The following is a 57123-nucleotide window of genomic DNA, read 5'->3' on the forward strand; positions in this document are numbered from 1 at the left end:
GGGGGGAGGGGCGGGCGCGCACGCGGCGGGGCGCCGCCCGCTCGTCGCGGACGGCGCCCCGGTGCGGTCGGGCCTCAGCGGCGCCGGTAGGTGGTGCCGGCCTTCAGCTCGCCGTCACCGAACAGCTCCGACACCGTCACGAAGTGGTACCCCTTCGCGTGCAGCTCCCGGAGGATGCCGGGGACCGCGTCGACGCTCTGCGGGTGGATGTCGTGCAGCGCCACGATGCTGCCCGGCGTGGTCCCCTTCACGGTGGTCTCGACGATCTTCTCGGGCTTCTCGGTCCGCCAGTCCTGGGTGTCGACGTCCCAGAGGATGACCGGCAGATCGGTGTTCTCCAGGCTGGCGTCCGAGTAGGTGCCGTAGGGCGGGCGCATGGTGCGCGGCGGCGCGCCCGCGGCCTCCTCGATGGCCGCGGCGGTGCGCTTGTTGTCCTCGGCCACCTCGGGGCCGGTCTTGGTCGCCAGGTCGTCGTGGTCCCAGGAGTGGCCGCCGATCTCGTGGCCCTCCTCGGCGGCGCGGGCGACCACGTCGGGCATCGCCTCGACCATGGTGCCCAGCACGTAGAACGTGGCCTTGGCGGAGTAGGCGTCCAGCTCGTCCAGCAGCCGCTCGGTGTGCTCGCCGGGGCCGTCGTCGAAGGTGAGGGCCACGCACGGCACGCGGTCGCAGTCCAGGGTGCGCGCGGGCGCGCCGGCGGCGTCGGAGCCGCCGAGGTCGACCCGCTGCAGCTCGGCGGTCGCGGCCGTGCGGGCCTTGGCGCCGAACGTCGACAGCAGGGGCTCGGTGACGTCGGAGTCCAGGGCCACCCGGGTCTCCTCGGTGCGCCCGGGGATGGTGCCCGGGGGGAAGGCCACGGTGAGGTCGCCGTCCTGGGTGAAGCCGAGGTCGCGGACGGGGGAGTCGGCCAGTTCGTCGGCCAGCTCCCACGCCTGGTCGGCCGGCATGGCGGCGGGCGCGGGCGGCGGGGTCGGGCCGGGCTCGGGGTCGGCGGTGGGCAGACCGGCGGGCAGGTCCTCGGGCGGGACCTCCTCGTCCTCGCGCAGGACGCGCGACACCTCCTGCTCGACGTCGGCGACCGCGTCGCGGCCCCGGAACAGCGCGGTCCAGGGCAGCACCGCCTGCTCGGCGACGTCGTACCACCGGGTGGTGGCCTCGGTGACGGTCGCGGACCCGGCCGTGCGGACGCTGGCCACCCGGGCGCCCAGCACCTCCGGCGACGCGGCGAGGAACGTGGTGGTCTGCTTCAGGTCGGTCGCGTCGCCGCGGTCCTCGCCGGTCAGGAACGCGGTCTGGTTCTCGGCCATCAGGGTGCGCAGCTCGGTGCTGAACTCCTGGGCGCCGGGGATCTGCGGGTGCTCGGCGCTGACGCTGATGCCGTCGTGGCTGGCGGTGCTCTGCCGCATCTCCAGGCCGTTGATCCACCGCGGCTCCACGACGACGGGGCCGCCGTCCGACCCGCCGAAGATGGAGCAGCCGGTCAGGGCGAGGAGACTCAGACCGGCGCCGACGCTCAGCACGGCCCGGACGTGTGTCGGGATGCGCAACTCCATGGGTGGCCTCATCAGGGTGGAAACGACCGGTTCGGACAGCGGAGCGCGACACGGACGTGGCGCAGGGTGTTCGAACGACTCCGTATCGTGACGATACGGCGGTGGGGGCACCCGGGCAATCATTTCGGTCGCTGCGTGGCGGGGCCCTACGGCCCGGGCGAAACGGCGCGTCGCGCGGATCGGGCGGCGCGCGGGACGGGGCGGCGCCTCCGGCCGCACGCGCGTGAAATGGTATTTTCTGCGACGTATAGCGTTGAACGCACTCTTCACCCGGGAGGCCGCGCCGCGCCCGACCGCGACCGGACCTCCCGCGGTCGGCGACCGGGGGCACCATGACGAACACCCCGGCGGCCCGGCGCCTGCCGCCGTGGCTGCCGATCACGGCGGGTTCGGCCGTCATCGCGGCCACCTACCTCTACCTGGTGCTGTGGCGGCCCGAGAGCCTGGTGGGCGGCGCCGGGGTGGGGCCCGCCGCCCTCATCGCCCTCGCCGGCTACCTCGTGGGCTCCGCCCTGATCATCGCCGGGGCCATGTCGCGCATGCCGACGTCGACCGTCACCCTGCTGCCGATCGCCATCGCCATCAACATCGTGGCCGGCCAGATCAACAACATGGTCGGGCTGCCGCTCTACCTCGACTCCATCGGCACGGTCCTCGTCGGCCTGCTCGCCGGGCCGGCGGCCGGCGCCGCCACCGGCGCGCTCAGCAACGTCATCTGGGGCATCAGCATCAGCCCCGCCTCGCTCCCGTTCTCCACCACCCAGGTCGCCATCGGCCTCCTGGCCGGCCTGTTCGCCCGCTGGGGGTGGACCCGGCGCGTGGTCACCGGCGTGGCCGCCGGGCTCGCCACCGGCGTGGTCGCCGCGTTCGTCTCCGGGCCGATCTCGGCGTTCGTGTTCGGCGGCGCCAACGCGTCGGCGGGCCGCTCGCTCATCGTGGCCGTGTTCCAGGCGATGGGCTTCGACACGCTCGGCGCCTCCATCGGCCAGGGCCTCACCGTCGACCCGGTGGACAAGGCCATCAGCTTCCTGGTCGCCATCGTCATCCTGCGCGCGCTGCCCGCGCGGTTCTCGCAGCGCTTCCCGTTCGCCCGCGCCCACGCGGTGTTCCGGCCGCGCGCCGCCTCGGTGCTGGCCCGCTCCGGCGCCGAGGCCCCGGCCCCGGCCGACCCGGCCCCGGCCGACCCGGGTCCGCCGCCCGCCGGCGCGCCACCGGGGGCGGCGGACCCGGACGCCGGGGACGGCACGACCGGAGGTGGGCACCGATGAGCACCACCCTGCAGTTCTACCGGGCCGGCGACAGCTGGGTGCACCGGCTCAACCCGGTCACCAAGCTCGCGTTCGTCGCCGCCGTCACCATCGCCGCGTTCGGCGTCGAACGGCTGTGGTGGCCCGCCGCCCTGTTCCTGCTCCTGGAGGTCCCCGGCGCGGTGATCGCCGGCGTGGCCGGGCGGTTCGTCCGGATGGTCCTTGGCTTCTTCGCCCCGTTCCTGGTGATCCTGTTCCTCCTGCAGGGCCTCACCTACCCCGAGCCCGGAACGGTCCTGCTGCATCTGGGCCCGCTGGAGGTGAAGACCGAGGGGCTGGTCTTCGCGGGCACCACCGCGCTGCGCCTGCTGGTCATGGTGGCCGCGTTCGTCCTGCTGCTGCTCACCACCCACCCCGGCACGCTGATGTCGGCCATGCAGCAGGCCGGGCTGCCGCCCAAGATCGCCTACGTGGTCTCCGCGACCCTGCAGATCATCCCGTCCTTCCAGGCCCGCGCCAACGCCATCATGCAGGCCCAGCAGGCCCGCGGCCTGGAGGTCCGCGCCGGGGGCGCGGCCGCCCGGGTCCGCCGGCTGCTGCCGCTCATGGGGCCGCTGCTGCTCGGCGCGCTCACCGACGTCGAGAACCGGTCGATCGCCATGGAGTCGCGGGCCTTCGGCCGGCCGGTGCGGCCCACCGCCTACACCGTCGTCCCCGACTCCGCCGCCCAGCGCGCGGCCCGCTGGGCGATGCTCGCCCTCGCGGTCCTCGTGATCGTCCTGAACACGCTGGGGGTCTTCTCGTGATCCGCTTCCGCGACTTCACCTACGCCTACCCCACGGGCGAGGCCCCGGTGCTGCACGGCGTCGACCTGGAGGTGCGCCCCGGCCGCTTCCACGGCCTGGTCGGCGCGAGCGGGTCGGGCAAGTCCACCCTGGCCATGGCCGCCGCCGGGTTCATCCCGCACGCGCAGGGCGGGGAGTCCACCGGCGAGGTCACCGTCGGCGACCTGGTCGTGGCCGACACCCCGCTGCCCGACCTCGTCACCCGGGTGGGGCTGGTGCAGCAGGACCCGTTCGACCAGATCTCCGGCGCCCGGTTCACCGTCCGCGAGGAGATCGCGTTCGGCTGCGAGAACCTCGGCGTCGAACGGGGCGAGATGGTGCGCCGGGTCGACGAGGTCATGGAGCGGCTGCGCATCGCCCCCCTGGCCGACCGCTCGCCCTACGAGCTGTCCGGCGGGCAGCAGCAGGTCGTCGCGGTCGCCTCCATGCTCGTCATGCGCCCCGAGGTGCTGGTGCTGGACGAGCCCACCTCCCAGCTCGACCCGGCGGGGTCGCGCATGGTGGTCGAGGCGCTGGCCGCCGTCCGCGCCACCGGGATGACCGTCCTGCTGGTCGAGCACGGGCTGGAGCTGCTCGCCGAGCACGCCGACGAGCTGCACGTCATCGCGGACGGCCGCATCGTCGCCGAGGGCCCGCCCGCCGACATCCTCACCGACCCGCGGCTCGACGCGTGGGGCATCGGCCGCACCCGGTTCACCGCGGCCGCCGCCGAGGCGCGCCGCGACGGGCTGTGGCCGCGGTCCCGGCCGCTGCCCGCCACCCTCGACGGCGCCGCCGCCGGGTTCCGGGCCGCCGCGAACGGAGAACTGGAATGACCGCCATCGCCATCGAGGACCTGGTGTTCCGCTACCCCAGCGGCGTCACCGCGCTCGACGGGGTCGACCTGCGGATCGACCCGGGCGAGACCGTCGCAGTCATCGGGCAGAACGGGGCCGGCAAGACCACCCTGGCCCGCCACCTCAACGGCATCCACCGGCCCACCTCCGGAACGGTCCGGCTGGACGGGCGCGACACCGCGGAGCGCAGCATCGCCTCGCTGTCGGCGTCGGTCGGCTACGTCTTCCAGAACCCCGCCGAGCAGTTGTTCGCCTCGACCGTGCGCGCCGACGTGGAGTTCGGCCCGCGCAACCTCGGGCGGGGCGAGGAGGAGGCCCGGCGGCTGGCCGACCGGGCGCTGGAGGCCACCGGCCTCACCCCGTTCGCCGACCACCACCCCTACCACCTCTCGCCCGCCGACCGGAAGCGGGTGGCGCTGGCCGCCGTGCTCGCCATGGACACCCCCGTGGTCGTCCTGGACGAGCCCACCACCGGCCAGGACCACGCCGCGGTCACCCGCATCGCCCGCATCGTCGCCGCGCTGCGCGACGAGGGGCGCACCGTCGTCGCGGTCAGCCACGACATGGACTTCGTCGCCGAGAACTTCGCCCGCGTCGTCGTCATGGCGCAGGGCCGGGTGATCGCCGACGGCACCCCCGGCGAGGTCTTCACCCGGTCGGCCGACCTGGAGCGCGCCCGGGTGGAGCCGCCGCAGATGCTCCGCCTGGCCGCCGAACTCGGCTGGGCGCGGCCGGTCACCACGGTGCCGGAGTTCCTCGACGCGCTGCGGGCGGGCCCCTCCGGCCGCGGCTGACCGGCCCTCGCGCGCCCCGCCGCGCCGGGCCGGCGGTTGCGCCGGCCCGCGCCGGTGTCTAGAGTGCCTGCCGTGCGCAACTGACATCGAGACCACCGCCCGCGTCCGCGGCGGCCCGCCCCCCGAGGGCGCGGCCCGTGCCCGGCGGGCGACCCGAAACCCCATCGGTGTGGCCTCGATGCCGTGTCCCGCGCGACCGTCCCGGCCCGCCCGTCCCGCTCCCGCGCACACGCCCCGAGGCCCGCCTCCGCAGCATGAGGAGGTGGCCGCCCATGACGGCCCGCGAAACCAGCCCCGCCCCGCCCCCGCCGCTCGTGCGCGCCCGGGACCTCACCGTCTCCCGCGACGGCCGTACCGTGCTCTCCGGGGTCTCCCTGGACGCCGCGCCGGGGGCGCGCCTGGGCCTCGTCGGCGAGAACGGCACCGGCAAGACCACGCTGCTGCGGCTGCTCGCCGGGCTCGACGAGCCCGACTCCGGCGAGGCCGGCCGCCCCGACGACACCGGGTTCCTGCACCAGGAGCCGCTCCACCCCGGCGGCACCGAGCTGCGCGGGGTGGTCGAGGCGGCGCTGGCCCCGGTCCGGCGCATCGAGGCCGGCCTGCGGGAGCGCACCGCCGAACTGGAGGCGCGCCCCGACGACCCCGCCGCGCTCGACGCCTACGCCCGCGCCCTGGCGCTGGCCGAGTTCTCCGACGTCTGGGACGCCGACCGCCGGGCCGACGTGGTGCTCGCCGGGCTGGGCCTCGCCGGCATCGACCCCGGGCGGACCCTCGCCACGCTGTCCGGCGGGCAGCGCAGCCGGCTCGCGCTCGCCGAGCTGCTGATCCGGCGGCCGCGGGCGCTGCTGCTGGACGAGCCCACCAACCACCTCGACGACGACGGCGTCGCGTTCCTGGAGGACCACCTCGCCGCCCTGCCCGGGGCGGTCGTGCTGGCCGGCCACGACCGCATGTTCCTGGAGCGCGTGTGCACCGGCGTCCTCGATCTCGACCCGGCCCTCGGCGGGCCGGCCGTGCACGGCGGCTCCTACTCCGACCACCTGCGGGAGAAGCGCGCCGAACGCGCGCGCTGGGCCGAGCGGTACCGCGCCGAGCAGGCCGAGCTGCGGCACCTGCGCGAGTCGGTCGACACCACGGCGCGCCGGGTCGCGCCCGCCCGCGTGTCGCGCGACCGCGACAAGATGCAGTACGGCTACCACGGCGGGCGGGTCGAGAAGCAGCTCTCCCGCCGCGTCCGCAACGCCGAGCGCCGGCTCGCCGACCTCGAACGCGACCAGGTCCCCGCCCCGCCCGTGCCGCTGTCGTTCGGCGCCGCCCTCACCGGCGGCACCCCGGGCGGCGGCACCGTGATCGGCGCGCGCGACGTGGACGTCCCGGGGCGCCTGCGGCTGGACCGACTCGACCTGCCCGCCGACGGGCGGCTGCTCGTCACCGGGCCCAACGGGTCGGGCAAGTCCACGCTGCTCGCGGTCCTCGCGCGCCGCCTCGACCCCGGCGGCGGCACGGTTACGTGGCGACCCGGCGCCACGGTCGCCCTGCTGGAGCAGGACGTCCGCTTCGCCGACCCCGCCCCCACCGCGCAGCGCTACTACGACGCGATGACCGCCGGCCGCCCCGGCGCCCCGCGCCTGGCCGACCTCGGCCTGATCCCGGCGCGCGACGCCGACCGGCCGGTGGGGGTGCTCAGCGTGGGGCAGCGGCGCCGCCTCGCCCTGGCGCTGCTGGTGGCCACCGCCCCGCAGGTGCTGCTGCTGGACGAACCCACCAACCACCTCTCGCCGGGGCTGGCCGACGAACTGGAGGAGGCGCTGGGCACCGCGCCCGGCGCGGTCGTGGTCGCCAGCCACGACCGCTGGCTGCGGCGCGGCTGGTCCGGCGCCGAGATCCGGCTGGCCGGCGGCCGGGTGCGCGAGCACGTGCCCGCGCCCGCCTGACCGGGCGTACCCGGCGCCCGCGCACCGCCCGCGCCGACGGCCCGCGACAGGCCGGACGGGCCGGTCAGACCGGTCAGGCCGACAGGCCGGCCGGAACAACGACGGAAGAACGACAGAGGACCCACATGACCGCACCCGACCCCACCACCGTCCACCCCTTCGCCGAAGGCGACCGCCACGTCGTCTTCCTCCGCCCCACGGTCACCTCCGACCTGTTGGAGGTGGGCGAGTACACCTACTACGACGCGTCCGAGGACACCGGCTCCTTCGAGGAGGAGCGGATGCTCTACGCCTACGGCCCCGAGCGGCTGGTGATCGGCCGGTACTGCTCGATCGCCGCCGGCACCCGCTTCTCGCTGGACGGCAACCACGTCTCCTCGGGGCCGTCGGCCTACCCGTTCTCGATCTTCCCGGGGGCGTGGCGCGACCGGACCATGGACACCTTCCTCGCCAACTACCCGGGGCGCGGCGACACCGTCGTCGGCAACGACGTGTGGTTCGGCCGCGACGCCACCGTGCTGCCGGGGGTGACCATCGGGGACGGCGCGATCATCGGCGCCGGCGCGGTGGTGTCCCGCGACGTCGCCCCCTACACCGTGGTGGCCGGCAACCCGGCGCGCGTGGTGCGCCACCGCCGGACCCCCGAGGACGCCGAGCGGCTGATCCGCGCGGCGTGGTGGGACTGGCCCGTCGACGCCGTCACCGAGCACGCCGCCGTGCTCATGGGCGGCACCGTCGACGAGGTCGTCGCGATCGCCGAGCGGCTGCGCGCCACCGGCGCCATCGGCGCCGGGTGAGCCGGTGCGGCGCGCGGGTCGCCCCGCGCGCCGCGCGGCCTCACGCCGGTCCGGCCGCCGGCTCGGGGCGGGGCACCGCGATCCGCAGCGCCTCGACCAGCTCCCGGTAGAGCGCGTCGGTGCGCAGCAGCTCGGTGTGCGTGCCGGCGGCCCGCACCCCGCCCGCCTCCAAGACCACGATGCGGTCCGCGTCGACCACCGTGGACAGCCGGTGGGCGATGGTCACGACGGCGCCGCGCCGGGAGATCTCGCGGATCGCCCGCTGCACGGCGGCCTCGGTGCGGCCGTCGAGCTGGGCGGTGGCCTCGTCCAGCAGCAGCACCTCCGGCTCGGCCACCAGCGCGCGGGCGATGGCCACCCGCTGCCGTTCGCCGCCCGACAGCTCGGCCGACGCCAGCGGGGTGTCGAGCCCCTGCGGCAGGGCGCGGGCGCGGTCGTCCATCCGCACCGCGCGCAGCGCCGCCCACAGCGCGGCCTCGTCGGCCTCGCCCGCCGTGTAGCGCAGGTTCTCGGCGAGCGTGCCGGGGACCAGCGGGGTCTCCTGCTCGACGTAGGCGATGCGCCGCCGCAGCTCCGCCAGCGGCCACTCCGCCAGGGGGACCCCGTCGAGCAGCACCCGGCCCTGCTCGGGGTGGAGGAAGCGCAGCATCAGGGAGAACATGGTGGTCTTGCCGGCGCCGGAGGGGCCGACGATCGCGGTGTGCCCGGTGCGGGCGACGCCCACCGTCACCCCGCTGAGCGCCGGAGCGGTGCCCGGGGCGTAGCGGGCGGTCACGCCGTCGAATGTGAGCACGGGGGCGCCGGGCCGGGCGGCCGGGGGAGTGGCGGCGTCGGCGGCGGAGTCGTCCTCGACCCCCATCCCCTCCACCTCGGCGATCCGCGCGGCCGCCGCGATGCCCGACTGGAGCTGGGTGACGACCTGGGCCAGCTCCATCGCCGGCATCATCAGCTGGAACGCGTACAGCAGGAACGCGACGAGCGCCGAGACCTCCAGGGCGCCCATGCCCACCCGGTACCCGCCGAACGCCAGCACCAGCATGATCGCCAGCGAGACCCCGCCGCCGGTCAGCGTCCACGCCACGGCCTCGATCCGCACGGCGCGCACGCTCTCGCGGGCCGAGGCGCGCGCCTCGGTGACGATGCGCTCCGACTCGCGCTCCTCGGCCCGGCTCGCCTTGACCGTGCGGATGGCGCGCATGGCGCCCTCCAGGGCGGCGCCGAGCCGGCCGACCGCCGCCTGCGCCTCCTTCTGCGCGGCGGCCAGGCGCGGCATCAGCAGCATGACCAGCGCGGTGACGGTCGCGACGGTGCCCACCACCACGCCCAGCAGCACGAGGTCGAGGGTGCCCATGAGCACCAGCGCGCCGCCGATGCCCACGACGCTGTTGACGAACGCCACCAGGCTGGAGGCGACGGCCTCGCGCATCAGCACGGTGTCGGAGGTCACCCGGGTGACGAACTCGCCGCTGGAGCGCCCGGTCAGCTCGGCGATGCGCACCCGGAACAGGCGGCGGACCATGGAGGTCCGCACGTCCAGGATGACCTGCTCGCCCATGCGGCCGAGCAGGATCCACTGCCACAGGCCCAGCGCCGACCCGGCGACCAGCAGGAAGGCGAGCAGCCCGACGTAGGGGGCCAGCGGGGCGCCGTTGCCCAGGCCGTCCAGGATCGCCTTGGTGACCAGGGGGGTGGCCAGGTGCATGCCCGTGGTGGCCAGGCCCAGCACGGTGCCCAGGACCAGGGTGCCCCGATGCGGCCGCATGTAGGACCACAGCGCCGCGAGGTTGCCCCGGCGCGGGGCCGCCGGGGGGTCGGCCGTCTCGGTGTCCACGGCGTCTCCGATCTTCGTAAGGGGTTGAGACTCCAGAGTACCTCTATGAGACACCGATGTCTCATGATTATTCTTCGCTGACCGATTACGGACGCCCCGCTGGTACCCTGCCGCCATGAGCAGCAGCGACCCGCATTCGGGTGTGCGCGGCCGGACCCGCCGCGCGATCCTGTCCGCCGCCGCCGCCGTGCTGGCCCGCGACCGCACGGCCACGCTGGCCGACATCGCCCGGGCCGCCGACGTCGGGCGGAGCACGCTGCACCGCTACTTCGCCGACCGCGACGACCTGCTGCGGGCCGTGGTCGCCGACTCCATCGCCGCCATCGACACCGCCATCAGCGACGCCGCCCCCGAGCAGGGGCCGCCCGCCGAGGCCGTGCGGCGCCTCGTCACCGGCATGGTCGACGTCGGCGACCGCGTGCTGTTCCTCTTCAGCGACGCCCACCTGGTCGAGGAGCTGTACCCCGGGAGCATCGACGGCCCGGACCAGCCGGTCGTCGACCTGATCCGGCGCGGCCAGGACGAGGGCGTCTTCCTCTCCGGCGTCCCGGCCGAGTGGCTGGAGACCGCCATCTGGGCGCTCGTCTACACCGGGTGCGAGGGCGCCGACCGCGGCGTGCTGCCCCGCCACGGCGTCGCCCAGACCGTCGTCCACCTCCTGGAGAACGGCCTCCACGTCCGCCCGCCCGCCACCGACTGACCCGACCTGGACGACATCGGGCACGGACCCGACCGGGGCGTCATCGCGCACCGACCCGTCCAAGGCAACACCGGGCAAGGATCGGTCCACGATCCGGCAAGGCCGTGCGGCCCCCGCTCCGGCGCGGGCAGGTTCCCCACGTGCGCCCCATGCTCGCCCGAACCTCCGACCACCTGCCCGAAGGCCCCGACTGGGTGTACGAACCCAAGTGGGACGGCTTCCGCGCGCTGGCCGAGACCGGGCACGGCCGGGCGGTGCTCGCCTCGCGCAGCGGCAAGCGCCTCGACCCGAAGTTCCCCGAGGTCGCCGAGGCACTCGCCGGGGCGCTGCCCGACGACACCCTCCTGGACGGCGAGATCGTCCGCTGGGGCGGCGCCGACGGCGAGGGCGGCCTCGACTTCGACGCCCTCCAGCGCCGCAACCGCGCATCGACGCGCGCCGCCCGGGGCCTCGCCGCCACCGAACCGTGCCACTACATCGCCTTCGACGCGCTCCGGGTGGCCGGCGCCGACCTCGCCCGCCGCTCACTGACGCACCGCCGCGCCCGCCTGAAGGAGCTGTTCGACGGGGTCGACGACCCCCGGCTGATGCTCGGCTGGCAGACCGCGGACGTGCGGACCGCCCGCGAGTGGTTCGACGGGCTGGCCGCCGTCGGGGTGGAGGGGCTGGTCGCCAAGGACGCCCGCCGGGCCTACCGGCCCGGCCACCGCGACTGGCTCAAGTACAAGCACCGGGTGACCACCGAGGCCGTCGTGGGCGGGGTCATCGGCCAGCCCGAGCGGCCGCGCGCGCTCATCCTGGGCCGCCGCGACCCCGAGACCGGCGACCTGCGCATCGCCGGCCGCACCGCCGAACTCCGCGCCGACCAGCAGGACGCGCTCGCCGGCCTGCTCCGCGCCGCCGACGACGACCACCCGTGGCCCCGCCGGCTCGCCACCGCGTGGGGCGGCGGCGAACCCGTCGCCTACGTCCGCGTCGAACCCGAACTCGTGGTCGAGGTCGCCCCCGACCCGGCGGTCTCCGCCGGCCGCTGGCGCCACGTCGTCCCCTACATCCGCCCCCGCTCCGACGTCCACCCCCACGACGTCCCCACCGGCCTGGACCTCGAATTTTGACTGCGGTGCTGGCACGCAGGCCCTGACTCTCCTGGGCATTTTCTGGGCGCATTGACTGGGCATTCTCTGGGCGTCATGGTTGACTGGCCATATGGTCCTCGATCGACCCCCCGGCTCCGACGACGCACCCTTGTACCCCTCGCTGGCGTCGTTGCTGCGCAAGGGACTACCCGCTTCTCCGGGAGTGGTGGATCCCGCCCTGCTGTCGCTGCGTGCGGTTCTGGTGCGCGCGGCGGACCCCGCTGACGCCGCATCACGCACGGCCGCGCTGAACACGGTCCTGCGCGCGCTGCTGGCGCGCTTCGACGATGCCCGTTACGCCGATGCGGCCCGGGCCCTGTTCGGTCTGCCTCCCGGGAAGGCGGGGACGACCCTCACCCGACGGCGTGAAGCAGCGGCGCTGGCGTGCGGACACGATGTCGACCACTTCCGCAAGCGTGTCGAGCCCCGGCTCGTCGAACGGCTCGCGTGGATGCTGTGGCAGTACTCCGAACACTTCCGACTGACGCCGATCGTGGCTCCTCGACTCAGCCGCGCCGCGACCGCCATGCCGTCCCTGCCCGCCGACGTGTTCGCGTGGGAGCTGACCGACCACGAGGCGCAGCTCTCGCGCGTATGGGCATCCGTCTACGCCTTGCGCGCCGAGTTGCTGACCCTCGACCGAATGGCCGCGATGAGCGCTGATCGGCAGGAGGTCGCTCGGCAGGCCATCACGGCGGCATGGAGGTACGGCGTCCTCCGTGCCGACATCGCGGACTACCTCGACGCCTATCCGCCCGGCGGCTTCGGCGCGCTCACCGAAGTGACGCCCGAGAGACTGACCGCGCTCGCCGGATGGACACCGGAACTCGGCGCCGAAGACATCGACATGCTCACCCGCACCGCCCGGACCCATCGCGACCGCGTAGGCTTCGTCGCCGCCATGCGTACCGAGGTCGCCCTGGGCAACGCCTGGTTGGACCCGTGGCTCGATCGACGCACCACCGACAAGGAAGCACCATGACACAGCCCGACCCGCTCACCGCCGCGATCGAAGCCGCGAGAACCCAGCCTCCGAGAAGATTCGTCATCACCGGCGGGCCTTCGGCGGGCAAGGACGATGTCATCGCCGAAGTGCTCCAGCACGGGATTCCGTGCATGGAGTCCGAGCCCGGACGGGCGATCTATCGCAAGCACCGGGAACGCCTCGGCCGCCATCTGCGCGCCGAAGACCGGCGCGAGTACGCCGCAGAGGTCCTCGACGCCTTCGTGGCCGAGTTCGAAGCCCACAAGCACGGGTTCCGCTTCTATAACCGCGGCATACCGGACAGCTATGGATGGGAGCGGTTCTTCGGCCTGTCGCCGACTCCCCAACTCGAGGAAGCGAACCGCGTCTACCGCTACGACGCGGTGTTCGTGCTCGACCCTCTCGACACCTTCGAAGATCCCGACGACATCGTCTGGGCCAAGGAGCGCGAGATCAGGCGGGTACACGAGTTGATCGTGCAGGGCTACTACGACGCCGGGTATGAACCCGTCTTCGTGCCCGCCGAGTCCGCTGAACACCGGCTCGATTTCATCCTCAACAACGTGCGCATACCAAAACCTCAGAGGTGACGCTGTGCCGGCACGCCCCCTGCTGATCTCACCGAACTCCGTACTGGCGAACGCGCTGCTGCGCAGCATCGACGTGCTGCGGCCCCGCATCCACGCAATGCGGCCTCGACGCATCGAATTCGTCGTCGGAACCCAGATCAACGGCGCCCCTCACCTGGGGACCAACCTGGTCCAGGCGACGGCGTTCCTCCTCGCGAAGGCGGCGCGACGCGAGTTTCCGGTCGAGACGTCGGTGAGGTTCGGGGCGCTCGACAACGCGCCCTACGACGTCGTCCTCGATCCCGAAACCCATCACGCCTACCAGATCACGTACTTCCACGCGCTGGGTAAGGCCGGGGTCGACGAACTGATCGACAGGTACTACCGAGCGTTCTTCGACTCGCTGTCGGAGGCGACCGCGACGGATTACACCCTGGAGACCTATACCGACCAACAGGCGAGTCCGGCGTTCCGTGCGGAGTTCCTCCGGACCCTGGCGAGAATGGATGAGTTCCGGTGGTGGATGGCACCCTCGCACGGGGTCGTGCACGTCCGCGTCCCCTGTTCCGCATGCGGTTGGGCGGAGAAGCGCGCGGACCGAACGAGACTCATTCACCTAGACGACGACGGCGCCGCATTCGCGGCCGTCTGCCTCGACCACGGGCCGTACGAGGTCGACGTCGACCCTGAGAACGACGCCTACATCGATCTGGCCACCTTGTACCGGAACCTCGTCAAGGAGCGTCTGCTCGTACGCGACGGCACCACATTGCGCGTAATGCTCAAGGGAGGCGACTGGGCCTTCGGGTCGCAGCTCGTCGACGGCGCTCTCGGGGTTCTGGACACCCCGGGCGCACGGATGCCGCTTCGCGTCTTCACCCCTCAGGTGCTCGCCCCTACGGGCGCCAAGCTCTCGAAATCCCTGCTGCGCGACCGCGGTGACGACTCCTTGCCGGCCGACGTCGAACCGTGGATGCTCGATACGACGACGTGGCGAGGTGGTACGCACGACTACGTCGACGCGCTTCTGTGGCTTGTCGGTGAACTGCTCACCGACCCCAAGCACTTCTTCCGAAGCTTCACCGTCAAGGAATTGGGCCGACTCATGCATTCCCGACCCGCCGACCTCGCACAGCGTCCCCGCGCGCACGAGATGGGGATCTACAAGCGGTACTTCGATCTGATCGCCTCGGGCAGGAAGACGACCGAGATCCGCGTCGACGACTCGTCGCGCAAGCGGCTCAAGACCGGTGACCTGTTGCGGTTCACCTGCCGCGACGAAGAGGTGCTCACGCGCATCACCCGGATCGCGCGGTACGCCGACTTCGAGGAGATGTTCGAGCACGAGCCGGTCTCATCGGTCAATCCGACGGCCTCGAAGAGCGACCAGTTGCGCAATATCCGGGAGATCTACCCGCCGGAGCGTGAGGCGTTGGGTGTGGTCGCGATCGGGATCGAACTCGTCGGCCCGTAGACCAAGGCGGCGGCGCGCCCGTGGCGGAGGGCGTCCCGTGCGGCCCACGTCGGAGCGGGTCAACATGATTTAAGGCGTTACCGGACATGGAGTGACTCCGGCCGGTCAGTCTTCCCCTTTCGAGCGAGTCCGGACGTCCGAAAAGGGGTCGGTCATGACCCGAGCCTGCGGGGCGGTCCTCAGCCGGGGCGCGGGACGCGGATCCCCGCCCCCCGCTGCGCCGCCATCGACCCCGCCCTTCCCGTGTCCCCACCGGCCTGGACCTCGAAGCGTGAGTGCCGTGGCGGTGGGGCGGGGGTGTGGGGGGTCAGGAGGCGGAGCGGGTGCTGCGGCGGTCGGCGACCGCCTTCTCCAGGTCGGCGCGGGACATCTTGGAGCGGCCGGGGACGTCCAGGTCGGCGGCGAGGCGGGTCAGCTCCTTCTTGGACAGCCCCGCCGTCTCGGCGGCCGGGGCCGTTCCCTGGGCGGGCGCCTTCGTGGCTCGCTCCCCGCCGGCGGTGCCCCCGCGCCGGCCGCCGCCGGTCGAGCGGCCGCCCCCTCGCCGGCCGCCGCCGGTCCGGCGGCCGGTCTCGCGGCCGTCGGCCGGGCGGTCCTCCGGGGTGGCGCGGCCCTTGGTGCGGCCGCCCTTGCCGCCCTTGCCGCCCAGGCTGGCGCGGAGGGCCTCGGTGAGTTCCACGACGTTGGTCCGCTGCCGGGGCGGGCCCTCGTCGCTGTAGCGCAGCCGCCGGCCGTCGTGCTTGGCCTCGATCAGCTCCTCCAGGCGCCGCTGGTAGTCGTCGGAGTAGTCCTCGGGATGCCAGTCGTCGGCCATGGCCTCGATGAGCTGCCCGGCCAGGTCGAGTTCGCGGTCGGCCAGGTCGGCCTCGGGGATCACCGGCAGGGTCTCCTCGGGGTCGCGCACCTCGTCGGCCCACCACAGGGTGCTCAGGGTCAGCACCCCGTTCTGCGGGCCGATCACCGCCAGGTGCTGGCGCTCGCGCATCACCAGCGTCGCCACCCCCAGCCGGCCGGTGCGCTCCAGGGCGGCGCACAGCAGCTTGTACGGCTTCGCCGACGCCTTGGCCTCGGGCGCCAGGTAGTAGGTGGAGTCGTACCACAGCGGTTCGACCGACCCGGCGGGCACGAACGCCGAGATCTCCAGGGTGCGCGACCGGCCCGGGGTGATCGACTCCAGCTCCTCCGGCTCCAGCACCACGTACTCGTCGTCGTCCTCGACCTTCGCGCCCTTGACGATCTCCGCCGGGTCGACCTCCTTGCCGGTGCGCTCGTTGACCCGGCGGTAGCGGATGCGGTCCGACGTGCCCCGCTGGAACTGGTGGAACCGCGTCCCGTGCCGCTCGTTCGCCCCGAACAGCCGCACCGGGACGCTCACCAGACCGAACGACAGGGTCCCCTTCCACACCGGCGTCGCCATGCGCCACCTCCTCGCAGTCGAAGAGGACCATGCCCGTTATCAGGTAAAACGCCCGGACCGCCGGGTAAAGACCGACCCGAGGGAGAGGCACCATGGCGACGACCGTGACCGAGGAGCGGCTGCGCGCCGGGAACCGCACGGTGCCCGTCCGCCGCCCCGACAAGGAGTTGTTCGGACCCGGCGGCGTCACCAAGTACGAACTCGCCGCCCACTACGCCCGGGTCGCCCCGGCCATGCTGCGCCACCTGCGCGGCCGCCCGCTCGCCGTGCAGCGGTTCCCCGAGGGCATCGACGCCGAGGGGCAGGGCTTCTACGTCAAGCGCCGCCCGACCCACGCGCCCGCCTGGGTGCACTCCGTCGTGGTGACGCGCGGCGGCTCCGGCGCCACCACCGACATGCTCGTCTGCGACGACGCCGCCACCCTGGTCTGGCTCGCCGACCAGGCCGCCATCACCCTGCACCCCTGGCTCAGCAAGGTCCCCGAGCTGCGCCGCCCGGACCGGATCATCCTCGACCTCGACCCCGCCGGCGACGACTTCGACGCGGCCCGGCGCGCCGCCCGCGACGTGCGCGAGGTCCTCGACGGCCTCGGCCTGGCGGCGTTCGTCATGACGACCGGCTCGCGCGGGCTGCACGTCGTCTCCCCGATCCGCCCCGAACTCGACACCGACCAGGCCCGCGACCTCGCCCACGTCGTCGCCGAGATCACCGCCGACCGCCGCCCGGACGACCTCACCACCCACATCCGCAAGAACCGGCGGCGCGGCCGGCTGTTCATCGACTACCTGCGCAACAGCTACGCCCAGCTCGCCGTCGCCCCCTACTCGGTGCGCGCGCTGCCCGGCGCCCCGGTCGCCACCCCGCTGTCGTGGGACGAACTGGACGGCCTGGACTCGGCCCGCGCCTTCACCGTGCGCACCCTGGGCGCGCGCGCCGACGACGACCCCTGGCGGTCGATGGCCCGGCACGCGCGCTCGCCCCGGCGGGCGGTCGAACGCCTCTCCGCCCGGGGCTGACGGCCCCGGGCGGCCGGTACTCCGTGCGGCGCCCGCCCCGCCGCCGCCCCGTACGGCGACGAAGGCGCCGAAACGGTAACGAACCGTCCGGTCGCCCGGCTCCGCCGCCTACGCCCGCGCCGGGTCTGAGAACATCGCGTACGGTCACCACGCACCCGTGCACCCCGAGGAAGGCGGCGGCATGAGTTACGGCACCGGGGGACAGCCTCCCTACGGCACCGGGGGGCAGCCCCCGTACGGCTCCGGCGGATACGGTTCCGGCGGCTGGGGGCCGCCGCCCGGAGGCCCCGGCGGCTACGGGCCGCCGCCGCCCCCGCCCCCGCCGGGCCCGCCCTACGGGGAACCGCCCGCCAGCATGGGCAGCGCGGTCGGCGCGCTCATCGCCAACATCTGCATGCTCTGCCTGTGCGGCCTGTTCGCGGTCCCCGGGATCATCCTGGGCATCGTCGGCGCCAGCACCGCGTCCAGCAACCCGTCCTCGGCGCGCACCTGCACGCTCATCGCGTGGATCCTGTTCGGCGTCTGCGCCGTCATCGGGGTGATCTACGTGCTCGTCTACGGCGGGCTCTGGTTCAGCACCTACGCGAGCATGTACTAGGACCCGCTCCACCCACGCCTCCCGCGCCGCCGCGGGCCCGCGGCGGCGCAGCGGGGTCCACCGGGCCGCGGTCCGGGCGGGACCGCGCGGCCGGGCCACCGGCGGCAGGGCACACCCCGGGCCCGCCGCCGTCCGAGGCGGAGGGTCGCGCGGGGCGGCGCTGGGCGCCCCGCGTCGTAGGGATGGTCCCGCGCTCCGTTCTGCCGGGCGGAGCCGCGGGCGGGTACCGCGCCTCAGCCCGTCCGGCGGCTCGCCGGGAACGGGCTGTCGCCGATGGCGATGACCACCGTGCCGTCGCTGTTCCGGCGCGCCGAGATCCGGCGGCCGAGCTGGTTGCCGGCCGCGCGGGCCGCCCGGCGGATCTTGTCCGGGTGGACGGCGGCGGGGATCTCGACGGACTCGCGGCGGCGCAGCGCACGGATGATCTTCGCCACCAGGGCGGCGTGTTCGGCGTCGGCCTGGCGCTGCTCGGCTCTCAACGATGCGGCCGAGTCCGGGGGGTGCACATTCTCCTCGGGCATACTCCGAGCCTAGTGCCGCGCGCCCCGGCCCACCAGTGCGGGTGGCGCCGCAGCGGAGCGGGGCGGCTGCCGACGGTGGCCGACCGCCCGCCCCGCGGGCCGGGAAGGGCGGCCGGCACGGCTCAGCCGGACGCCGGCGCGGCCACCCCGACCGCCACGATCCGCCGCAACTGCGCGACGATGGCGGCGCGGTCCGCCTCGAAACCGCCGTCGGTGAGGACGCCGGGATCGTCGTCGTCCAGGTCGAGCACCGGGGTGTGCACGTGGCCGGCGCGCACCGGGCGGCCGGTGGCGTCGCGCAGCAGCGTGTTGCGGTAGGCGATCTCGTTCGACAGGTAGTCGCCGCCCCCGCCCTTGCGCGCCAGCGACCCCGGCGTGGGGCCGTCGGGCCGGACCACGGGGGCGCCGCCGCCGGCGGGGACCTCGGTCACCTCGGTGTTGCCGTGCACGGGGAACTCCCCGTCGGCGCCGTCGGCGACGGCCCGCCACGGCAGGGACGACACCGTCCACTGCGGCATCGGGTCGGGGACGGGCGCGCCCGGCGCGGGCGGCACCGGGCCCGGCGCGGTGGCGCCCTCGTTGTCGGCCCGCGCGCCCCGGTGGGCGCCGTTGTACACCTCCAGGTCGAATCCGCCGCCGCCGCCCTGGCTCACGGTGAACACCGCGTCGGCGGCGACCGCGCCGACCCCCGGCGCGTAGTGCGGCAGCAGGACGCGTTCGACCATGCCCCCGGTGAAGTCGCGCCAGCGCACCGGGAACAGCGCGCAGCGGATCACCGCCGTGCGGCCGCCCGCCTCGAACGTGGTGTCGTGCAGGGCCAGGGCGGCGACGCCGGACGGGTTGGACCGGCGGACGTCGTCGTCCAGCCCGAACGGGTCGAACCCGGTCACGATGACGCGCAGCAGCCGCTCGTCGGGCGGGAACACGAGGTCGTCGTGGCCGCGCGACGCGTGTTCGAGGCGGGCCGCCAGCGCCGCCCGCCCCGCGTCGTCCAGCGGGAAGTCCGGCCGCCACGCGCGCAGCCGGGCCGCGAGGGTGAGCCGCGCCCAGTACAGGGGCCGGTCGTCGGCGACCGCCCCCTTCTGCCGGACGGCCTCCGTCCACAGCCGCCGCCCGTGCGAGGTGACGACCTGTTCGGCCGCGCCGAGGTCGGCGGCGGAGGCGAGGTCGGCGGCGAACAGCGGGGCGGCCGCGGCGAAACCGGAACCGCGCAGGAGGGCCTGCGGCGCCTCCAGGAACGCGCGGTCCTCCTCGACGGTGGGAGTGGTGGGGTTCATGGGTCCAGTCAGGGTCGGTGTGCTGGGGCGGTGGCCGCAGCGGAGTTTACCGTTCGGCGGGGACGCTTCCCCGGTTCCGCGGGCGCGGCGGGGGCGCGGTTAGCGGGGCGCGGCACCGGGAACGAGTCTGCTGCCCACCCGCCCGCTCTCAACGGAGAGAGACGAGGACCCGCATGCCCACCCTCCCCGTCCCCGGTACGCTGCGCGACCGCGCCGCCGCCGCCCTGAGCGCCTGCGGCGCCGAGATCCCCGCCGCGGCCGGCGGGCGCCCCGCCCGCACACCCGTCACCGGCGAGGACCTGTTCGCGGTGCCCGACACCGGCCCCGACGGCGTCGACCGCGCCGTGGCCGCCGCCGACGCCGCCTTCCGCACCGCCTGGCGCACCACGCCCGCCCCCCGGCGCGGCGACCTCGTGCGCCGCCTCGGCGACCTCCTGCGCACCCACAAGGCCGACCTCGCCGACCTCGTCACCATCGAGGCGGGCAAGATCCGCTCCGAGGCGCTCGGCGAGGTGCAGGAGATGATCGACATCTGCGACTTCGCGGTCGGCCTCTCCCGCCAGCTCTACGGCCGCACCATGCCCTCGGAGCGGCCCGGCCACCGCCTCATGGAGACCTGGCACCCGCTGGGCGTGGTGGGCGTCATCACCGCGTTCAACTTCCCCGTCGCCGTGTGGTCGTGGAACACCGCCGTCGCCCTGGTGTGCGGCGACACCGTCGTGTGGAAGCCCTCGGAGGCCGCCCCGCTCACCGCCCTGGCCTGCCACGCCCTGCTCACGCGGGCGGCCGCCGACACCGGGGCGCCCGCCGACGTGCACCGGCTCGTCCTGGGGGAGCGGGCGGTGGGCGAACGCCTCGCCGACGACCCCCGGGTGGCCCTGGTCAGCGCCACCGGATCGGTGCGGATGGGCCGCGAGGTCGCGCCACGGGTCGCCGCCCGGTTCGGCCGCTGCCTGCTGGAGCTGGGCGGCAACAACGGGGCGGTCGTCACCCCCTCCGCCGACCTCGCCCTGGCCACCCGCGGCACCGTCTTCGGCGCGGCCGGCACCGCCGGGCAGCGGTGCACCACCCAGCGGCGCCTCATCGTCCACGAGGACGTCGCCGACGACCTGGTGGGCCGGGTGGTCGACGCCTACGGCAGGCTGCACGAGCGCATCGGCGACCCCTTCGACGACGCCACCCTGGTCGGTCCGCTGATCAGCGCCCGCGCCCACGACGCCATGCGCGCCGCCCTGGACCGCGCCACCGCCGAGGGCGGCACCGTCCTCACCGGCGGCGGCCGCCGCCTGGAGAAGGAGGCGCCCGACGCCTTCTACGCCGAACCGGCCGTCGTGCGCATGCCCGCCCAGACCCCCATCGTGCGCGAGGAGACGTTCGCGCCCGTGCTCTACGTCCTCACCTACCGGACGTTCGAGGAGGCCCTGGAACTGCACAACGGGGTCCCCCAAGGGCTGGCCGGATCGGTCTTCACCCGCGACCAGCGCGAGGCCGAGCTGTTCCTGTCGGCCGAGGGCGCCGACACCGGCATCGTCAACGTCAACATCGGCACCTCCGGCGCCGAGATCGGCGGCGCCTTCGGCGGCGAGAAGGACACCGGTGGCGGCCGCGAGTCCGGCACCGACTCCTGGCGCGCCTACATGCGCCAGGCCACCAACACCGTCAACTACTCCGGTGAACTCCCCCTGGCGCAGGGCGTCACCTTCCTGTGAGAACGGGGCGCGCGGGCACCCGCCCGCGCGCCGCCCCCGGCCCGTGGGCCCGGTTCGCGGCGCGCGGCGCGCATGACCGGGCGCGGCCGGGGCAGCCGCACCCCCGTGCCGCCGCGCCCCACCGCGCCCGGCGGCACCCGAGACGACCGCCGGGCGGAGGGGGAGCGACCATGCACGTGGCGGAGCACCTGGCCGTGCTGCACCGCGCCGAACTCGGGCTGGGGGCGGCCCTGGTGCGGGCCGGGCGGGCGCACCCGGGCGACCCCGACCTCGCCCACCTGTGCGCGCGGGCCGCCCGCGAGTGCGACGACCACGTCCGCAGCCTCGACGCCTACGCCCGCCACGCCGACCCGGCGGCGGCCGAGGAGGTCGAGCACACCGGCCCCGCCCCGTTCGGCGGCCCCCGGACCGGCGGCCTGGGCCTGCTCCGCGACGTGCTGGAGCTGTACCTCATGGCGGCGGACTGCGCGATCTGCTGGACCGTCGCCGACCAGGCCGCGCACGCCACCCGCGACGACGGCCTGGCCGCCCTGGTCACCCGCTGCCACGCCGAGACGGCCGGCCAGGTCGCCCGGCTGCGCGAGCGCGTGCGCGCCGCGGCGGCCCGCGCCCTCGCCGCCCCCTAGACACCCCCCCGGACACCCGCGTCCCGCGCCCCGCACCGGGTTTAGCGCGCCGGACGCCGGTCAGTGGAGGCGCGACCACGACTTCGGCACCCGGGGGAGTAACCGCGATGGAGGTCGACATCACGCTGCGGGTGGACGGCGAGGACCGCCCACTGCGCGTGGACACCCGAACGACGCTGCTGGACGCGCTGCGCGAACGCCTCGGGGTGACCGCGCCGAAGAAGGGGTGCGACCACGGCCAGTGCGGCTCGTGCACGGTGCTCGTCAACGGCCGCCGCGCCACCAGCTGCCTGACGTTCGCCGTGGCCCACGAGGACGACGAGGTCACCACCGCCGCCGGGCTCGCCGACGGCGACCGCCTCCACCCCGTGCAGCAGGCGTTCCTCGACCACGACGGCTACCAGTGCGGGTTCTGCACCCCCGGCCAGATCTGCTCGGCCGTGGGCATGCTCGACGAGCTGAAGAAGGGCTGGCCCAGCCACGCCACCGCCGACCTCACCGGCCCCGTCGACGCCGACGACGACGAGATCCGCGAGCGCATGAGCGGCAACCTGTGCCGCTGCGGCGCCTACGCCGGCATCGTCGCCGCCATCCGGGAGGCGGCCCGGTGAAGACCTTCGACTACCGGCGCGCCACCGACGTCGGCACGGCCGTCGCCGCCGTCGCCGCCGACCCCGGCGCGGCCTTCCTCGGCGGCGGCACCAACCTCGTCGACCGGATGAAGCTCGGCGTCGCCTCGCCCGACCTGCTGGTCGACGTCACCCGGCTGCCCCTCGACCGGGTGCAGGAGCTGCCCGGCGGCGGGCTGCGCATCGGCGCCACCGTCCGCAACAGCGACCTCGCCGCCGACCCGGTGGTCCGCGCCCACTACCCGGTGCTGTCCCAGGCGCTGCTGTCGGGCGCCTCCGGCCAGCTCCGCAACCTCGCCACCACCGGCGGCAACCTGCTCCAGCGCACCCGCTGCGTCTACTTCCAGGACCCCGACACCCCCTGCAACAAGCGCGAACCCGGGACCGGCTGCTCCGCCCGCGACGGCTACACCCGCTACCACGCCGTCCTCGGCGCCTCCGAGTCCTGCGTGGCCGTCCACCCCTCCGACATGGCGGTGGCGCTGGCCGCGCTCGACGCCGTCGTCGTCGCCGTCGGCCCCGACGGCGAGCGGTGGATCCCGCTGACCGACCTGCACCGGCTGCCGGGCGACGCGCCCGAGCGGGACACGGTCCTGCGCCACGGCGAGCTGATCACCGCCGTGGAACTGCCCGAACCCGTCCCCGGCGCCCGCTCCGCCTACCGCAAGGTGCGCGACCGGGCGTCGTTCGCGTTCGCCCTCGTGTCGGTCGCCGCGGTGCTGCGCGTCGCCGACGGCCGGGTGCGCGACGTGCGGATCGCCCTGGGCGGGGTCGCCCACAAGCCGTGGCGGGCCACCCGCGCCGAGGAGGCCCTCATCGGCGCCCCCGCCACCGCCGAGGAGTTCGAGCGGGCCGCCGGCATCGAACTCGCGGCCGCCCGCACTCTGCGCGACAACGCGTTCAAGGTGCCCACCGCCCGCAACACCATCACCGCCGTCCTGCGCGACCTGGCCCGGGGAGGGGACTCGTGATCGGCCTGCTGCACACCCGCTCCATCGGCGCCGACGTCGAACGCGTCGACGGGCGCGCCAAGGTCACCGGCGCCGCCGCCTACGCCTTCGACCAGCCCGTCGAGAACCCCGCCTACCTGCACCCGGTGCGGTCGGCGGTCGCGCGCGGCCGCGTCACCGGGCTCGACACCGCCGCCGCCGAGGCCGCCGACGGCGTCCTGGCCGTCCTCACCCACCGCAACGCCCCCCGCCTGGCCTCCACCGACGACACCGAACTCGCGGTCCTCCAGGACGACGCGGTGGCGTTCCACGGCCAGTTCGTCGCCGCCGTCGTCGCCGAGACCCCCGAGGCCGCCCGGCGGGCCGCCGCCCTGGTCGCCGTCGAGTACGCCGGGGAACCGCACGACGTGGTCCTCTCCGCCGACCGCGACGACCTCTACGCCGCGCAGGAGCCCGAGGAGCACGGCGACGTCGACGCCGCGATCGCCGCCGCCGCCGTCGTCCACGACGCCACCTACACCACCCCGCCCGAGTTCAACAACCCCATGGAGCCGCACACCAGCGTCGCCGTGTGGGACGACGGCGGGCTCACCGTCTACGAGTCCACCCAGGGCGTGCACACGGTGCGGCCGGTCCTCGCGGAGGTGTTCGGCCTCGACCCCGAACGGGTGCGGGTGATCGCCCGCTACGTGGGCGGCGGCTTCGGGTCCAAGGGCACCGTGCACGCCAACGTCGTCCTCGCCGGGCTGGCCGCCCGCGCCCTGCCCGGCCGGCCGGTGAAGTTCGCCCTCACCCGCCAGGACATGTTCCGGGTGGCCGGCTACCGCACCCCCACCGTGCAGCGGGTGCGGCTGGCCGCCGACGCCGACGGCCGGCTGACCGCCGTCGAGCACGACGTGGTCGAGCAGAGCGCCCGCATCAAGGAGTTCGTCGAAGGCTGCACCAAACCCACCCGGGGCATGTACGCCGCCCCCAACCGCCGGTACCGCCAGCGCATGGCCACCCTCGACGTCCCGGTCACCTCGTGGATGCGCGCGCCGGGGGAGTGCCCGGGCATGTTCGCCCTGGAGTCCGCCATGGACGAGGCGGCCATCGCCTGCGGCCTGGACCCCGTCGAGTTCCGCGTCCGCAACGACACCCGCACCGACCCCGACAGCGGCAAGCCGTTCTCCACCCGCAACCTCGTGGCCTGCCTGCGCGAGGGCGCCCGCCGGTTCGGCTGGGAGGGGCGCGACCCCGCCCCCGGCGTCCGCCGCGACGGCGACTGGCTCGTGGGGACCGGCGTCGCCGGCTCCTGCTACCCCGTCATCAGCGACCCCGGGTCGGCCGCCGTCGTGCGCTACGGCGCCGACGGGCGCTACCAGGTGTCGATCGGCGCCGCCGACATCGGCACGGGCGCGTGGACCGCGCTCACCCAGATCGCCGCCGACGCGCTGCGCGTGCCCATGGACCGGATCGACCTGCGGATCGGCGACTCGGCCCTGCCCCGGGCCACCGTCGCGGGCGGGTCCTCGGGCACCACCAACTGGGGCACGGCCGTGGTCGAGGCCGCCCGCGCCTTCCGCGACCAGCACGGCGTGCACCCCCGCGAGGGCGACGAGGCGCGCGGCGAGATGCGCGAGAACACCGCCAAGGAGCACTACGCGATGTCGGCCTACGGCGCCCAGTTCGCCGAGGTGCGCGTGCACGCGGGCACCGGCGAGGTGCGGGTGCAGCGCATGGTCGGGGTGTTCGCCGTCGGCCGGATCGTCAACGCCCGGACCGCCCGGTCGCAGCTGCTCGGCGGCATGGTGATGGGGGTGTCCATGGCGCTGCACGAGCACGGGGTGCGCGACCCCCGGTTCGGGCACGTCGTCAACCACGACCTCGCCGAGTACCACGTCGCCGCCAACGCCGACATCGGGGACATGGAGGCGGTCTGGATCGAGGAGGAGGACCCGCACGTCAACCCGATGGGGACCAAGGGCATCGGGGAGATCGGGATCGTGGGCGCCGCGGCCGCCATCGCCAACGCCGCCCACCACGCCACCGGGGTGCGGGTGCGCGACCTGCCGCTGACGACCGACGCGTTCGTGCGCTGACCGGGGGCCGGCCGGTCCGGGGCCGCCGCCCGCGCACGCGGGCGGCGGCCCCGCGCGCGTCGCGGGTGGGCCGGTGCCGGCCCGCCGGTCACGGGGGCGCTCCGCCGGTCAGCCGCCGGCCAGGTGCTCGGCGACCGACCTCGGGAACGACGCGGTGTCGTTGAGGTGCGGGAAGGGTTCGTCGGGGACGGGGGCGCCGAGGAAGGCGCAGAGCGGGCGCCAGCCCTGGGCGGGTTCGAAGATGAGCAGGCGGCCGGGGTCGATGGCGGCGCGGACCTCGGCGTTGTGGCGCTCGAACCGGGCGATCGCGGCCGCGCGGTCCTCCGGCAGCCCGTCGAACTCGCGCTCCAGCACCCGCCGCGTCAGCCGCCGCACCGACGGCGGGGCCGACGCCAGCAGGTCGGGGGCGACGGTGAGGAAGGTGTTGCGGACGCTGTCGTACCAGCGGTCGGGGTCGCGGACGGTGAGGACCACCTTGGCGTCGCGGTGCAGGTCGCACAGCTCGCGCCAGAAGCACACGGAGGGCCAGTCGACGGCGGCCTGGTAGCCGGTGAGCAGGGCGGGCCAGTCGGGGCGGCCGTCGAGCGCGTCGTGCCACAGGTCGGCGTCGTCGGGGCGGCCGAGGACCTCGACCATGTGGTGGCAGGGGCCCAGGTCCAACCGCTCCAGCGCCGTCTTGAGGGAGAGTGTCCCGGTCCGGCCGAAGCCGGCGCCGATGACCTTCATGGGTGGTCGCCTCCAATCACAGCGATCGATCACCGAAGGTGATTCCCCGTCGCACAGAGTGATATCACTGGTGGGGGTTTCGGACCGGCCGGCTGGACGCGTCCCCCGGCCACACCGCCCCGCCGACGGGCGTCCCGGCCGAACCGGCCCGCCCTCGACCCGCCCCACCCGCGACCGCAACTGGGGGAGCCGCCGGAACCACGGGCCCCGGCGCGGGCGCGCGGCCGGGGGTGGGGGGTCCGGAACCGCAGCGCCCGGCCTGAGGACGCACCGGGGCGCGCCCCAGGCCGCCGGCGCGGTGGCGCCGGCTAGGGGTGGGGGTGGGTTCGGAGTCGGAATGCCAGGCGGGGCGCTGCGCCCCGGGGCGTCCGGCGGGGTGTCACGGCCGGACCGGGGCGCAGCGGAGGGCCGGCCAGGGCCAGGGGCGGGGTCAGGCGCCGGGGACGGCGGGCACGTCGGAGACCAGGGCCAGGTGGGCGCGCATCGCCTCGGCCGCGCGCTGCGGATCGCCGTCGCGGATGGCCGCCGCGATGCGCTCGTGCCCGGCCAGCGACGCCGGCGGCCGTTCGGGCTGCGACAGCGACTCGACGCGGGTCTCCATGATCATGGACGAGATCTCGGCCATCATGCGCTCCAGCAGGCGCGACCGCGCCGCGTGGGTGATCGCCGCGTGGAACCGCTCGTCGCCGGACACGCCGCGCTCGCCCCGGGCGACCTCGTCGCGCATCAGCGCGAGGGCGGTGTCGATCGCCGCGAGATCGGTGTCGGTGCGGCGCTCGGCGGCCAGTTCGGCGAGCTTGACCTCCAGCGCCTGGCGGGCCTCGATGATCTCGGCCCGGCGGTTGTCGCGGTCGCGCAGCAGCGCCAGCACCCGGTCCTCAGTGACGGTGCGGCGCACGATCGCGCCGTCACCGTGTCGCACCTCGATGATGCCCTGGACCTCCAGCGCCACCAGCGCCTGGCTCACCGACACCCGGCTCACCTGGAGCGAGGCGGCGAGTTCGCGTTCGGGGGGCAGGCGGTCGCCGGGCTTGAGGCCGGCGTCGCGCATGTACTCGCACAGGCGTTCCACCAACTGCTCGTACAGGCGCGGCCGGACGAGGGGGCGCGGTCGGGGCTGGGTTGGCACGCGGCTGGACTCCTTCGCGGGTGCGAGGTCGTGCCCACAGACTAGCCCTACGCCGGGCCGCCCTCCCGCCGTCGGTGGCCCCGCCCACCGCCGTTGTCACGGCCCCGCAGGTAGCGGCGCCCCGTCCACAGGGGCGCGGTTCCGGTGGCGCGATCGTCGTGGGAACGGGTTGACTTGAAGTAGGGGTCCCCCCGGAGCCGTTGCCCGCCCACCGCCGCCGCAGGGGGCGGTTCCGCATGCCCGCCGACCGTCCCGAGTCGGGTCGCCGTGTGGCGGGGGCGGTCAGGGGGTGGGGAGGTCCGCGCGGTCGAGGGCGTACTCGACCTCGCCGTGCTCGGCGCCGGGGATGGGATCGGTCCACGACTCGTGGTAGGAGCGGGCGAAGCGCAGGCCCGCCTTCTCCATCACCCGCCGCGATGCGCTGTTCACCGCCATCGTGCGCGCGATGACCCGGTGGACCCGGGGATCGGCGAAGGCGGTGGCGACCAGCGCCAGCGAGCCCTCGGTCGCGTATCCGCGACCCCAGACCGCGCGCCGCAGGCGGTAGCCAAGTTCGAGCACCTCCAGGGCGCCGTCGGGCGCCTCGCTCGGCGGGCGCAGGTGGAACCAGCCCGCGAACGCCCCCGACGCCCGCTCCTCGGCGGCCCAGATGCCGTACCCGTCGTACCGGTCGTAGGAGGCGATCATCCGGGGCAGCACGGTGGCGGCCACCTGTTCGCGGGGCGTGGGCCGGCCGCCGGTGAGGAAGCGCATCACCTCGGGGTCGGAGTCGAGCCCGGTCACCAGGTCGGCGTCGCCCGCCTCGAACCGGCGCAGCACCAGCCGCCCGGTCTCCACGAAGACCTCCGCCATCGGCCCCTCCACCCCGTTCGAACGGTCACCGCGCCCATCCTGCCCCCGGTGGTAGCCCCTGTCCACGCGATTCCGGCCGCCGACGGCTTGGGGGCGGCGCGCGGGCGGCCTCCCGCGAAACGTCGGTACCGCCCGGCACCATGGTGCCGGGCGGGCACCCTGCCCGCCGCCGCGACCCGAACGAGGAGCCATGACCGAGACGCCGCGCATCGAGGACCGCCCGGCCCGCCCCTACGCGTCGACCCGGCGCACGGTGACCCTCGACGGGTTCGCCGAGATCGCCGACCGCATCCCCGAGATGATCGGCATCCTGGCCGAACGCGGGATCGCCCCCGCCGCCGGGCCGTTCTTCCGGTACCGGACCTTCGCCACCGACCGCCCGATCGAGGTCGAGGCGGGCGTCCCGGTGGCCGTCGCCTTCCCCGGCGACGACCGGCTGGAGTGCGCCGAGCTGCCCGCCGGGCGGTACGCCATCGTCCACCACCACGGCCACCCGGACCAGCTGCTCGGCGTCTTCGACGACCTCCTCGCGTGGGGGGCCGAGCAGGGGATCATCTGGGACGCCGTCGAGACACCCGAGGGCACGCGGTGGGGCTGCCGGACCGAGGCCATGCTCACCGACCCGAGGGTCGAACCCGACCTGAACAAGTGGGAGTCCGAGATCTCCCTGCGCCTCGCCGACTCCGACTGATCCCGCCGCTTAGGGCCGACGACCGGACCAATCGGTTGAACAGCCCAGGGGCGAAAGGGGCCTTTCGGACTGGCTTCGCGTTCACCATCCGACAGTGAAAGCATGTCCGCAGTACACGAGGGTCCGAAGTCGAGGCTGCGCGCTCCCCGCGCATGTGGGGATGGCCCTGAGCGGCTTCTTAAAGGAGAATCTTCCGAAAGGTGTTCCCCGCAGCTGCGGGGGTGTTCGTTGAGCGCAGTACGGATTCTCGTGTGGGAAGCCGTCCCCGCAATGCGGGGACGGCTTCGACTTCACAGGTGACCGAGCATTTCGATCCAGCCCCTGAGTTCCTTCATCGTGTACGCGGTCGAGAAGGTGGTCGCGGCGATCAGCAGTCCCAACCGCAATAGTTGTCTTCGGTGGTTCGTTCAAGGCCAAAGCTACGAAAGATGTAGAAATCGGGGATCGGCGTAATGCCTTTCATCAAGGCGCGAATCGCAGATCCATGCCGTCCGTTTGCCCCAACGACGGCCCGGGACGGTCGGGTCGGGCGGCCCACCGGGGCCTCCCGACCCGGGGTGCGGATTGGGCGGGGCGTGTGGGGTTAGCGGAAGGGCTGCGGGGCGGGTCGCCGTCCCGCGGCATCCGGATCGAGGGGGACACGACATGAGCCCGGTCGTCCTGGCCCGCGCGCAGGGCCTGTTCAATCTGCTGGGAGGCGCCTGGCCGCTGCTGCACCTGCGCAGCTTCGAGGCGCTGTTCGGCCCGAAGCACGACAGATGGCTGCAGCAGACGGTCGGGCTGCTCCTCGTCCTCAACGGGTGGGCGCAGCTCCGCGCCCCCGCCACACCCGCCGGGATGGACGTGGCGCGCCGCGTCGGCCGGGGCACCGCCCTGTCCCTCCTGGCGATCGACCTCGTGCACGTCCCGGCCGGGCGCATCGCCCCGACCTACCTGCTCGACGCCGCCGCCGAGGCCTGCTGGCTCGCCGCGTGGCGGACCACCCGGAGCGACGATGACCGCCCCGCGCGCCCGTAGCGCCGGGCCCGCCCCGCGCGCTGGTGGCGCGGGGCCCGCCCCGGACCACCGCCGACGGCCCGCCCGCCCCGCTGGGGGAGGCCGTCGTGCCGGCTGACCGCGCACCCGCCGAGGGCGTCCGCGACCGGTTGCGCCGCCGCGCCGCCGACGCCCTCGGCATCACCGACCTCCTCCCCGAGCAGCTCACCGCGATGGAGGCGCTGCTGGCCGGCCGCGACACCCTCGTCGTCATGCCCACCGGGTCCGGGAAGTCCGCGATCTACCAGGTCCCCGCGCTGGAACTGGAGGGGCCGACGCTGGTGGTCTCCCCGCTCATCGCCCTCCAGCGCGACCAGGTCCGCAGCCTGCGCGAGAGCGACGCCCCCGACGCCGTCGCCGTCAACTCCGCGCAGAGCGGCGGCGCCGACGAGCGGGCGTGGGAGGCCGTCACCGAGGGCGACGCCGAGTACCTCTTCCTGGCCCCGGAGCAGCTCTCCCGTCCCGATGTCCTCGACCGCGCCCGCGACGCCGCCCCCGGCCTCGTCGTCGTGGACGAGGCGCACTGCGTCTCCTCGTGGGGCCACGACTTCCGCCCCGACTACCTGCGCATCGGCGCGGCCGTCGACCGCCTGGGCCGCCCGCCCGTCCTCGCGCTCACGGCGACGGCGGGCGGGCCCGTCCGCGACGACATCGTCGCCCACCTCGGCCTGCGCGACCCCGTCCGCGTCGTCACCGGGTTCGACCGCCCCAACCTGCACCTGGAGGTGCGGACCTTCACCACCGGCGACGGCAAGCGGGACGCCGTCCTGGAGTGGGCCGCCGCCGCCCGGCCGCCCGGCCTGGTCTACGCCGCCACCCGCGCCGACGCCGAACGCTACGCCGCCGGCCTCGCCGAACGGGGCGTGCGCGCCGCCGCCTACCACGCGGGGCTGCCCGCCGCGGAGCGGCGCCGCGTCCACGAGGACTTCCTCGGCGGCCGCACCGACGTGGTCGCCGCCACCTCCGCGTTCGGCATGGGCATCGACAAGCCCGACGTGCGCTTCGTCGCGCACGCCTCGGTCCCCGACTCCCTCGACTCCTACTACCAGCAGATCGGGCGCGGCGGACGCGACGGCGAGCGCGCCGACGCGGTCCTGTTCCACCGCACCGAGGACCTGGGCCTGCAGCGCTTCCTCACCTCCGGCGGCACCGGGGGCGACGACGCCCGCGCCGCCGCCACCGCCCTGCGCGGCCGGGACCGCCCCGCGACGGCCGACGAGGTCGCCGAGGAGGCCGGCCTGTCGCACCGCGCCGCTGTGGCGGCGCTGGACCTGCTGGAGCGGGCGGGCGCGGTCGCCACCGGCGAGGACGGCGGCCTCGTCTACACCGACGCCGACCTCGACCCGGGGGAGGCGGGCGAGCGGGCGGCCGAGGCCGCCGAGCGGCGCCGCGAGTTCGACCGGACCCGGCTGGAGGTGCTGCGCGACTACGCCGAGACACGGGCCTGCCGCCGCCGGTTCCTCCTCGGCTACTTCGGTGAGGCGCGGGAGGAGCCGTGCGGGTTCTGCGACACCTGCGAGGCCGGCACCGCAGCCGAGCAGGCCCCGGAGGAGGACGAGGACGGCGACCTGCCGGTCCACGCCCGCGTCCGGCACGCCGAGTGGGGCGAGGGCACGGTCGTGCACCGCGAGGCCGACCGGCTCACCGTCCTCTTCGACGACGCCGGATACCGCACCCTGGCCCTGGGCGCCGTCCGCGACAACGACCTGCTGACCGTGGTCTGACCGCGCGCGGCGGCGCCGCGCGGACGCCGGCCCGGCCGGCGTCCGCACCGGGCGGCGCTCAGGCGCGGGTCATCACCGACGCGTACCCGCCGCCGCCGGGGTAGGTCCACGCGCCGGTGCAGACGTCGCCCGCCGCGTCGAACTCACCGCGGAAGAACGCGGGAGAGCCCGGCTCGCCGGCCCAGATGGTGAGGGTGTCGCCCGTGACGTCGTAGACGTAGTCGAAGGTGTTGCCCAGTTCGTCGTAGAAGCGCGAACGGATGTCCTCGCTCGGCGCCTCCGCGCCGAACGGGCGCTCGCGGCCGATCACCTCCAGGCCGCGCACGCGCGTCCCGCCCTGCTCCAGGTCGACGTCCTGGAGCAGGAAGAACCCGCCGGGCATCCAGTGGTAGACGACCGTGCCCTCGGCGCCGCCGCTGACCCGCCAGGTGCCGACGAGCCGGTCCAGCGCGGCGAGCCGCTCATCGGGTCCGGACGTCCCCGCCTCCGCGCCGTACCCCGTGCCGTTCGCGGTCTCCTGCTGCATGGTGCTCCCCTTTCTCCGCACCGCACGCGTGTGCGCGGTGCCCCGCGCGGCGCCGGACGCGCCGCCCACCCGTATGACCGGGCGGGCGGCGCGGAGGAATCGGCGACGGGGAAGTGACCCGTGTCACACGAGGAGGTCGGCGGGCGCGGCCTCCAGGGGCAGCCCGAACGCGGGCAGCACCTCCGGGCCGAACGTGGTGATCTCGGCGATCGCCCCGCCCTCGATCCGCAGCACGTCCACGTTGACCGCCGTGAACAGCTCCGCCCCCGCCCGCCGCGCGTAGGTGGCGCACGCGGGCTGCCGGTTGGCGGTGAGCGGGACGCAGTGCCACGCGCCCCACACGGGGTCCGCCAGCGCCGCGGACCACATGCCGAGGATCGCCGCCCGCCCGTCGAACACCAGGTGCGCGGGCGGCATGGCCTGGCGGGCGTCCGCGCGCAGCAGCGCGGTGAGCGCGGGCAGGTCGGCCCGGCGCGACGCCTCGACGTAGCGGTCGAGCAGCGCGCGCTCCTCGGCCGACGGCCGGACCGACCGCGCCCACTCCGACCGCCGTTCGGGCAGCCGATCGCGCAGCGTCGCCCGCGCCCGCTGCAGGGCGCTCTTCACCGACGCCACGCTCATGTCGAGCGCGGCGGCGGTGTCGGCGGCGGGCAGCCCGGCGGCGTCGCGCAGGATGAGCACCGCCCGCTGCCTGGCGGGGAGGTGCTGGATGGCCGCCAGGAACGCCAGCTCCACCGTCTCACGGGCGATGGTCACCCCTTCGGGGGAGTCGGCGTCCCCGGCGTCGAGCGCGCTGTCGGGGATGGGCTGCAGCCACGGGAGTTCGGCGGCCGCGTGGTCGGCCGGGCCGCCCCCGCTGTCAGCGGCGGCCACCACCTCGCGCCGGCGGGCGGGGGAGTCGAGCGCGTCCAGGCAGGCGTTCGTCGCGATGCGGTAGAGCCAGGCGCGGAAGGTCGACCGGCCGGCGAAGTCGGCGCGCTTGCGCCAGGCGCGCAGGAGCGTCTCCTGCACGAGGTCCTCGGCGTCGGCGTAGGAGCCCATCATGCGGTAGCAGTGGACCCGCAGCTCGCGCCGGTGGCGCTCGGCCAGGTGCGCGAACTCCGCCGCCCCGCCCGATCGGACCACCGCGACCTCGTCCGCTCCGCCCTCCACCGCGCCACCACCCGTCCGTCCGTCCCGTCGCCGACCGCCGAGCCTAGTACCCCGTTGCGACCCCCGACCGGACCGCCGCCGGGTGCCAAGCGGGGAAAGGCGCGGACCCGCCACCACCGAGCGGACCCGCTGCGACCGCGCCGGACGCGGCGCCTCGTCCCGAAAGCGGCGCCCGGGTGGCCCGCTCCGGTGCCGCCGTCGCGACCTGCGGCGACGCGCTCGACGGGAGGTGCGCGGGGGTGCGGAGAGCGGTTACCGTGATCCGGTGGCGCGGGCGGCGGACGGGGGTGCGCTCCGCCGATCCGGACCGCGGGCTCCCGGGGGTGTGCCGTCGTCCCCGGAGGTCCGCGCGTGTCCGGCTGCTCCGCACGCGCCGTTCCGGTGCGTGGCGGGCGTCCTCGGCTGGGCGGTCGGGTGGGCGGGTGCGGTGCGGGCTATGGCCTTCACGCGGCCGGCGGCCCGGGTCCCGGTGGGACCGGGCCGAGGGGCGTGGTGACGCGTGGCTGCGGCGCACCGCGCGTCGGCCGGACCTGCGGTGGCGGGTCCATGGGGGCCGTGCCCGTGGGGTGGCGCGGCCGGGCCGACGATCGTTCCGGTCGGTGGTGCCGACGGCGGGGGTGTGCGGAATCCAGCGCTGGGACTGGGGGCGGGGCGAATTGTGGTGTGCGGGTGGCGCACCGTTGAGGGTGGCGGGCGTCCGGGGGCGGGGCGGCTGCGCCGGACGGCCTCTGTGCCGCCCGTTCGAGCGGGACGCGGGGGCGGGTGGCCGCTCGGGCGGACCCGTGGGCCGGGTGGGTGGTTCGCGGTGGAGCGCGGGGTCAGGGCGCGGGGGCCGAGGGGGTGCGCGGGGCTGCTGCCTGGGCGGTCGCGGCTCCGTCGCAGGTACCCGGCTTGACAAAACCCGGCCCTGGCATATTGGCTAGGCCACTGTTCCGTATGAGCTGCTTCACAACGGATGTCCTTTCTATCCCCATTGATGACCGCTGGGACCTGCCTGCCATGCCTCCAGAACTCATAACGATCCTCGTGCTCGTGGCCATGTTCGTCATCGCCACGCTGCTGCCCGTGAACATGGGTGCGCTCGCGTTCCTCGCGGCCTTCCTCGTGGGCACCCTCACCCTCGGCATGGACACGGACACGATCCTGGCCGGCTTCCCCGGGGACCTCTTCCTCATCCTGGTCGGCATCACCTACCTCTTCGCCATCGCGCAGAACAACGGGACCGTCGACCTGCTGGTCCGCGGCGCGGTCCGGCTGGTCGGCGGATGGGTGGCGGCCATCCCCTGGGTGATGTTCGCCGTCACCGGCGTGCTGACCGCGATGGGCGCCCTCGGCCCGGCGGCGGTCGCGATCATCGCCCCGATCGCCCTCGGCTTCGCCGCGAAGTACCGCATCAACCCCCTGCTCATGGGCATGATGGTCGTCCACGGCGCCCAGGCCGGCGGGTTCTCGCCCATCAGCGTCTACGGCGCGACCGTCAACGGCATCGTCGCGGGCACCGACCTCGCCGCCAGTCCCCTCGCGCTCTTCCTGGCCAGCCTGCTGTTCAACACCGGCATCGCGCTCGTGCTGTTCTTCGCCCTGGGCGGCCACCGGCTCGTCGGCGTGCACATCCGCAGCTACGCCACGGTCCCCGCGGGCGGCCCCGCCGACGGCACCGACGCCACCCCCGGCGACACCACCCCCGCCGACGGCGCCTCCGCCGACGCTGCCCCCGCCGAAGCCGCCCCCGAGGAGGCCCCGCGCGGCGCCCGCGTCGAGCAGATCGCCACCCTCCTCGGCCTGGCCGTCCTCGGCGTGCTCAGCCTCGGCTTCCAGCTCGACGTCGGCTTCGTCTCCCTCGGCGTCGCCGTGGTCCTCGCCGTCCTGTTCCCCAAGTCGCAGAAGAACGCGGTCAGCAAGATCTCCTGGTCCACGGTGCTGCTGCTGACCGGCGTCCTCACCTTCGTCGGCGTCATGGAGGAGGCCGGCACCATCGAGTACGTGGGCAACAGCGTCGCCGGGCTCGGCGCCCCGCTGCTCGTCGCGGTCCTGCTCTGCTACATCGGCGGCGTCGTCTCCGCCTTCGCCTCCTCCACCGCGATCCTCGGCGTCACCATCCCGCTGGCCGTCCCGTTCCTGCTCCAGGGCGAGATCGGCGCGGTGGGCATGATCGCGGCGCTCGCGGTCTCCTCGACCATCGTCGACGTCAGCCCGTTCTCCACCAACGGCGCGCTGGTCCTGGCCAACGCCAAGGGGATCGACCCCGACCGCTTCTACCGCCAGATCCTCGTCTACGGCGGGATCGTGGTGGCGGTCGGCCCGCTCATCGCCTGGGCCGTGATGGTGCTGCCGGGCTGGACGTGACCGGGCGCGGCCCGGCCGCGCACCGCCCGACCGAGGGGCCGCCGATCCGGCGGCCCCTCCCCTTGGCTAGAATTGGCTAGTCCACTAATCCACGTAGGGGGATCTCGATGGCCGACCGCTACACCGCGCACCGGCTGCTGGAGGGCGCGCTCGACGCGGGCACCTTCCGCTCCTGGGACACCGCACCCGTGGACGTGCGCCCCGATCCCGCCTACGCCGCCGACCTCGCCGCCGCCCGCGAGCGCAGCGGCTGCGACGAGGCCGTCATCACCGGCGAGGGCCTGCTGCGCGGCCGCCGCGTCGCCGTCGTCGCCTGCGAGTTCACCTTCCTCGCCGGCTCGATCGGGGTGGCCGCCGCCGAGCGGCTCGTCACCGCCGTCGAGCGCGCCACCGCCGAAGGGCTGCCCCTGCTCGCCGCCCCCGCCTCCGGCGGCACCCGCATGCAGGAGGGCACCACCGCCTTCCTCGCGATGGTGAAGATCTCCGCCGCCATCGCCCGGCACAAGTCCGCCGGCCTGCCCTACCTCGTCTACCTGCGCCACCCCACCACCGGCGGCGTCCTGGCCTCCTGGGGCTCCCAGGGCCACGTCACCGTCGCCGAACCCGGCGCCCTCATCGGCTTCCTCGGCCCCCGCGTCTACGAGGCCCTCTACGACCGGCCGTTCCCCGAGGGCGTGCAGACCGCCGAGAACCTGCGCCGCAACGGCCTGGTCGACGCCGTCCTGGCACCCGAGCACCTGCCCGCCATCGCCGACCGCGCCCTCAACGTCCTGCTCGCCCGCACCGAGGGCGTCCCCGACGCCCCCGACCCCGGCGAGGAGGACATCCCCGAGATCCCGGCGTGGGAGTCCATCACCCGCTCGCGCCGCCCCGACCGGCCGGGCGTGCGCCGCCTGCTCCGCCTCGCCGCCACCGACGTCGTCCCCCTGAACGGCACCGGCGAGGGCGAGGCCGACCCCGGCCTGCTGCTCGCGCTGGCGCGCTTCGGCGGCGCCCCCTGCGTCCTGCTCGGCCAGGACCGCACCGGCCAGACCACCGAGCACCCGCTCGGCCCCGCCGCCCTGCGCGAGGCCCGGCGCGGCATGCGGCTGGCCCGCGACCTGCGGCTGCCGCTGGTCACCGTCATCGACACCCCCGGCGCGGCGCTGTCCAAGGACGCCGAGGAGCGGGGCATGGCCGGGCAGATCGCCCGCTGCCTGACCGAACTCGTCACCCTGGAGGCGCCCACCCTCGCCGTCCTCCTCGGCCAGGGGACGGGCGGCGGCGCCCTCGCGCTCGCCCCCGCCGACCGGGTCGTCTGCGCCCAGCACGCGTGGCTGTCGCCGCTGCCGCCCGAGGGCGCCAGCGCCATCGTCCACCGCACCGTCGACCGGGCCGCCGAACTCGCCGAACGCCAGGGCGTGCGGTCGGTGGAGCTGCGCCGCAACGGGATCGTGGACCGCATCGTCGCCGAGCACGGCGACGCCGCCGACGAGCCCGAGGCGTTCTGCGCCCGCATGGGCGCGGTGCTCCGCCACGAACTCGGCGCCCTGCTCCGCGCCGACCCGGACGCGCGCATGGCGCGCCGCTACGACCGCTACCGGCGGCTCGGCCTGCCGCGGTGACCCCGCCCGATCCCGGGCACCCGGCCGCGCCCTCCCCCCGAGCGGGGTCGGACAATACCGGAGAAGAACGTCGAAACACGATAGGGGTAAGCGTGACGCCATCCACTGGGCCGTTGTCGGGGACCGTCGTCGTCGACCTGTCGCGGGCCCTGGCCGGCCCGCACGCGGCGATGCTGCTGGGCGACCTCGGCGCCCGCGTGATCAAGGTCGAGCAGCCGGGCACCGGCGACGACACCCGCGGCTGGGGCCCGCCGTTCGTCGGCCCCGAGGACGAGCGGATCAGCACCTACTACCTGTCGTGCAACCGCAACAAGGAGTCCATCGAGCTGGACCTGAAGTCCGACGACGGCCGCGCCCAGCTCACCCGCCTGGTCCGCGCCGCCGACGTGCTCGTGGAGAACTTCCGCCCCGGTGTGCTCGACCGCCTCGGCTTCTCCATGGAGCGGCTGGAGGAGCTGAACCCGCGCCTGGTCGTCTGCTCCATCAGCGGGTTCGGCCACGACGGCCCCGAGGGCGGCCGGGCCGGCTACGACCAGATCGCCCAGGGCGAGGCCGGGCTGATGAGCCTCACCGGCCCCTCCCCGGAGGAGCCCACCAAGGTCGGCGTGCCCATCGGCGACCTCCTCGCCGGCATGAACGGCGCGTTCGGCGTGCTCAGCGCCCTCATCGAGCGGAACACCACCGGGCGCGGCCGGGTCGTGCGCACCTCCCTGCTCTCCTCCATCGTGGGCGTGCACGCCTTCCAGGGCACCCGGTGGACCGTCGCCGGCGAGGTCCCCAAGGCCATCGGCAACCACCACCCCTCCATCGCCCCCTACGGCGCCTACTCCTGCGCCGACGGCATGCTCCAGGTCGCGGTGGCCAGCCAGGGCCAGTGGGCCAAGTTCGCCGGGCTGCTGGGCATCGACGCCGCCGACCCCCGCTTCGCCGACAACGCCGCGCGGGTGACCAACCGCCCCGCCCTCAACGCCGAGATCGAGGCCGCCCTGGCGACGGACACGCGCGACGCGTGGCTGGAGCGCATCGGCGGCATCGGCGTCCCCTGCGGCGCCATCCGCACCATCGACCAGGTCTACGAATGGGACCAGGTCCGCTCCCAGGACCTGCTCCTCGGGGTCGACCACCCCGTTCTCGGCCGCATCGACCTGCCCGGCCCCGCCGTGCGCTTCGACCCGCGCGAGGGCGACGGCGAACCCGGCACCGGGCACCGCCCCCCGCCCCGCCTCGGCGAGCACAACGCCTCCGTCCGGGCGTGGCTCGACACCCTCGACGCCGAGGACGGGACCGGCGCGGCCTGACCCGCGCCCGCCCCGGACGCCGTCCCGCCCGGGGCGGCGTCGGGGGCCGCCGGAGCGGGTAGGCGGAGGGCGACGGCCCGGCGCACCGGAAGGGACCCCCATGGCCGACCGCGTCCTGCTCTTCACCCGCACCACCGGCTACCGGCACGACTCCATCCCCGCCGCCGCTGCCGCCGTCCGGGAGCTGGGCCGGGCGGCCGGGTTCGGCGTCGACGCAACCGAGGACCCGGCCGCGTTCAGCGCGGACGGCCTGGCCGGCTACGGCGCCGTGGTCTTCGCCAGCACCTCGGGGACCGTGTTCGACGACGACGCCCAGCGCGCGGCCCTCGCCGCGTTCACCGCCCGCGGCGGCGGGTTCGCCGGGGTGCACGCGGCGGCGACGACCGAACCCGACCGGCCCTTCTTCGCCGACCTCCTCGGCGCCCGCTTCGCCGGCCACCCCGCCCCGTGCCGGGCGACCCTGCGGGTCGCGGACCGCCGCCACCCGGCCACCGCGCACCTCGGCCCCACCTGGACGCGGACCGACGAGTGGTACGTCTTCGACGCGCCGCCCCGCCCCGGCAGCCGCGTCCTGCTCACCCTGGCCGACACCGCCACCGCCACCGACACCGCCACCGACGGCGCCGGGCCCGGCGCCGGGGGGCGCGGGGGAGCGGGCACCGCGCGCCCGATCGCGTGGTGCCGCGAGATCGGCCCGGCCCGCTCGTTCTACACCGCGCTCGGCCACTTCGCCGACGCCTACGCCGACCCCCGGTTCCGCGCCCACCTCCTCGGCGGCATCCGCTACGCCCTCGGCGCGCCCGACGCCGCGCGCTAGCCGCCCGGCCGGCCGCTCCCGCCCGTGCCCCGCCCCGGCGCCCCGGCGCGGCGCGTAGCCTGGGGCCGTGGACCCCCTGTTCGGCGGGCGCGGCGTCCTCGTCTGCGACGGCGGCCTGGCCACCCACCTGGAGGCGCTCGGCCACGACCTCGGCGGCGGGCTGTGGTCGGCGCGGCTGCTGCGCGACGACCCCGCCGCCGTCCGCCGCGCGCACCGCGACTTCTTCGCGGCCGGCGCCGACGTCGCCGTGTCGGCGTCCTACCAGGCGGGCATCCCCGCCCTGCTGGAGCGCGGCCTGACCCGCGCCGAGGCCCACGACCTGCTCCGGCGGTCCGTCCGGCTGGCCGCCGAGGCCCGCGACGCCAACGGCGGCGGCCTGGTCGCCGCCTCGGTCGGCCCCTACGGGGCGGCCCGCGCCGACGGCTCCGAGTACACCGGCGCCTACGACCTGGACGAGGACGGCCTCACCGCCTGGCACCGCGAGCGCTGGCACGTCCTCGCCGACAGCGGGGCCGACCTGCTGGCCTGCGAAACCCTGCCCTCCGCCGCCGAGGCCCGTGCCCTCGCCCGGCTGCTGGCCGAGACCCCGCACGTGCGGGCGTGGGTGTCGTTCACCTGCCGCGACGGCGTCCACATCAGCGACGGCACGCCGCTGGCCGACTGCGCGGCGCTGTTCGCCGGCTCCGCCCAGGTCGTCGCCGTCGGCGTCAACTGCACGCCGCCGCACCTGGTCCCCGACCTGCTGGCCCGGCTCGGGGGCGTCCCCGGCGTGGCCTACCCCAACTCCGGCGAGACCTGGGACCCGCGCACCCGAACCTGGACCGGCACCCGCGACCCGGTGGCGTTCGGCGACGCGGCCGCCGCCTGGCACCGGGCCGGCGCGGTCGTCGTCGGCGGGTGCTGCCGCACCACGCCCGAGCACGTGCGCCGGGTCCGCGACCGCCTCGGCAGGGCCGCCGCGCCCCGCTGAGCGCGGGGCCGGACACCGCCCGGCCCCGACGCCCGGCCCCGCTGCGGGGTCAGCCGGCCGGGTCGAACGGGGTGACCAGGCCGCCGCCCTCGTCGGCCCGCCGCGCCATCGCCCGCATCGCCGCCGCCTCGTTGAGGCGGGGGAACGGCTCGTCGGGCACCGGGGCGCCGAGGAAGGCGCACAGCGGCGCCCACCCCTCGGCGGCCTCCATGACCAGCAGCCGGTCGGCCGGCAGCGCCGCGCGCACCGCGGCGACGTGGCGCTCGTAGGCGGCGACGGCGGTCGCCTCGTCGGGGACGGCCATGCCCTCGGTGCCGTAGTGGCCGCGCCACATGCGCTCCAGCAGCGGGCGCACCGTGTCGCGCGGGGCCAGCGCCGCCGGCAGCGGCGCGTCACCGGCCGCCCGCAGCTTGGCGGCCATCGCGAAGATGGTGGCGGACACGCTGGCGTACCACGCGGCGGGGTCGCGGACGGTGAGGACCACCTTGGCGTCCGGGTAGGCGGCGGCCAGCTCCCGCCAGAAGAACGAGGCGGGCCAGTCGACGGCGGACGCGTAGTCGCCGAACGGCTTCTCCCACTCGACCGCGTCGACGGGGGTCGCCGCCACCTCCGCCCAGCGCTCGGCCAGCCCCGGGCGGGAGAACACGTCGAACATGTGGTGGCAGGGGCCGTACCCCAGGCGCTCCAGGGCCGCCTTCAGCGAACTGGTCCCGGTGCGCGGCAACCCGGCGCCGATCACTCTCAGCATCTGCTCTCCTCGTCATCGGACCGCCCGCCGAACGGCGGACCCCCGCATGCAACCGCGTCGGGGCGGCCGTGTCGAACGGGGGGACGGACCGGGCGGGGGGACGGACCGGGCGGGGGAGGGGCGGGGTCACATGCGGCGCTTGGCGTCGGCCGACGCGGACCCGTCCATGAGTTTGCGCAGCAGGGCGACCAGGGTGGCGCGCTCGTCGGGGGTGAGGTCGGCCGCCCAGGCGCTCTCGCGGGCGTTGTGCGCGCTGAACCCGCGGGTGATGGCCGCGCGGCCCGCCGGGGTGAGGCTGATGAGGACCGACCGCCCGTCGTGCTCGCCCCTGCGGCGCGCCACCAGGCCGTCCTTCTCCAACGTCTTGAGCAGCGCCGACACCGACGCGCGGCTCAGCCCCGACAGCTCGGCCGCCGTCTTGGCCTCCATCTCGCCGGCCAGCCACAGCACGAACAGCACGCGGAACCCCGGCCAGCTCCACCCGTTGGGCCGGTGCGCCGAGGACTCCAGGTCGTAGACGACCATGCTCGTCACCCGGTGCAGCGTGAGGACGAGGCGCATGGCCTCGGCGTCGACCGACGGCAGCTCGGCGCCGGCCTTGGCCACGGCGTAGTCGACGAACGACCAGAAGGTGAGCCGGTCGTCGGGCGCGGCGGGGTCGGAGGTCACCCGACCAGGCTAGGGCAGCGCGCGGCCGCCCCCGGAATCGGTGCTCCCGTCCATGTGTTCCAGATCACAGGTGAATGTCGCCCGGGTCGCATTGCCGGGTGGCGTGCGCCACGTTAGCGTCCGAAGGGACCGAATGGTCAAAGCATTGATTACTTGAGGAGGTGCCCCACCGTGGCAGCCAAGCCGTTCGCGTCCTCGGCGGACCTGGCGGAGAAGCACCGCACCCTCGACGTCATCGCCGACGGCGTCTACGCCCTCACCGCCGAGGGCGACCCCAACATCGGCGCCGTCGAGGGCGAGGACTTCGTCGTCTGCTTCGAGGCCCTGGCCACCCCCACCGCCGCCCGGGAGTGGCTCGCCCTGCTCCGCGAGCACACCGACAAGCCCGTGCGCTACCTGGTCCTCTCCCACTACCACGCGGTGCGCGTCCTGGGCGCCAGCGCCTTCGGCGCCGAGGTCGTCATCGCCCACGACAACACCCGCGCCCTCATCGCCGAACGCGGCGAACAGGACTGGAAGAGCGAGTTCGGCCGCATGCCGCGCCTGGCCAAGGACGCCGACTCCGTCCCCGGCCTCACCTGGCCCACCCAGACGTTCTCCGACAGCGTCACCATCGACCTCGGCGGCGACCGCGGCGACCTCGTGCTGCGCCACCTCGGCCGCGGCCACACCGAGGGCGACATCGTCGCCTGGCTGCCCCGCCACCGCATCCTGTTCGCCGGCGACCTGGTCGAGGCCGAGGCCGCCCTCTACACCGGCGACGCCTACCACCGCGACTGGTCCGGCCCCACCCTCGACGCCGTCGCCGCCCTGGGCGCCGAGACCCTCGTGGGCGGGCGCGGCCCGGTCACCCGCGGCCGCGCCGCCGTGGACGCCGCCATCGCCCAGACCCGGCACTTCCTCGACACCATGCTCCGCGAGGTCGGCGCCGTGCACGCGCGCGGCGGCACGCTCAAGGAGGCGTTCGCCGCCGCCCACGCCGCGCTCGCCGACCGCTACGGCCACTGGCCGATCTTCGAGCACTGCCTGCCGTTCGACGTCTCCCGGCTCTGGGACGAGCTGTCCGGCGTCGAACGCCCCGTCATCTGGACCGCCGAACGCGACCGCGAGGTCTGGGCCCTGCTCCAGGGCTGACCAGGGAGGCCCCATGACGCGCGACACCCCCGCCGGCCCGCCCGGCACCCCGCCCGTCCTCGTCCTCGGCGCCGGCCCCGTCGGCCAGACCGCCGCCCTGCTGCTGCACGCCTGGGGCGTCCCGGTCACCGTCGTGGACGCCCGCCCCCGCCGCGACGCGGTCGGCTCCCGCGCCATCGTGCAGCAGCGCGACGTCCTCGACGTGTGGGACCACGTCGGCGCCGGCGCCGTCGCGGAGGAGGGCCTGACCTGGACCACCGCCCGCACCTACCACCGCGGCCGCGAACTGTTCGCCGTCACCCTGCACGACCGCGGCGCCAGCCCCCTGCCCCCGTTCGTCAACATCTCCCAGGCCCGCACCGAGGAGATCCTCGACGCGCGCCTGGCCGCCGCCGGGATCGGCGTCCGCTGGTCGCACGAGGTCACCGGCCTCGACCAGGACGCCGACGGGGTCACCGCCACCTGCCGCACCCCCGACGGCCCGGTCCGGCTGCGCGGCACGCACGCGGTCGTCTGCGCCGGCGCCCGCGCCCGCACCCTCCGCGACGCCCTCGGCGTCGGGTTCGACGGGCACAGCTTCGACGACCGGTTCCTCATCTGCGACATCCGCGCCGACCTGCCCGGCTGGGAGCGCGAACGCCGCTTCCACTTCGACCCGGAGTGGAACCCCGGCCGCCAGGTGCTCATCCACCCCTGCCCCGACTCCGTCTACCGCATCGACTGGCAGGTCCCGCCCGACTTCGACGCCGAGCGCGAGGTCGCCGGCGGCGGCCTGGACCGGCGCGTCCGGCACATCATCGGCGACCGCCCCTACGAGGTGGTGTGGCACTCGGTGTACCGGTTCCACACCCGCGTCGCCGACCGCATGCGCGTGGGCCGGGTGCTGCTCGCCGGCGACTGCGCCCACCTCGTGGCCCCCTTCGGCGCCCGCGGCCTCAACTCCGGCGTGCAGGACGCCGAGAACGCCGCCTGGAAGATCGCGTTCGCCCGCGCCGGCTGGGCCGGCCCCGGCCTGCTGGAGAGCTACCACACCGAGCGCCACGCCGCCGCCCGCGAGAACGCCGAGGTCACCACCGCCACCATGCGGTTCCTCGTGCCGCCCGACGACGCCGCCCGCGCCCACCGCCGGGCCGCACTCGACGCCGCCCGCACCGACCCCGCCGCCCGCGAGCGCGTCGACTCCGGCCGGCTCTGCGAGCCCTTCTGGTACACCGACTCGCCCCTCACCACGCCCGCCGCGCACCGCCCGCCCACCGGCCGCCCGCCCCGCGGGCACGTGCCCGCCCCCGCCCCCGGGGTGCTCGTCCCCGACGCGCCCATCACCCTGCCCGGCGGGGCCGGCGCCACCCGGCTGCGCAGCGCCGCCCGCACCGGGTTCACCCTGCTCGTCCCCGCCACCGCCGACCCCGCCGCCGTGCGCGCCGCCGCCGAACACGCCACGCCCGCCCCCGTCACCGTGCTCCGCCTGCCCGACGCCGACCCCACCGGCGCGCTCACCCGCGCCCTGGAACCCCGCCCCGGCGAAGCGTGGCTGCTGCGCCCCGACGCCCACGTCGCCGCCGTGCCCGACGCCGGCGACCCCGCCGCGATCACCGCCGCCGTGCGCGCCGCCACCGGCGGCCGCCGCCCCGCGCCCGTCCCCGTCCAACGGAAGGAGCCCGACGATGGCGTACTACCGACTGCTGGGTGACGTCCCGCCCACCCGCCACACCCAGCACCGCACCCCCGAGGGCGGCCTGTACTACGAGGAGCTGATGGGCGAGGAGGGGTTCTCCAGCGACTCCTCCCTCCTCTACCACCGCCACGTGCCCTCCGCGATCGTCGACGCCCGCCCCTGGGACGCCCCCGACGCCTCCCGCACCCCCAACAGCCCGCTCGTGCCGCGCCACCTGCGGCTGCACACCCTCTTCGCGGGCGACGCCTGGACCCGCGCCGACGCCGTCACCGGGCGCCGCCTCATCCTGGGCAACGACGACGTGCGCATCTCCTACGTCGCCGCCGGGCGCCCCTCCGAGCTGTACCGCAACGCCGTCGGCGACGAGTGCGTCTACATCGAGTCCGGCGCCGCCACCCTGGAGACCGTCTTCGGCGCCCTGGAGGTGCGCGAGGGCGACTACGCCGTCATCCCGCGCGCCACCACCCACCGGTGGGTGCCCGCTCCGGGCGGGCCCCTGCGCGCCTACGCCATCGAGGCCAACAGCCACATCGCCCCGCCGCGCCGCTACCTGTCGCGCTACGGCCAGCTGCTGGAGCACGCGCCCTACTGCGAACGCGACCTCACCGGCCCGGCCGCCCCGCTGCTGGCCGAGGGCACCGACGTCGACATCCTCGTCAAGCACCGCGGGGACGGCCCGGGCGGTATCACCGGCACCCGCTACACCACGCCCCACCACCCGTTCGACGTCGTCGGCTGGGACGGCTGCCTGTACCCCTACACGTTCAACGTCGCGGACTTCCAGCCGATCACCGGGCGCGTCCACCAGCCGCCGCCCGTCCACCAGGTGTTCGGGGGCCACAACTTCGTCATCTGCAACTTCGTCCCGCGCAAGGTCGACTACCACCCGCTGTCCATCCCCGTGCCCTACTACCACGCCAACGTCGACTCCGACGAGGTGATGTTCTACTGCGGCGGCGACTACGAGGCCCGCAAGGGCTCGGGCATCGGCCAGGGCTCGGTCTCGCTGCACCCCGGCGGCCACTCCCACGGCCCCCAGCCCGGCGCCTACGAGCGCAGCGTCGGCGTCCAGGAGTTCGACGAACTCGCGGTCATGGTCGACACCTTCCGCCCGCTCGGCCTGGGCGAGGGCGGCCGCGCGGCCGAGGACCCCGGCTACGCCTGGACCTGGTCCGGCCGGGGACCGGCGCGGTGACCGCCCCCGCCGCCCTGTTCGCCGGGCTGCTGCACGACGCCGCGCTCTTCCCGCCCGGCGACGCCCCCATGGCCCGCGCGCTGCCCGAGCACCGCGCCCACCGGGCCGGGCCGCGCGCCCGCTGGGTCGGCCCGTTCCTGGTGGCCGCCGACCGCCTGCCCGAGCTGCGCGCCGCCCTGGACGCCGAACACGGCGGCGCCCCGCCGCTGGAGGTGGCGGTCACCGTCCCCGCCGGGGCCGGGGGCGTCGCCGGGGCGGTGGCCGCGGTCCGGGCCGACCCCCGGCTGCGGCTGGCCGGCGTGGAGGTGCCGGCCGGCGGCGGCGACCCCGCCGCCGCCGTGCGGCGGGCGGCCGACGCGCTCACCGCCGCCCTGCCCGAGGGCGCGCGCGGCCACGTCGAACTGCCGCCCGGTACCGACCCCCGTCCGCTGATGGCCGCCCTGCGCGCCGCCGGGCACGGCGCCAAGGTGCGCACCGGCGGGCTCGCCGCCGCCGCGTTCCCGACGGTCCAGGAGCTGGCGCGGGTCCTGGCCGCGGCCGCCGCGAGCGGCGTTCCCCTCAAGTGCACCGCCGGACTGCACCACGCCGTCCGGCACACCGACCCCGCGACGGGGTTCGACCACCACGGGTTCCTCAACGTGCTGCTCGCCGCCCGCGCCGCGGCGGCCGACCCCGACCCCGGCGCGGCGGCCGCGGCGCTGGCCGAGCGCGACGCCGCGCGGCTGGCCCGCGCCGCCGCCGCCCTGGACGACGCGGGGGCGCGCGCGGCGCGCGCCGTGTTCACCGGGTTCGGCACGTGCAGCGTCGCCGAGCCCCTGGCCGACCTCGCCGCCCTCGGTCTGCTCCGCTGACCCCGCCGCCCGGCCGGGCGCCCCGCCCCGCCGGACCGGCGCGGACGGGCGCCGGGCGGGGCGGTCGGTGTAGAGGGGGCGCCCTCGGTCAGAGGAACGGGAGGACCGTCCTTCTGAAGGGATAACGGATGCGCTACCACGCCTTGGCGTGCGACTTCGACGGGACCATCGCCGACGACGGGCGCGTCACCGACGAGACCCTGTCGGCCCTGGAGCGGCTCTCCCGCTCGGGCCGCCGGCTGCTGCTGGTCACCGGCCGCGAGCTCGACGACCTGCTCGACGTGTTCCCGCACACCGACCTGTTCGACATGGTGGTCGCCGAGAACGGCGGCCTGCTCTACGACCCCGCGGAGCGCACCCGGCACGCCCTCGCCGAACCGCCCCCGGCAGCGTTCACCGACCGCCTGCGCGCGGCCGGCGCCGACCCCCTCGGCGTCGGCGAGGTCATGGTCGCCACCCGCGAGCCCTACGACACCGACGTGCACGCCGCCGTCCGCGACCTCGGCCTGGAGCTGGAGGTCGCCTACAACAAGGGCGCCGTCATGGTGCTGCCGCCCGGCGTCAACAAGGCGTCCGGCCTGGCGGCGGGCCTGGCCCGGCTGGAGATGTCGCCGCGCAGCACGGTGGCGGTCGGCGACGCCGAGAACGACCACGCCATGCTCGCCATGTGCGAGTGCGCGGTCGCCGTCGCCAACGCCCTGGACGCGGTCAAGGAGCGCTGCGACCTCGTCCTGGACCGGCCGCGCGGCGAGGGCGTGACCGACCTCGCCGCCCTGCTCATCGACACCGACCTGGACGGGGTGCGCACCGACCGGCACCGCATCACCATCGGCACCGCCGGGGAGGAGCCGGCCGCCGTCGAGCCCTACGGCACCGCCCTGGCCATCGCCGGCCCCTCCGGCAGCGGCAAGTCCACGGCGGCCACCGCCCTCATCGAGCGCCTGGGCAAGGCCGGCTACCAGCACTGCCTCATCGACCCCGAGGGCGACTACTCCGACGGCGACGGCGGCCTGGTGCTCGGCGACCCCAACCGCGCGCCCTCGGCCGACGAGGTGGTGCGCACCCTCACCGACCCCACCCGCAGCGTCGCCGTCAACATGCTCGGGGTGCCCCTGCGCGACAGGCCCGCCTTCTACGCCGACCTGCTGCCGCGCCTGGCCGGGCTGCGCGCCCGCCTCGGCCACCCCCACTGGATCGTCGTGGACGAGGCCCACCACCTCATGCCGCGCGAACTCGCGCACCTGCCGATCCGCGACCTCGCCGACGTCGGCAGCCTGCTGATGATCACCGTCCACCCCGAGTCCCTCAGCCCGCTCGCGCTGCGCCTGGTCGACACGGTGGTCGCCGTGGGCGACCGCCCCGGCGACACCCTCGACGCGTTCGCCGAGGCGCTCGACCGCCCCGCCCCCGAACTGGACACCCTGCCCGACGACGCGGGCGGCGGCGCCACGCACGTGAGCGTCTGGCACGCCGAGGACGACCGCGCCCGCGAGGTCGAACTGGTCCCGGGGGAGCGGCACAGCGCCCGCCACCGCCGCAAGTACGCGGCCGGGACCATGTCGCCGGAGAAGAGCTTCTACTTCACCGGCCCCGACGAGCGGCTCCGGCTGCGCGCCCGCAACCTGCACGCGTTCCTCGACCTCGGCGCGGGCGTGGACGACGACACCTGGTGCTTCCACCTGCGCCGCGGCGACTACTCCGCCTGGATGCGCGACGCCATCGGCGACGACGAGCTGGCCGACCGGGTCGCCGACGCCGAGGCGGGCGGGGGCGGTCCGAAGGAGACCCGCGAGGAGATCGCGCGGCTCGTCAACGAGCGCTACACGCTGCCCGCCGAACCCACCCGGTACGACCCCGACCACGACGACGACGCCCCCGACCCCACCGCGGTCTGAGCGGCGGGCCCCGGCGCCGCCCGGATCGGCGGGTTTCGGACACACCGTGATCTTTCGCCTCCGGGCGGCGAACCCCTCGGGTGTGATCGGCGTCCCATATGCCAGGAGTCGATCATCGATCGGCGGCTACATGCGAAAAGGGGAACATGACTGAGATGTCGCGCAGTTTCCGTGTCAGTGCCGCGCGTGCGGCGGTGCTGGGCGCGGCCGCCGTGCCCGCGCTCGTCCTCGGCGGCCCCGCCGCCCTCGCCGACGACGCCGCCGAGGCCGGGGTCCGGAGCGTCGCCGACTGCACCTCGCTCGACCTGGAGGTGACCGAGACCGACCGCGGGGCCGCCGCCGGCACCACCTACGTCGAGTTCACCTTCACCAAGAAGCCGCCGCGCAGCCCCTGGGCCGACGAGGCGTGCGTCATGTACGGCGACCTGGTCGACATGTACTGGGGCGACCAGGAGGGCCACGAGATCGGGGCGCACGCGGTGCGCGACGGCGAGGGCGGCGACCCGTTCGCGCTGTTCCCGGGCGACACGGCGAAGGTCACCGTGGCCACCCCCAACGTCGGCAACTTCGACCCCGAGGAGTGCCTGCCGACCGAGGTCATGGCGGCCAACTTCTTCCTGAAGAACGACTACGGCGTGGCGTGGGTCCTCACCGACGACGTCGTCTGCGCCAACCCCGAGGTCGGCGGCCCGCGGGTCTCGCCCGTCACCCCGGCCTGACCGCGCGCCCCGCGGCCGGCACCGCCGGCCGCGGGGCCCGCCGCCCTCAGCCCCCGCCGGCCGCGAACACCGCCTGCACCACGTGTCGGCGCCGCGCCGCGATGTCGGCCATCACCTCGGGCGCCCGCTCCAGCGGCTCGACGTCGGTCACCAGGTGGCGGCGGATGTCGGCGCCCCGCGCGCGCAGCAGCGCGACCGTCTCCACCGACAGCCGCTCGCGGTCCCACAGGTGCGCCATGCCGCGCGGCACCCGGCCGATCTGGGCGCACCGCACCGCCAGCCCGTTGTGGTGGAACTCCTCGCCCAGCCGGACCTCGTCGGCCCCGTCGGTGTAGAACGCCAGGTCCACCACCGTGCCCTGCGGGCGCAGCGACCGCAGCGCCAGCGCCAGCGCCGACGCCCGCCCCCGGCACTGGAACACCACGTCCGCGCCGTGGTCGTTCGCCGCGTGGCGCCACCGCTCCTTCAGCACCCGCCCGGGGTCGCCCGTCCCGGAGTCCAGCGCCTCCAGCCCCAGCGCGGCGCACACCGCGCGCCGCGACGGGGTCGGGTCGAGCACCACCACGTCGGCGGCGCCGTGCTCCACCGCGAACAGGGCGGTGAGCACCCCGACCACCCCGGCGCCCACGACCGCGACCGTGCGGCCCGCGACGCCGTCGCCCAGCGACCGCACATCGGGGCCGCACACGTCGGCCGCGGCGTGCAGCAGGCCGTTGGCGCAGATCGGCCCCATGTGGCAGGCGTACACCCCCAGCAGCGGGTCGAGGCCGTCGGGCAGCGGGACGAAGCGGTCCACCCGCGGGTCCGCCGTGTGGCCGGTGCGGTGGCCGTAGGCCATGGCCACCACCCGGCCCTCGGCGACGGCCCGGGTGCGGGTCTCCACCACCCGGCCCACCTGCATGTAGCCCAGCTTGCGCACCGGGTACGCCGCCTCCGGCGGCGCCCCGGTGAACAGGCCCAGCACCGGGTCCCAGCCCGACGTCAGCGCGGGGTTGGTGCCCTTGAGGAAGGTCAGCTCGGTCCCGGCGGACAGCCCGCTGTAGAGGGTCTCGACCCGGAACCCGCCCTCGGGGATCGGGGGGTCGGCCTCCTCCACGAACTCCAGCCGGCCCGGCCCGGTCACGTACAGCACCCGTGTCGGCACGCCGATCACCCCGCGTGGGGGCGGACGGCCGCGCCGGTGAGCGCGGACTCGGCGATGGCGCAGGTGACGCGGTGGGTGCGCAGCGCCTCGGCGTAGTCGGTGCGCACGTCGCCGCCCCGGCCCAGGACCGCGTCGACGAACGCGCGGTCGACCCGCTCCTTGGCGGTGCCGTCGTCCTCGAACAGCTCCGGCTCGGCCGCCGTGTGCACCCGCAGCCCCGCCTCCGACACCTCCAGCGCGAGCCCCTCGGCGTAGACCTCCACGCCCGCGCGGTGCTTCCACGCCAGCAGGCACGTCGCCGCCAGCGTGCCCACCGCGCCGCCGCGGAACCGAAGCGTGGCCACCGTGGCCGCCGCCACGTCGGCGTCGGGGATCCCGGCGGCCCGCGTCTCCGACTCCAGCGCGTGCACCGACTCCACCTCGCCGGCCAGCAGCCGCGCCAGGTCCACCACGTGCGCCGCCTGCTCGACCACCTGCCCGCCGGAGCGGTCGGCGCGCGCCCACCAGCCCACCGGCGGCACCTTGTCCAGCCAGTGGCCCAGCACCATGCGCACCTCGCGGCCCGCCAGCAGCTCCCGGGCGCGTTCGACCGCCTCCAGGTAGCGCCACTGGTGGCCGACAGCGGTCAGCAGCCCGCGTTCGCGCACCCGCGCCGCGATGTCCTCCGCGGCGGAGGTGTCGACGCCCAGGGGCTTCTCCACGAAGAACGGGAGCGCGGCGTCGACGGCCGCCAGTTCGGCCGGCCCGTGGGCGAAGGGCGGTACGCAGATGTAGACCGCGTCCAGCTCCTCCCGGGCCAGGAGTTCCTCGTGGTGGGGGTAGGGGGTGGCGCCGCAGCGGCGCGCGAGCGCGCCTGCGCGGTCCACGTCGGTGTCGGCCACGCCCGCGATGCGGACGTCGCCGAACCCTGAGAGCACCTCGGCGTGGCGCGCCGCAACGCCGCCCGCACCGATGATTCCGACCGAGCAGTCTGCCGTCATGATGCCCTCTCTGCCGCTGGTGCGAAGTATCAAACATGAGATTTCGGTTCGAAACGGGTCGTCCTGGGCAGACGCACAGCGCGCGTCGAAAACCACACGACCGCACGCTCACGTCCACACCGCCGCCACCGGCCGAGGACACCGACGACCGAGCCCGGTGAACGCCGCGCGACGAGAGGTCACCATGGCGCCATCCGACATCACCGACTGGTTCTCCCGACGCCTCAGCACCGCCCGCGACTGGCCCGCCGCCGAACTGGCCCGGGGCAAGGGGGCGACCCGTGTGAGCGTCGTCCTGCCCGCCCGCGACGAAGAGGCCACGGTCGGCCACATCGCCGGCGTCATCCGCCGGGCCCTCATGGAGGAGGTCCCACTCGTCGACGAGCTGGTGGTGATCGACTCCAACTCCACCGACGGCACCGCGGCCGCCGCCGCGGCAGCGGGCGCCGAGGTCCACCGCCAGGACGACATCCTCCCCGAGATGCCCCCGCTGTGGGGCAAGGGCGAGGCCCTGTGGAAGTCCCTCGCGGTCACGACCGGCGACGTCGTCGCCTTCACCGACACCGACATCCGCAACTACACCCCCGACTTCGTCACCGGCCTGATCGGCCCCCTCCTGGCCGACCCCGACCTCGTCTACGTCAAGGGCTACTACGACCGCCCCCTCCGCGACGGCACCGAGGTCGCGCCGTGCGACGGCGGCCGCGTCACCGAACTCCTCGCCCGCCCCCTGCTCAACATGTGCTGGCCCGAGCTGGCCGGCGTGCTCCAGCCGCTGTCGGGCGAGTACGCCGGACGCCGCGCGGCCCTTGAGTCGGTCCCGTTCGTCTGCGGCTACGGCGTGGAGTTCGGGCTGCTCGTCGACCTGGTCGAGCGGTACGGCCTCGACCGCATCGCCCAGGTCGACCTCGGCGTGCGCGAGCACTCCCACCAGACGACCGCCGAACTCGGCCGCATGGCCGGCCAGATCATCGACACGGCGTGGATGCGGCTGCACCGGCGCGGCCTGGTGCTGCCCGACGGCCCGCCCGCCACCACGCTCACCCAGTTCACCCGCTCGGGGCCGCTCCCGCGGCCGCACGTCCACGACGTGGGCGTCACCGAGCGGCCGCCCATGGCCGAGGTCGCCGCCTCGCGCGCCCGGTCGATCCCGTCCCGGCAGGGGGAGGCATGATGGACCTCAGCGTCCTGATCAACGCGGGCCCGTGGCTGCCCGTCCCGCCCGAAGGCTACGGCGGCATCGAGAACGTCATCGCCACGCTGGTGCCCGAACTGCGCGCCGAGGGCGTGCACGTCGTGCTGGCGAGCGTGGGCGGCGCCACCCTGGAGGCCGACGAGCACGTCAGCCTGTTCCCCGAGGGCCGGTTCGCGCACATCCAGCGCCCCTACAACCAGGTCATGGGGATCGCCCACGCCCACATGCAGATGGTCCTGGAGCGGGCGCGCCGCGGCGACGTCCGGCTGGTCCACGACCACCTGGAGGTCGTCGGCGCCGCCGTCCTCGGCGCGGCCGGCCCGGCCGTGCCCCCGGTGCTGCACACGCTCCACTGGGACCTGCGCAAGCACCCGGAGTTCTACGGCGGGTTCAACGGCAACGGCCGGCTGTTCGTCAACGGGGTCTCGGCGTCCCAGCTCGCGCGGGCCCCGGAGGCCCTGCGCGCGTGCAGCCTCGGCCACGCGCACCTGTCGACCCCCCTGGCGGTGGACGCCGACCGGCGCCCCGCCCCGGCCAAGCAGCCCTACGCCGTCATGGTCGGCCGGATCACGCGCGCCAAGGGGACGCACATCGCGGCCGCGGCCTGCCGCCGGCTCGGCATCCCCCTGGTGCTGGCCGGCCCGGTCAACGGCATCGACACCGTCCAGGAGCTGGCCGAGGTCTACGCCGACCCCAGCCACCCCCTGCACGGTGCCCCGGACGTGCGCTACTTCATGGAGGACGTGCACCCCCACGTCGACGGCGAGGCCGTGCGCTGGATCGGCACCGTCGCCGGCGCCGCCCGCGACGACCTGGTCGCCGCCGCGCGCGCCGCCCTGTTCCCCGTGCAGTGGGCCGAGCCCGGTGGCACGGCCGTGATCGAGGCGATGGCGTGCGGCACGCCGGTCGTCGGCATCGGCCGCGGCTGCCTGCCCGAACTGGTCGACCACGGCCGCACCGGCCTGCTGGCCGACGACGACGAGGGGTTCGCCCGGCTGCTGCCCCGCGCCGAGGAGATCGACCCGGACGAGTGCCGCAAGGAGGCCGCCGCGCGGTTCACCCCGCGCACCATGGCCCTGCGCTACCTGGAGCTGTACGAGCGCGCGCTCAGCCGCCCGCGGACGGTCGTGGAGGTGCCCGCCCGGCCCGCGCCGGCCGCTGCGCAGCCCGCGCCGCCGCGCTGACCGCCCGCCGACCGCCGCGCCGCCGCGCACCGCCGCCCCGCCCGGAGAGTCCGGGCGGGGCGCGGCCGTGTCCGCCCGGAGCGGAACGCCTGCGCGCCGACCGGGAATACCCGGTGTCCTTTGCGGGGCGTTCCGCGCCCCCATGACATTCGATGCGCCGAATGCCGGGAAGATCGATCGCATTTCCTCCGGGCATCCGCCCGGCGGCCGTTCCCGCCGCCGCGGCAACGACTATTTATCCGTAGTTGTACCTATTTGACGTTGGCAAACGTGGATTGTGTGGTGATCATGCGTCGAACGCGTAATTGGCGTCCGGTGTCCTTTTGTCGACACCGCCACATCGGCGTGGTTTCGTGTCGGCACTCCGTGAGCGTGGGAGGATACCCACATCCACCGTCATCCATGGCGCCGCCCCGCCATGTTGAAAAACCGTGAGGACGAACATTCATGCCTGCCGATCCGGCGACCGCGCCCCTGGACCTCCGCGCGTGGCTGATCGACGCGATCGCCCGGCGCACCGGCGCCGACCCCGCCGACATCGACCCCCGCCAGCCGTTCACCGCGCTCGGGCTCGGCTCCCGCGACGCCGTCGAACTCTGCGGCGAACTCCAGGCCCTCCTCGGCCGGCCGGTCTCCCCGCTCCTGGTGTGGCGCCACCCCACCGTCGACGCCCTCGCCGACCACTTCGCCGCCCCGTCCGGCGGCCGGGTCACCGCGGGCCCCTCCGGTACCTGACCCGCGCCCCACCCGCCCGAACGGAGCCCCATCCGCATGACCGGCCGCCGCCTGTCCCCGCCCCGCGCCGCCGCCGCCCGCCCGCCCCGCGCCACCCCCGTCGCCGTCATCGGCATGGGCTGCCGCCTCCCCGGCGGCACCAGCGGACCGGCCGCCCTGTGGCGGCTGCTCACCGAGGGCCGTGACGCCATCGGACCCGTCCCCGCCGACCGCTGGGACGCCGCCCGCTACGCCGACCCCGACCCCTCCGTCCCCGGGCGGGTCGCCGCCGCCCTCGGCGGCTACCTCGACGCCGTCGACGGCTTCGACGCCCGCTTCTTCGGCATCCCCACCGCCGAGGCCCGCGCCATGGACCCCCAGCAGCGCGTCCTATTGGAGGTCGTCCACGAGGCGCTCGACCACGCCGGGCTACCCACCGCCGACCTCGCCGGCCGCCCCGTCGGCGTGTTCACCGGCATCTCGCACATCGACTACGCCCTGCGCTGCAACGCCTGGCGCGTCCCAGGCGACGACCTGGAGACCTACGCCGCCACCGGCAACACCCACTCCGTGGCCGCCGGGCGGATCTCCTACACCCTCGGCCTGACCGGACCCGCCCTCGCCGTCGACACCGCCTGCTCCTCCGGGCTGGCCGCCGTCCACCTCGCCGTGCGCAGCCTGCGCTCCGGCGAGTGCGACACCGCCGTCGCCGGAGCGGTCAACCTCATCCTCGACCCCGGCGTCTCCACCACCTTCACCCGCTGGGGCATGCTCTCGCCCAGCGGGCGCTGCCGCTCCTTCGACGCCGCGGCCGACGGCTTCGTCCGCAGCGAGGGGTGCGCCGCCGTCGTCCTCAAACCGCTCGACGCCGCCCTCGCCGACGGCGACCCCGTCCACGGCGTCATCCGCGGCACCGCCCTCAACCAGGACGGCCGCACCAACGGGCTCACCGCCCCCTCCGGCGCCGCCCAGGAGGCCGTGCTGCGCGCCGCCCTCGCCGACGCCGGCGCCGACCCCGGCGACATCGGCATGATCGAGGCCCACGGCACCGGCACCCCCATCGGCGACCCCATCGAGTTCGCCGCCCTCGCCGCGGTCTACGGCGACGCCCGGCGCGGCCGCCGCCTGCCCATCGGCTCGGTCAAGGCCAACCTCGGCCACACCGAGTCCGCCGCCGGCCTCGTCGGCCTGGTCAAGGCCCTGCTCGCCGTCCGGCACGGCGCCGCGCCCGCCACCCCGCACTTCCGCGTCTGGAACCCCGAGATCAGCGCCGACGGCACCGGCATGTTCGTCCCGACCGCCACCACCCCCTGGACGGTGCGCCGCCGCACCCGGCTCGCCGCCGTGTCGTCCTTCGGGCTGAGCGGCACCAACGCCCACGCCGTCGTCGAGGGCCCGCCCGCGCCGCGCCGCCGACCGCCCCGCCGGGCCGCCGCCCCCGCGCCGGCCCCCGATGACCACCGCGCCCGCCTCTTCCCCGTCTCCGGCGGCTCCGCCGCCGCGGTCGCCGCCAGCGCGCGCCGCCTCGCCGACTGGGTCGAGGGCGACGGCGCCGCCACCCCCCTCGCCGACATCGGGCACACCCTCGCCCTGCGCCGCACCCACCACGGGGCGCGCGCCGCCGTCGTCGCCGCCGACCACGCCGAACTCGCCGCCCGGCTGCGCGGCGCCGCCGACGGCGCGCCCGGCACCGCCACGGGCACCGCGCCCGCCGGCGGCGGCCGCGGCCCGGTGTGGGTGTTCCCCGGGCAGGGCGGCCAGTGGGCCGGCATGGGCGCCGCGCTGCTCGCCGGCGAACCCGCGTTCGCCGCCGCCGTCGACACCCTCGACCCCCTCATCGCCGACGAGGCCGGGTTCTCGGTGCGCGCCGCCCTCGCCGGCGACGCCCCCGCCGAGCGCATCGACCACCTCCAGCCCACGCTCTTCGCCTTCCAGGTCGGCCTCGCCGCCGCGTGGCGGGCGCACGGCGCCGAACCCGCCGCCGTCATCGGCCACTCCATGGGCGAGGCCGCCGCCGCCGTCGCCGCCGGGGCCCTCACCCCCGCCGACGGCGCCCGCGTCGTCTGCCGCCGCTCCCGGCTGCTCGCCCGCCTCGCGGGCCGCGGGGCCATGGCCGCCGTCGAATGCGGCGCCGACGACGTCCGCGACGACCTCGCCGCCGCCGGCGCCCACGCCACCCGCGTCGCCGTCGTCAACGCGCCCGCGTCCACGGTCGTCGCCGGACCACCCGACGAGGTCGACCGCCTCACCGCCCGATGGGAGGAGCGCGGCGTGCCCGCCCGCCGCGTCGCCGTCGACGTCGCCTCCCACTCCCCGGCCGTCGACCCCGTCCTCGCCGACGTCACCGCCGCCCTCGCCGGGATCGCCCCCGCGCGGCCCGCCGTCCGCTGCTACGGCACCGCCGGCCCCGACCCGCGCGCGTCCCCCGCCTTCGACGCCGCCTACTGGGCCGACAACCTGCGCCGCCCGGTCGGCTTCGCCGCCGCCGTCCGCGCCGCACTCGACGACGGCCACCGCCTCTTCGCCGAACTCTCCCCGCACCCGCTGCTCACCCGCGCCGTCACCGACACCGCCGACACCGCCGGGCGCCGCGCCACCGCGCTCGCCTCGGTGCGCCGCGACACCGAC

The 57123-nt window shown here is 75.6% G+C and carries 50 protein-coding genes (1 of these 50 only partly in view); 36 read left to right on the forward strand and 14 right to left on the reverse strand.

Translation table 11 applies throughout. From position 1 onward, the window contains the following. Window positions 1–74: 74 nt before the first annotated feature. Entirely contained in the window at window positions 75–1553 is a 1479-nt protein-coding gene (locus NT8_RS01355; RefSeq protein ID WP_067963165.1) for a polysaccharide deacetylase family protein, read from the reverse strand. Between the two features lie 332 nt (window positions 1554–1885). On the opposite strand from NT8_RS01355, the gene NT8_RS01360 reads away from it, so the two are divergent. From NT8_RS01360 to NT8_RS01385, 6 genes are all read left to right on the forward strand, one after another. After that, entirely contained in the window at window positions 1886–2821 is a 936-nt protein-coding gene (locus NT8_RS01360; RefSeq protein ID WP_174549499.1) for a histidine kinase, read from the forward strand. Continuing rightward, a complete protein-coding gene (locus NT8_RS01365) occupies window positions 2818–3606 on the forward strand; it encodes an energy-coupling factor transporter transmembrane component T family protein (protein WP_067963168.1) in 789 nt (262 codons plus the stop codon). Before NT8_RS01360 ends, NT8_RS01365 begins: the two co-directional genes overlap by 4 nt. Continuing rightward, a complete protein-coding gene (locus tag NT8_RS01370; RefSeq protein ID WP_067963171.1) occupies window positions 3603–4460 on the forward strand; it encodes an energy-coupling factor ABC transporter ATP-binding protein in 858 nt (285 codons plus the stop codon). The genes NT8_RS01365 and NT8_RS01370 overlap by 4 nt, the downstream gene beginning before the upstream one ends. Next, the gene (locus NT8_RS01375) at window positions 4457–5275 is read left to right on the forward strand and encodes an energy-coupling factor ABC transporter ATP-binding protein (protein WP_067963173.1); all 819 of its coding nucleotides are present in this window, start codon (window positions 4457–4459) and stop codon (window positions 5273–5275) included. Before NT8_RS01370 ends, NT8_RS01375 begins: the two co-directional genes overlap by 4 nt. A gap of 272 nt (window positions 5276–5547) precedes the next feature. Beyond that, entirely contained in the window at window positions 5548–7209 is a 1662-nt protein-coding gene (locus tag NT8_RS01380; protein WP_157515434.1) for an ABC-F family ATP-binding cassette domain-containing protein, read from the forward strand. Between the two features lie 125 nt (window positions 7210–7334). Next, window positions 7335–8006: a CatB-related O-acetyltransferase gene (locus NT8_RS01385; RefSeq protein ID WP_067963178.1), complete on the forward strand. Its 672-nt coding sequence runs from the start codon at window positions 7335–7337 to the stop codon at window positions 8004–8006. Window positions 8007–8046: 40 nt separating this feature from the next. On the opposite strand, the gene NT8_RS01390 is transcribed toward NT8_RS01385, so the two are convergent. Next, entirely contained in the window at window positions 8047–9837 is a 1791-nt protein-coding gene (locus NT8_RS01390) for an ABC transporter ATP-binding protein (protein WP_067963180.1), read from the reverse strand. 115 nt (window positions 9838–9952) lie between these two features. Here NT8_RS01390 and NT8_RS01395 point away from each other — a divergent pair, with 115 nt between their 5' ends. From NT8_RS01395 to NT8_RS30555, 5 genes are all read left to right on the forward strand, one after another. Further along, on the forward strand, window positions 9953–10537 hold the full coding sequence (locus NT8_RS01395; RefSeq protein WP_067963182.1) for a TetR/AcrR family transcriptional regulator: 585 nt from the start codon (window positions 9953–9955) through the stop codon (window positions 10535–10537). A gap of 149 nt (window positions 10538–10686) precedes the next feature. Then, window positions 10687–11652 (forward strand): ATP-dependent DNA ligase, encoded by a 966-nt coding sequence (locus tag NT8_RS01400; RefSeq protein WP_067963330.1) that lies wholly within the window; start codon window positions 10687–10689, stop codon window positions 11650–11652. A gap of 187 nt (window positions 11653–11839) precedes the next feature. After that, entirely contained in the window at window positions 11840–12655 is an 816-nt protein-coding gene (locus tag NT8_RS29720; protein WP_169805179.1) for a hypothetical protein, read from the forward strand. Further along, window positions 12652–13248 (forward strand): AAA family ATPase, encoded by a 597-nt coding sequence (locus NT8_RS01410; RefSeq protein ID WP_067963188.1) that lies wholly within the window; start codon window positions 12652–12654, stop codon window positions 13246–13248. The genes NT8_RS29720 and NT8_RS01410 overlap by 4 nt, the downstream gene beginning before the upstream one ends. A 4-nt stretch (window positions 13249–13252) precedes the next feature. Further along, entirely contained in the window at window positions 13253–14701 is a 1449-nt protein-coding gene (locus NT8_RS30555) for an ASCH domain-containing protein (protein ID WP_245645989.1), read from the forward strand. Between the two features lie 307 nt (window positions 14702–15008). On the opposite strand, the gene ku is transcribed toward NT8_RS30555, so the two are convergent. Then, a complete protein-coding gene (gene ku / locus NT8_RS01425; protein ID WP_067963191.1) occupies window positions 15009–16115 on the reverse strand; it encodes a non-homologous end joining protein Ku in 1107 nt (368 codons plus the stop codon). A 92-nt stretch (window positions 16116–16207) separates the two neighbouring features. On the opposite strand from ku, the gene ligD reads away from it, so the two are divergent. Together ligD and NT8_RS01435 are read left to right on the forward strand one after the other, a co-directional pair. After that, window positions 16208–17131, forward strand: coding sequence for a non-homologous end-joining DNA ligase (gene ligD / locus NT8_RS01430; RefSeq protein WP_067963194.1), 924 nt, complete (start codon window positions 16208–16210; stop codon window positions 17129–17131). Between the two features lie 181 nt (window positions 17132–17312). Then, window positions 17313–17729, forward strand: coding sequence for a hypothetical protein (locus tag NT8_RS01435; protein ID WP_067963197.1), 417 nt, complete (start codon window positions 17313–17315; stop codon window positions 17727–17729). 233 nt (window positions 17730–17962) lie between these two features. Here NT8_RS01435 and NT8_RS01440 read toward each other — a convergent pair whose 3' ends face one another. Together NT8_RS01440 and NT8_RS01445 are read right to left on the reverse strand one after the other, a co-directional pair. Further along, window positions 17963–18250: a hypothetical protein gene (locus NT8_RS01440; RefSeq protein WP_157515435.1), complete on the reverse strand. Its 288-nt coding sequence runs from the start codon at window positions 18248–18250 to the stop codon at window positions 17963–17965. Window positions 18251–18372: 122 nt separating this feature from the next. Beyond that, window positions 18373–19527, reverse strand: a complete 1155-nt coding sequence (locus NT8_RS01445) for a pyroglutamyl peptidase (protein WP_067963203.1) — start codon at window positions 19525–19527, stop codon at window positions 18373–18375. 173 nt (window positions 19528–19700) lie between these two features. Here NT8_RS01445 and amaB point away from each other — a divergent pair, with 173 nt between their 5' ends. From amaB to NT8_RS01470, 5 genes are all read left to right on the forward strand, one after another. Beyond that, entirely contained in the window at window positions 19701–21236 is a 1536-nt protein-coding gene (gene amaB / locus NT8_RS01450; protein WP_067963206.1) for an L-piperidine-6-carboxylate dehydrogenase, read from the forward strand. Between the two features lie 170 nt (window positions 21237–21406). Continuing rightward, complete coding sequence (locus tag NT8_RS01455; protein ID WP_067963208.1) at window positions 21407–21862, forward strand: hypothetical protein; 456 nt, start codon at window positions 21407–21409, stop codon at window positions 21860–21862. 107 nt (window positions 21863–21969) lie between these two features. Continuing rightward, on the forward strand, window positions 21970–22473 hold the full coding sequence (locus NT8_RS01460; RefSeq protein ID WP_067963211.1) for a 2Fe-2S iron-sulfur cluster-binding protein: 504 nt from the start codon (window positions 21970–21972) through the stop codon (window positions 22471–22473). Next, a complete protein-coding gene (locus NT8_RS01465; protein ID WP_067963214.1) occupies window positions 22470–23462 on the forward strand; it encodes an FAD binding domain-containing protein in 993 nt (330 codons plus the stop codon). Before NT8_RS01460 ends, NT8_RS01465 begins: the two co-directional genes overlap by 4 nt. Continuing rightward, window positions 23459–25522, forward strand: a complete 2064-nt coding sequence (locus NT8_RS01470) for a xanthine dehydrogenase family protein molybdopterin-binding subunit (RefSeq protein ID WP_067963217.1) — start codon at window positions 23459–23461, stop codon at window positions 25520–25522. Before NT8_RS01465 ends, NT8_RS01470 begins: the two co-directional genes overlap by 4 nt. 108 nt (window positions 25523–25630) lie before the next feature. On the opposite strand, the gene NT8_RS01475 is transcribed toward NT8_RS01470, so the two are convergent. The 3 genes from NT8_RS01475 to NT8_RS01485 all read right to left on the reverse strand — a co-directional run bounded on the left by NT8_RS01475 (window position 25631) and on the right by NT8_RS01485 (window position 28229). After that, a complete protein-coding gene (locus tag NT8_RS01475) occupies window positions 25631–26248 on the reverse strand; it encodes a sulfotransferase family protein (RefSeq protein WP_067963220.1) in 618 nt (205 codons plus the stop codon). A gap of 430 nt (window positions 26249–26678) precedes the next feature. Then, window positions 26679–27377 (reverse strand): FadR/GntR family transcriptional regulator, encoded by a 699-nt coding sequence (locus tag NT8_RS01480; RefSeq protein WP_067963222.1) that lies wholly within the window; start codon window positions 27375–27377, stop codon window positions 26679–26681. Window positions 27378–27659: 282 nt separating this feature from the next. Further along, window positions 27660–28229, reverse strand: coding sequence for a GNAT family N-acetyltransferase (locus NT8_RS01485; RefSeq protein WP_067963224.1), 570 nt, complete (start codon window positions 28227–28229; stop codon window positions 27660–27662). 190 nt (window positions 28230–28419) lie between these two features. On the opposite strand from NT8_RS01485, the gene NT8_RS01490 reads away from it, so the two are divergent. From NT8_RS01490 to NT8_RS01500, 3 genes are all read left to right on the forward strand, one after another. Further along, window positions 28420–28920, forward strand: coding sequence for a GyrI-like domain-containing protein (locus tag NT8_RS01490; protein ID WP_067963228.1), 501 nt, complete (start codon window positions 28420–28422; stop codon window positions 28918–28920). A 645-nt stretch (window positions 28921–29565) separates the two neighbouring features. After that, a complete protein-coding gene (locus tag NT8_RS01495; RefSeq protein WP_067963231.1) occupies window positions 29566–29937 on the forward strand; it encodes a hypothetical protein in 372 nt (123 codons plus the stop codon). Between the two features lie 86 nt (window positions 29938–30023). Further along, window positions 30024–31679 carry a RecQ family ATP-dependent DNA helicase gene (locus NT8_RS01500; RefSeq protein ID WP_067963336.1) on the forward strand — a complete coding sequence of 552 codons (1656 nt, stop codon included), beginning with the start codon at window positions 30024–30026 and terminating at the stop codon, window positions 31677–31679. A 58-nt stretch (window positions 31680–31737) separates the two neighbouring features. Here the strand turns inward: NT8_RS01500 and NT8_RS01505 are convergent, their stop codons facing one another. Together NT8_RS01505 and NT8_RS01510 are read right to left on the reverse strand one after the other, a co-directional pair. Continuing rightward, window positions 31738–32205 (reverse strand): hypothetical protein, encoded by a 468-nt coding sequence (locus NT8_RS01505; RefSeq protein WP_174549500.1) that lies wholly within the window; start codon window positions 32203–32205, stop codon window positions 31738–31740. 123 nt (window positions 32206–32328) lie between these two features. Beyond that, window positions 32329–33357: an RNA polymerase subunit sigma-70 gene (locus NT8_RS01510; protein ID WP_067963234.1), complete on the reverse strand. Its 1029-nt coding sequence runs from the start codon at window positions 33355–33357 to the stop codon at window positions 32329–32331. Window positions 33358–34356: 999 nt separating this feature from the next. Here NT8_RS01510 and NT8_RS01515 point away from each other — a divergent pair. The 5 genes from NT8_RS01515 to mmuM all read left to right on the forward strand — a co-directional run bounded on the left by NT8_RS01515 (window position 34357) and on the right by mmuM (window position 40392). Further along, entirely contained in the window at window positions 34357–35703 is a 1347-nt protein-coding gene (locus tag NT8_RS01515; RefSeq protein ID WP_067963238.1) for an SLC13 family permease, read from the forward strand. A 107-nt stretch (window positions 35704–35810) separates the two neighbouring features. After that, a complete protein-coding gene (locus NT8_RS01520; protein ID WP_067963240.1) occupies window positions 35811–37307 on the forward strand; it encodes a carboxyl transferase domain-containing protein in 1497 nt (498 codons plus the stop codon). Window positions 37308–37399: 92 nt separating this feature from the next. Further along, complete coding sequence (locus tag NT8_RS01525; protein WP_067963242.1) at window positions 37400–38605, forward strand: CaiB/BaiF CoA transferase family protein; 1206 nt, start codon at window positions 37400–37402, stop codon at window positions 38603–38605. Window positions 38606–38705: 100 nt separating this feature from the next. Continuing rightward, entirely contained in the window at window positions 38706–39422 is a 717-nt protein-coding gene (locus tag NT8_RS01530) for a ThuA domain-containing protein (RefSeq protein WP_067963244.1), read from the forward strand. A gap of 67 nt (window positions 39423–39489) precedes the next feature. After that, window positions 39490–40392 carry a homocysteine S-methyltransferase gene (gene mmuM / locus NT8_RS01535; RefSeq protein WP_067963247.1) on the forward strand — a complete coding sequence of 301 codons (903 nt, stop codon included), beginning with the start codon at window positions 39490–39492 and terminating at the stop codon, window positions 40390–40392. A gap of 49 nt (window positions 40393–40441) precedes the next feature. Here the strand turns inward: mmuM and NT8_RS01540 are convergent, their stop codons facing one another. Both NT8_RS01540 and NT8_RS01545 read right to left on the reverse strand, forming a co-directional pair. Beyond that, window positions 40442–41140, reverse strand: coding sequence for a sulfotransferase family protein (locus tag NT8_RS01540; protein WP_067963249.1), 699 nt, complete (start codon window positions 41138–41140; stop codon window positions 40442–40444). A gap of 126 nt (window positions 41141–41266) precedes the next feature. Next, on the reverse strand, window positions 41267–41809 hold the full coding sequence (locus NT8_RS01545) for a MarR family winged helix-turn-helix transcriptional regulator (protein WP_067963252.1): 543 nt from the start codon (window positions 41807–41809) through the stop codon (window positions 41267–41269). Between the two features lie 171 nt (window positions 41810–41980). Between NT8_RS01545 and NT8_RS01550 the strand changes: the two genes are divergently transcribed. The 6 genes from NT8_RS01550 (at window position 41981) to NT8_RS01575 (ending at window position 49278) form a co-directional block, all read left to right on the forward strand. Beyond that, window positions 41981–42943: an MBL fold metallo-hydrolase gene (locus NT8_RS01550; protein WP_067963255.1), complete on the forward strand. Its 963-nt coding sequence runs from the start codon at window positions 41981–41983 to the stop codon at window positions 42941–42943. 13 nt (window positions 42944–42956) lie between these two features. After that, complete coding sequence (locus tag NT8_RS01555) at window positions 42957–44633, forward strand: FAD-dependent monooxygenase (protein ID WP_067963257.1); 1677 nt, start codon at window positions 42957–42959, stop codon at window positions 44631–44633. Beyond that, entirely contained in the window at window positions 44608–45813 is a 1206-nt protein-coding gene (locus NT8_RS01560; protein WP_067963259.1) for a homogentisate 1,2-dioxygenase, read from the forward strand. Before NT8_RS01555 ends, NT8_RS01560 begins: the two co-directional genes overlap by 26 nt. After that, the gene (locus NT8_RS01565; protein WP_067963263.1) at window positions 45810–46664 is read left to right on the forward strand and encodes a hypothetical protein; all 855 of its coding nucleotides are present in this window, start codon (window positions 45810–45812) and stop codon (window positions 46662–46664) included. The genes NT8_RS01560 and NT8_RS01565 overlap by 4 nt, the downstream gene beginning before the upstream one ends. A 128-nt stretch (window positions 46665–46792) precedes the next feature. Then, window positions 46793–48559: an HAD-IIB family hydrolase gene (locus tag NT8_RS31160; protein ID WP_067963265.1), complete on the forward strand. Its 1767-nt coding sequence runs from the start codon at window positions 46793–46795 to the stop codon at window positions 48557–48559. A gap of 155 nt (window positions 48560–48714) precedes the next feature. Further along, entirely contained in the window at window positions 48715–49278 is a 564-nt protein-coding gene (locus NT8_RS01575) for a DUF4232 domain-containing protein (protein ID WP_067963268.1), read from the forward strand. A 46-nt stretch (window positions 49279–49324) separates the two neighbouring features. Here NT8_RS01575 and NT8_RS01580 read toward each other — a convergent pair whose 3' ends face one another. After that, window positions 49325–50422, reverse strand: a complete 1098-nt coding sequence (locus NT8_RS01580) for a zinc-dependent alcohol dehydrogenase (protein ID WP_067963343.1) — start codon at window positions 50420–50422, stop codon at window positions 49325–49327. 5 nt (window positions 50423–50427) lie between these two features. After that, complete coding sequence (locus NT8_RS01585) at window positions 50428–51402, reverse strand: Gfo/Idh/MocA family protein (RefSeq protein ID WP_067963269.1); 975 nt, start codon at window positions 51400–51402, stop codon at window positions 50428–50430. 184 nt (window positions 51403–51586) lie between these two features. On the opposite strand from NT8_RS01585, the gene NT8_RS01590 reads away from it, so the two are divergent. The 4 genes from NT8_RS01590 to NT8_RS01605 all read left to right on the forward strand — a co-directional run. After that, on the forward strand, window positions 51587–52576 hold the full coding sequence (locus NT8_RS01590) for a glucosyl-3-phosphoglycerate synthase (protein WP_067963273.1): 990 nt from the start codon (window positions 51587–51589) through the stop codon (window positions 52574–52576). After that, a complete protein-coding gene (locus tag NT8_RS01595) occupies window positions 52573–53781 on the forward strand; it encodes a glycosyltransferase (protein ID WP_245645991.1) in 1209 nt (402 codons plus the stop codon). The genes NT8_RS01590 and NT8_RS01595 overlap by 4 nt, the downstream gene beginning before the upstream one ends. 447 nt (window positions 53782–54228) lie before the next feature. Then, entirely contained in the window at window positions 54229–54516 is a 288-nt protein-coding gene (locus tag NT8_RS01600; protein WP_067963279.1) for an acyl carrier protein, read from the forward strand. Between the two features lie 36 nt (window positions 54517–54552). After that, window positions 54553–57123, forward strand: the 5' portion of a protein-coding gene (locus NT8_RS01605; protein ID WP_067963281.1) for a type I polyketide synthase. 3738 nt of this gene lie beyond the right edge of the window; the window shows 2571 of its 6309 coding nt (coding positions 1–2571); the start codon lies at window positions 54553–54555; its stop codon lies off the right edge, out of view.

Origin of the sequence: Nocardiopsis trehalosi NBRC 14201, from assembly GCF_001552555.1 — a bacterium.
GTDB classification, from domain to species: domain Bacteria; phylum Actinomycetota; class Actinomycetes; order Streptosporangiales; family Streptosporangiaceae; genus Nocardiopsis_B; species Nocardiopsis_B trehalosi.

Excerpts from the sequence above, each read along its gene's own strand:
- NT8_RS01355 (WP_067963165.1), bottom strand. The coding sequence starts at position 1,553 with ATGGAGTTGCGCATCCCGACACACGTCCGGGCCGTGCTGAGCGTCGGC.
- NT8_RS01360 (WP_174549499.1), top strand. The coding sequence starts at position 1,886 with ATGACGAACACCCCGGCGGCCCGGCGCCTGCCGCCGTGGCTGCCGATC.
- NT8_RS01365 (WP_067963168.1), top strand. The coding sequence starts at position 2,818 with ATGAGCACCACCCTGCAGTTCTACCGGGCCGGCGACAGCTGGGTGCAC.
- NT8_RS01375 (WP_067963173.1), top strand. The coding sequence starts at position 4,457 with ATGACCGCCATCGCCATCGAGGACCTGGTGTTCCGCTACCCCAGCGGC.
- NT8_RS01380 (WP_157515434.1), top strand. The coding sequence starts at position 5,548 with ATGACGGCCCGCGAAACCAGCCCCGCCCCGCCCCCGCCGCTCGTGCGC.
- NT8_RS01385 (WP_067963178.1), top strand. The coding sequence starts at position 7,335 with ATGACCGCACCCGACCCCACCACCGTCCACCCCTTCGCCGAAGGCGAC.
- NT8_RS01395 (WP_067963182.1), top strand. The coding sequence starts at position 9,953 with ATGAGCAGCAGCGACCCGCATTCGGGTGTGCGCGGCCGGACCCGCCGC.
- NT8_RS01400 (WP_067963330.1), top strand. The coding sequence starts at position 10,687 with ATGCTCGCCCGAACCTCCGACCACCTGCCCGAAGGCCCCGACTGGGTG.
- NT8_RS01410 (WP_067963188.1), top strand. The coding sequence starts at position 12,652 with ATGACACAGCCCGACCCGCTCACCGCCGCGATCGAAGCCGCGAGAACC.
- ku (WP_067963191.1), bottom strand. The coding sequence starts at position 16,115 with ATGGCGACGCCGGTGTGGAAGGGGACCCTGTCGTTCGGTCTGGTGAGC.
- ligD (WP_067963194.1), top strand. The coding sequence starts at position 16,208 with ATGGCGACGACCGTGACCGAGGAGCGGCTGCGCGCCGGGAACCGCACG.
- NT8_RS01435 (WP_067963197.1), top strand. The coding sequence starts at position 17,313 with ATGAGTTACGGCACCGGGGGACAGCCTCCCTACGGCACCGGGGGGCAG.
- NT8_RS01440 (WP_157515435.1), bottom strand. The coding sequence starts at position 18,250 with ATGCCCGAGGAGAATGTGCACCCCCCGGACTCGGCCGCATCGTTGAGA.
- NT8_RS01445 (WP_067963203.1), bottom strand. The coding sequence starts at position 19,527 with ATGAACCCCACCACTCCCACCGTCGAGGAGGACCGCGCGTTCCTGGAG.
- amaB (WP_067963206.1), top strand. The coding sequence starts at position 19,701 with ATGCCCACCCTCCCCGTCCCCGGTACGCTGCGCGACCGCGCCGCCGCC.
- NT8_RS01455 (WP_067963208.1), top strand. The coding sequence starts at position 21,407 with ATGCACGTGGCGGAGCACCTGGCCGTGCTGCACCGCGCCGAACTCGGG.
- NT8_RS01460 (WP_067963211.1), top strand. The coding sequence starts at position 21,970 with ATGGAGGTCGACATCACGCTGCGGGTGGACGGCGAGGACCGCCCACTG.
- NT8_RS01475 (WP_067963220.1), bottom strand. The coding sequence starts at position 26,248 with ATGAAGGTCATCGGCGCCGGCTTCGGCCGGACCGGGACACTCTCCCTC.
- NT8_RS01485 (WP_067963224.1), bottom strand. The coding sequence starts at position 28,229 with ATGGCGGAGGTCTTCGTGGAGACCGGGCGGCTGGTGCTGCGCCGGTTC.
- NT8_RS01490 (WP_067963228.1), top strand. The coding sequence starts at position 28,420 with ATGACCGAGACGCCGCGCATCGAGGACCGCCCGGCCCGCCCCTACGCG.
- NT8_RS01495 (WP_067963231.1), top strand. The coding sequence starts at position 29,566 with ATGAGCCCGGTCGTCCTGGCCCGCGCGCAGGGCCTGTTCAATCTGCTG.
- NT8_RS01505 (WP_174549500.1), bottom strand. The coding sequence starts at position 32,205 with ATGCAGCAGGAGACCGCGAACGGCACGGGGTACGGCGCGGAGGCGGGG.
- NT8_RS01515 (WP_067963238.1), top strand. The coding sequence starts at position 34,357 with ATGCCTCCAGAACTCATAACGATCCTCGTGCTCGTGGCCATGTTCGTC.
- NT8_RS01520 (WP_067963240.1), top strand. The coding sequence starts at position 35,811 with ATGGCCGACCGCTACACCGCGCACCGGCTGCTGGAGGGCGCGCTCGAC.
- NT8_RS01530 (WP_067963244.1), top strand. The coding sequence starts at position 38,706 with ATGGCCGACCGCGTCCTGCTCTTCACCCGCACCACCGGCTACCGGCAC.
- NT8_RS01540 (WP_067963249.1), bottom strand. The coding sequence starts at position 41,140 with ATGCTGAGAGTGATCGGCGCCGGGTTGCCGCGCACCGGGACCAGTTCG.
- NT8_RS01555 (WP_067963257.1), top strand. The coding sequence starts at position 42,957 with ATGACGCGCGACACCCCCGCCGGCCCGCCCGGCACCCCGCCCGTCCTC.
- NT8_RS01560 (WP_067963259.1), top strand. The coding sequence starts at position 44,608 with ATGGCGTACTACCGACTGCTGGGTGACGTCCCGCCCACCCGCCACACC.
- NT8_RS31160 (WP_067963265.1), top strand. The coding sequence starts at position 46,793 with ATGCGCTACCACGCCTTGGCGTGCGACTTCGACGGGACCATCGCCGAC.
- NT8_RS01575 (WP_067963268.1), top strand. The coding sequence starts at position 48,715 with ATGTCGCGCAGTTTCCGTGTCAGTGCCGCGCGTGCGGCGGTGCTGGGC.
- NT8_RS01585 (WP_067963269.1), bottom strand. The coding sequence starts at position 51,402 with ATGACGGCAGACTGCTCGGTCGGAATCATCGGTGCGGGCGGCGTTGCG.
- NT8_RS01590 (WP_067963273.1), top strand. The coding sequence starts at position 51,587 with ATGGCGCCATCCGACATCACCGACTGGTTCTCCCGACGCCTCAGCACC.
- NT8_RS01595 (WP_245645991.1), top strand. The coding sequence starts at position 52,573 with ATGATGGACCTCAGCGTCCTGATCAACGCGGGCCCGTGGCTGCCCGTC.
- NT8_RS01600 (WP_067963279.1), top strand. The coding sequence starts at position 54,229 with ATGCCTGCCGATCCGGCGACCGCGCCCCTGGACCTCCGCGCGTGGCTG.